This window comes from Microbacterium sp. F2E (assembly GCF_020905435.1).
GTDB lineage: Bacteria > Actinomycetota > Actinomycetes > Actinomycetales > Microbacteriaceae > Microbacterium > Microbacterium lacticum.
This window is the reverse complement of the sequence record NZ_JAJJIB010000006.1, coordinates 113,957-160,800: the sequence shown is the minus strand read 5'-3', so window position 1 is coordinate 160,800 and position 46,844 is coordinate 113,957. Positions and strand designations below refer to the sequence as shown.

Genomic DNA, 46,844 nt, shown 5'->3' with positions numbered 1-46,844 from the left:
ACGTCCTGTTCGCGATGCTCCGCGACGGCACCCTCTACCAGTCGCGCATCACCGAACCGGTCCTCGCCGCTTGACAGAAGACATAGGGGCACCCCCCGCGCGTCAGTGGAACGCCCATTCCCGACCCGAACTGCAAGGGATGCCGAGCGACACGCCGCAGCATCCGGGCCTGACCCCGCGTGTTGCGGTCGACGCCTTGCAGTTCGGTCACCGCGGAACGGAACCCCGAGCCCCCCGGGCCAACTCATACCCGGCAGGCACATAATGTCGGGCGTGCACCTGAGCATCCCGAGCCCTGACCTCAGCTGGTCCAGCTTCCACATCGGCCCGCTGACGATCCACATCTACGCGCTGTGCATCATCGCGGGAATCATCGCCGCCGTGATCATCACCGAGCGGCGGCTGCGCGCCCGCGGGGTGCCGGCGGGCACCGTGCTCGACGTGGCGCTGTGGACGGTTCCCCTGGGCATCGTGGCGGCTCATCGCGGCGTACTTCACCTGGTACGGCCTGGGTCGCAGCTGGCTGGAGGCGATCCGCATCGACCCCACGAGCGACGCACCTCTCGGCATCCCGGCGAACATCTGGGCATCGTTCGCCGTCGTCGTGCTCGGGATCGCGATCTTCGTCGTGCAGACCGTGCGTCACCGCGGCGAGCCAGACTCCTCACCGTTCACCGTCACGCCGCAGCAGCGGCAGGATGCCGAGGCGCTCAGTCCCGCGGGGTCTTGATCATCGCGCCCGCGACGAGGAACACGATGGCGGCGGCCGGCTGCACGAGCGACCAGACCAAGCCGTCGAACCCGAACGGGAAGACGGGGTTCCAGGCCACCGCGATCACGGCGAACACCGCGGCCCACACCCATTGACGCGCCTGCACGGCGAACCAGCCGACGATCAGCGCCAGGATCGCGACGACGAAGAGCACCACGATCCCCCAGCCCGCCGTCAGCAGCACGGGCGCGAGGAACAGCACGGCGGCGGCAAGCAAGGCCGGTGCCAGTGCGTTGCGCTGGAAGGTCGGCTCGGCGCGCTTCGTCCCGCTCATGCGAGAACTCCCGGATCGATCATCGTCATACCGGCAAGCGTGGCACGGTTGAAGGTGGGCAGCAGCGCCGCGGCCTCGGCGAGCGAGATCGTGCGTTCGATGAGTTCCTGCGGACGCAGGCGCCCCTCGGCGATGAGCTCGAGCATCGCCGGATAGTCGACGGCGGCCATGCCGTGGCTGCCGAGCACGTCGAGTTCCCACGCGATCACGCGGGCCATCGGCATCCCCGACAACCCCGTCTCCGACGGAAGCAGCCCGACCTGCACGTGGCGGCCGCGGCGACGCAGGCTCAGCACGGCGTCGGCCGCCGTCTGCTCCTCGCCCACCGCGTCGATCGAGACGTGCGCGCCTCCGCCGGTGATCCGGCGCACGGCATCGGGCACGTCCACCCCGTCGGCGACGACGACGGCATCGGCGCCGAGAGCGGATGCCGCGTCCAGCGCGGCCTGGTTGCGGTCGACGGCCACGACGTGAGCACCGAGCGCGCGGGCGATCATGACGACACTGAGTCCCACCCCACCCGCCCCGACCACGACGACCCACTCGCCGGGTTGCACGTGCGCGCGACCGGTGAGCGCACGGAACGCGGTCGCGAAGCGGCATCCGAGGGCAGCCGCGGCGGCGAAGGACACGTCGTCCGGAATGCGCACGAGGTTGGTGTCGGCCGCGTGCAGCGCAACGCGCTCGGCGAACGAGCCCCAGTGCGTGAACCCGGGCTGCTGCTGATCGGGGCACACCTGCGCGTCGCCCGCGCGGCACCACCCGCATGCCCCGCAGCCGCAGACGAACGGCACGGTCACCCGGTCACCGACGGCGAAACGCTCGACGCCCGCGCCGGTCTCGACGATCACGCCGGCAAGCTCGTGGCCCGGAACGTGCGGCACGGCGATGTCGTCGTGACCCGCCCAGGCATGCCAGTCGCTGCGGCACAGCCCCGTCGCCCGCACCTCGATAACCACGCCGCCGGCGGGTGCGACCGGGTCAGCGACCGCACGCACCTCCAACGGTGCGCCGACGGCATCCATCACCACTGCACGCATCCGGACCCTTTCGTCCCCTTCACGTTAGTTGGTGCACCCGCGCTCACGCGGCGGCCGGAGCCGCTGCCGCGGGAACGGGAGGTGCCGGCGCGGCGGCATCCGCGTACGCCCTCGCCTGGCGCACGAACAGCATGAGCCATGCGAACAGCAGGCCCGCGATGATGAACTCCGACCCGGTGAGGTTGTAGTAGTCGATCGGCACCCACAGGGCGACCGCGACGACGATGCCCGCGACGACCAGCACCGAGAAGACCGCGATGTCGCGGCGGATGCCGGGAACGAGAGTCAGCAGGCATCCGACCAGCACGCCGAAGACGACGACCATTCCGGATGCCGCGCCCACGTGCACCGGAAAGGCGACGGCGTCCGGCACGAAGCCGGCGACCATCAAGCACAGACCGATCACGGCCAGCAGCCAGGCGAACAGGCGGGCACGGCGCTGTGGGGTGTCGACGTGCGCACGCAAACCCACCTCGAGGTCGTGAGCGACGAAGTTGGCGAGCGCGGTGATGACGGCGCCGGTCGTGATGAGGGAGAGGTTGAACTGGTAGCCGGCGTACCCCAACTCGTTGCCCAGTTCGGAGAAGTGGAACCGCCACCAATCACCCTGCGAGGCGCTCACCATGCTCGCGAGCGTGCCGATGAACAGCACGAGGGTGGCGAGCGAGGCGACGCCCGTGGAGGTGACCCGTGCCCCCGAGACCGATGCGACGTAGGTCATCGTGCCGACGGCGGCGGCGACCAGCGCCGCGGCACCGAACGGGTCGATCGTGAGGCCGCGGAAGCCCAGCTGGAAGAGTTCGGCGACGGCGACGACGACGAGGGCCGCCAGCATCATCATCGCCGCCGACAGGGCGATCAGGTCGGTCACACGTTTGGCGCGCGGCAGGCTGTTGCGCCAGGCGAGATATCCGCGGCGCCGTTCGAGCGCGAACGAGACGGCGAAGGCCGGACCGGCCGCGATGGCCGCGAGCAGTGCCGCCAGGCTGCCGACGGACTCGCCGCCGCCGAGCGGCATCCGCGCCCCGCCCATGACGAGCACGGTGGTGGCGGCGGCGACGAGAGCGGCGCCCAGCGACCAGCGGGTGGCGCGGGACTCGACGCTCGGTGAGAAGCGGGGCGTCTCGGATGCCGCGTGGTGTGTCCATCGCGCGGGGGACGGCCGCCATCTGCTCACGCGTCGAGCTTACTTTCGACCTGCTCGCACGCCGGCCGCCGCCGGGCCAGGACTTCGCTCGCCTGCCGCATCCCACCCATAACCCGAACTGCAAGGCGGCCGCGGGGACACGCCGCCCGGGCGCGCGTCGCACCGGCGTGTCGCCCGGCATCCCTTGCACTTCGGATGCCGCCGGGGTGTGGGCGTCGCCCGGGCACGCACGCCCCCGGCGCGCCGCGCGCCGATCCGGGCCACCCCACACCGCCCCGCGGGCACCCCAGGCCATGGCTACCTCCCCCAGCGCACCCCGGCCCGATACGCTCATGCTCGCAGACGGATGCCGGGCGTGCGCCTCAGGCGGTGAGGGCCGAATCGACGATCTCGAACACGGCGGGATCCCACGTGGGGGCCCGCTCCCACGGCAGGTCGAGGCCGTTCGCGAAGAAGATGCTGTGCCGCGGCGGCCAGGACCTCGGCAACGTCGGTGAAGCCCTGCCACGTCCTCTCCTCGGGCGCGTCCAGCCGAGAGCCGCACGGCCGGAAGTGCCCCCGGGCCTGCCTCGCGTGTGATCCCAGCGCCAACGGCCCCCCTCAACGGGCGTCGTGGCGCGCGACGGGCAGGGCGTCGCCCCGGGCATCCTTCCGCGTCTTCAGGAGGCTCGCGATCGTCGCGACGGCGACGGTGGCGGCGATGAACAGCAGCGACAGCCAGATGGGGATCTCGGGAATGAACGTCACGTGCTCGCCGCCGTTGATGAACGGGAGCTCGTTCTTGTGGAGCGCGTGGATGAGCAGCTTCACGCCGATGAACGCGAGGATCACGGCGAGTCCCTGGGCGAGGTACACGAGGCGCTCGAGCAGACCGCCGATGAGGAAGTAGAGCTGGCGCAGACCCATCAGTGCGAAGGCGTTCGCCGTGAAGACGAGGTAGGCCTCCTCGGTGAGCCCGTAGATCGCGGGGATCGAGTCGACGGCGAAGACGAGGTCGATGAAGCCGATCGCGACGATGACGAGGAGCATGGGGGTGACGAAGCGGCGACCGTCCTTCTTCACCGTGAGCCGGTCGCCGTCGTACTCGTCGCTGACCGGCAGCACGCGGCGCACGAGGCGCATGAACCAGCCGTCGGCGGGGTTGGACTCGCCGTGCGCGAACGCCTGTCGGTACGCGAGGAACAGCAGCAGCGCGCCGAAGAGGTAGAACACCCACGAGAAGTTCTCGATCAGCGCCGCCCCGATGGCGATGAAGGCGCCGCGCATGATGAGGGCGATGACGATGCCGATCATCAGCACTTTCTGCTGGTACATCTTCGGCACCGCGAACCCGGTCATGACGATGAGGAACACGAACAGGTTGTCGATCGACAGGGCCTTCTCGGTGAGGTACCCGGCGAAGTACTCGCCGCCGTATCCCCACCCCGAGAAGACGCCCACGCCGACACCGAACAGTAGCGCGAGACCGATGTAGAAGGCCGACCAGCGCGCGGACTCGCCGACGGTCGGCTCGTGGGGCTTGCGCACGTGCGCGAAGAACTCCCACACGAAGAAGGCGATGGTGACGGCGATCGTGATGATCCACACGAGCGGGGTGATGTTCACAGGGGTCTCCCGAAGAATGGCGTGACGAGTCGACGCCAGAGTCTCCCCCATCCCTCACGGGACCGGTCGGCCCGGGCCGCGATGCGACTGTATTGACGAGCCGTCCGTGTCGGAGTACTCCCCCTGGACTGCTGCCACAGTAGGGCAGCACGGTGACGTGAAGCTGAGAAGTCGCCGGATGCCGCGGCATCCGGCAGCAGCATCCGATCAGGATGCTGTGCGGATGCGCACTTCGCGCTCCATCCGCTTCTCGTGGCGGGCGCGTCCCTTGACCGCCTCGGCCTCGCGGTTCTTGGGCGGCGCCGCGGTCACGAGCGCATCGAGGAGGCGACGCGTGGCCGCGGCGATCTCGTCGATCGCCGCCTCGAATGCCTCGGTGTTGGCGCGCGAGGGATGCGTCGAGCCGCTCACTTTGCGGACGAACTGCAGTGCCGCTTCACGGACCTCGTCATCGGTCGTGGGCGGGTCGAAGTTGTGGATCACCCGGATGTTTCGGCACATGCCGAGAGCGTAGACCGGAGCGCTCCGCGGCGACAGAGGTGCGGCGCCGACCGCGAGTGACCTGATCAGCCCTGCGCGGCCGAGCCGTACGCGCAGGCGCGGATCTCCTCGAGCAGCGAGGGGCGGGTCGGCGTCCAGCCGAGCGCGCGCGCTTTCGCACCGCTTCCCTGCTGGTCGAGCATGAGGGCGTCGGCGAACGGTGCGCCCAGACGTGCACGCGATGCCTCGACGCCCTCCGCAACGACAGGACCGCCGGCGACCGCTTCGCCGAGCTCGGTGACCGTCGCGTTGTGACCGCTGAGGCCGAGCACCCGTCCGACCGGCTCGGGGCTCTCGATCACCCGCACGTACAGCTCGGCGAGGTCGTCGACGTGCACGGTCGCCCAGTGCGGGGTGCCGTCGCCGATGACGGTGAGGCGACCCTCGGCGTCGCGCGGAGCGGAGCCCAGCATGGCGGGGATGCCGGCACCGTGACCGTGGACGATCCCGGGTTCGACGATCGTGAGCGCGAGATCGGCGGCGGCGAGCCGGGACTCCACTCCCTCACGCCAGGCGACGATCGCCGGCGGGTTGAACGGGGTCTGCTCGGTGAGGTCGTCGGACGGGCCGTGGATCCACAGGCCGCCGGTGTGGATGTAGGGCTTGCCGGTGCCGCTGAACGCCGCGATGACGGCTTCGGCGACCGCAGCGTCGAACTGCGGCGCGGTGCCGTCACTCGGTGCGGCGGCGCTCGGGTTGCCGATCATCTCGACTATGCAATCTTGATCGGGTTGCTAGAGGTAGAGCTGGACCGCGCCTGACATGACCCGTTCGAGATAGTCCGACTTCTGAAGCTGGCCGAGGATGCGGCTACTTCCGATGGCGCCGACTGTGAGGTCGTTGATTTCGCGAGGGCTTGCAAAACACCGCTCTTGCGCAATCTCACGTTGCGCTGCACTAGTTCGTTGGTGAGGTGGCGCAGCGAGAGATCCCCGTTATGTCGATAACTGAAGTCCCTCCGTACGCTTTGGAGACTGACTCGCCCCGGCGTGTCCGGAGAGTGTTTTGCTGGTGTCAGCCGGCTTGTTCGACCGGTTCGTTGCGAGCGTAGTCGAGTTGTTCGACCTCGAGGGGCGTGAGGTCGTCGATGGAGCCGTGGGTGCGTTCGGTGTTGAACCACAGCACCCAGGAGGCAGTGGCGGCCTCGACTTTGGTCGACGTCGCGCCAGGGCCCTTCGTGGTGGATCAGCTCGGACTTGTACAGGCCGATCTGCGACTCCGCGAGGGAGTTGTCGTACGCGTCGCCGACGGACCCGACGGACGGGTCGATGCCTTCGTCGATGAGCCGGTCGGTGAACGCGATCGACGTGTAGACGCTGCCCGCATCCGTGTGGTGCGTCAGTCCGGTGAACGCGGTGACGCCTTCACATCGGCGCGCCCATAGCGCCATGTCGAGACAGTCCAGCACCAGCGGCGTCGTCATGCTCGTCGCGGCCCGCCATCCCAGGATGCGTCGGGAGTGCGCGTCGAACACGAACGCGACGTACACCCATCCGGACCACGTCCACACGTACGTGAAGTCCGCGACCCACAGCTGGTTCGTGCGCAGCCGTGCGAAGTGGCGGTCAACGAGGTCGGCAGGTCTGGTCTGCCTCGGCTCCGTATCGACCGGACGCTTGCGTTTGCCGCGAACCACGCCAGCGATCCCCAACTCCCGCATGAGACGTTCGACCGTGCAGCGGGCGATGTCGTGCCCGTTGCGGCGCAACCGAAGCCACAGCTTGCGCGCGCCGAGGACCTTGCGTTGCTCCTGCCACGTGGCCAGGATGATCGGCTTCCACCGCTCATCCGACACCGCCCGAGGCGACTGGCCGCGCCCTCTGGCGTCGTAGTACGTCGATGGGGCGATCTGCACGCCATGCTGGGTCAGCACCGTGCAGATCGACTCGACACCCCATCGCAGCCCGCCGTCGGCGCGCTCCCTGTGCTCGTCGATGAAGACGACTATCTCTTGTGTGGCCGGTCGAGTTCGGCCGCGAAGAAAGCTGATGCTGCCTTCAAGATCTCGTTCGCACGACGAAGCTCGGCGTTCTCACGCTTGAGGCGCTTGATCTCCACCGCTGCGTCGGTCGTGACGCCAGGCCGGTCGCCGGCATCGACTTGCTGGCGGCGAATCCAGGTGCGGATCGTCTCGGGCGATCCCACACCGAGCATCTGCGCCACCGCGCTCATCGCCTGATACTCGCTCGGATAGTCGGATCGCACCTCGGCGACCTTACGGACAGCGCGCTCACGAAGCTCACGCGGGTACTTACTGGGACGTCCCATGAGACAGATCCTTCCAAGGAATCCTGTCTCCGGACACGCCGGGGCGAGTCAGACATCCATCACGTTCAGCTGGACCTGTCTTTTGCTGTCTGTCAAAATCACAGCTGAACTTGAGAGCGCGACGCCGGTCTTGCTCGCTTTCCACTGCTCTCCCAAACGCGCAGGCAAATCGTCGACGACATGTGATGCATCGGCGGTGGGTGGAAGCGTAGCTTCGAGCTGCCCGGTGTAGAAGACACCCTTCCCCGAACCCAGCGACAGTTTGTCTTCGCATGGGTAGGGGGTGCTCTCGGGACGAAGCGAGACCTGGGTACCCTCTGGCAGCAAATCGACAACCTCCTGCATCGAGGCATTCACGTCGGCCTTCACGGCTTCATAGCTCGGTAGTTGGCTCACTGAACACCCACTCATCAACAAAGAACAGCCCATGACTCCAGCGAGAAGGAGGAGTTTTCGCTTCCATATCAATGTGCGACCCCCTGAAGAATCTGTTGAACCGAATACAGCGCAGCACCGTTTGTCGCGACGTCATCACTCATCAGGTTGGTGTGGGAAATCACGCTCGCTGGAACTTGCGCGACGACCATCGGCCAAAAGACGGCCCCTTCCAACTTCGCGGCAGTCGGACTAATCGGCAATCCGCTCATCCCCGAATCAAGCACCCTGATCCCGGGAATCTTCTCAGGGGCGACATCAAAGCCGACCTCCCAAGCGCGCTCTCCCGCGTAATACCTGTTGATGTCATTCGGCGCCTGGATAGAGTACCGCGTCACGCTGTCAGTGAGGTGGTCCTCGGATCGTGCACCTACTCCAGCAGCGAGGACGAGAACCGTAGGGGCGGCGCCGAGGGACTCGGCGGTGGATCCGACCGCGGAAGCGTACGAGTGCTCGTAGCTGACCGTTGGAAGATCGGGTAGTGAGGCGGTCAGGCCCTTCTGGAATGCTGCGTACTCTGGCGCGCGGGCGGTGGCGAATGCGTTGTTCTGCGGCCCATTAGACCAGAAGTCGACTGGGTCAGGCGTCAGATATGGCATCGGTCCGGTGAGCACGGTGAATGCAAGCACAGATCCTGGCGGCACGGATCTTTCGACTTGCCAGTTCGCGAATCCCGTCGTCGGGTTGTCGCTGGTGAACTCGCTGATGCTCGCGCTCGTGCCGGGCACCACGAACAGTGCGGACTTCGCGGTGCGTGGGTCTCCAGCCATCTCAATGATCGCGCCCTTCTCAGGGCGCCAGAGGTAGAGCTGCACGTCTCCGTCGGCTACGCGTCGGAGGTAGTTAACCAAGTGTGGGTCGACGAAGTTTGTATTGACGGTCGCAAGGTGGTTGAAGTCAGCGGTGAACTGACGTCGTTCCAGGTCTGGCAGTTGGTTCGCCGCGTTGATGCGATTCGCGGCGACACGGATTGCCGGCGGGAGCCCGTCGAGTGCGCCGATGAGCGTGGACCCGCCGAGGACGAGGGCGTGTTGCTGGTCGAGGGTCAGACTCTGCCACCACGCTGCGGTTTGCTCGGGGGTCTGCGCGGTGAGGAGCTTGTCGATCAGTTCGGGGTGTGCGGCGAGGAGGGTGGCGATGTCGGTCTCACTCATGCCGGCGAGCTGTCCGAGAGTCACGCTTGCGGACGCGCCGGGGGTCGACCAGGCGGCGAGCGTTCCGCGAGATGTCGTGCCGGTGAGGGCGATGAGGGCGGCGTTGTCGGACCATCGCGCGGGAAAACGTCAGAGGAAGGCGCACCCGGCCGTTCACCTCGCGCACACCCGAAGCGATGTTCCCCGTATATTCCCCGAAGGCTAGCGCTTCGCTCCCCATGCGAGAAAAACCCCTGATTTCTCAGGGGTTTTCGTCTGTGCGCGATACTGGGATCGAACCAGTGACCTCTTCCGTGTCAGGGAAGCGCGCTACCGCTGCGCCAATCGCGCCTGTACAGGCGTATTCAGTTGTGAGGCGAGGTGGCGACGGGATTCGAACCCGTGTAAACGGCTTTGCAGGCCGGTGCCTAGCCGCTCGGCCACGCCACCGTGTGGATTAACCGTGTGGTTTGACCCCACGTGCCGTGATCTCCTCGAAAAGAGACCCGTGCACTCGAGCGGATGACGAGACTCGAACTCGCGACCCCAACCTTGGCAAGGTTGTGCGCTACCAACTGCGCTACATCCGCATGCCCCCGTGTTCGTCGTTTCCGACTCCCTCAGGCGCTTGATCGACTTTAGTGCACTCTCCGCGGTTCGCAAAACCGGATGCGCCCCGCGCGTGTCTCGCCGAGGATTCGTTGCCGGGCGCCCCGATCCGGTAACATCGGATCTCGGCCCACGGAGCACATCCCGGGTCACGGGCGATTGGCGCAGTTGGTAGCGCGCTTCCTTCACACGGAAGAGGTCATCAGTTCGAGTCTGGTATCGCCCACCGCCTTCTCCTCGGCATCTACGCGTGAAACACGCCCGACACCGGTCGCTGTCAGACTGGGCGGCATGACCGCTGTCCGGATCATCGTCCTCTTCCTGCTCGCCGCCGTCGCCGAGATCGGCGGGGCGTGGCTGATCTGGCAGGCGGTGCGCGAGAACCGCGGCTGGTGGTTCGCCCTCGCCGGCGTCCTGGCGCTCGGCGCGTACGGCTTCGTCGCGGCCTTCCAGCCCGACGCGAACTTCGGTCGCGTGCTCGCCGCGTACGGCGGCGTCTTCGTCGCAGGGTCGCTCGCGTGGGGCATCGTCGTCGACGGGTTCCAGCCCACCGTGTGGGACTACGTCGGATCGGCCGTCGCGCTGCTCGGCGCCGCGATCATCATCTTCGCCCCGCTGGCCACGCGCATCGACTGACCGGCGCCGGCCGCGCCGCGCGCCGCCTCAGCTCTCAACCGCCCAGCCGTAGCGGGCTCGCAGCGCCTGCGCGACGCGCGCGAACCGTGCGCGATCGAGGGCGGATGCCTCGCGCCGCATGCCCTCGGCGTGCACGCTGTACAGCTGCTCGATGTCGACCCAGGAGGGGCGGCCCTGCCCATCCCAGGCCCCGGTGCCGATCTCGATGAAGTCGCGGTCGGCGTCGTGCGCCTTGCTCGTCAGCCGCACCGCGTACACGCGCTCGGCGCTCTGCCGGGCGATGACCAGGACAGGGCGGTCCTTCCCGCGTCCGTCGCGCTCGGCGTACGGCACCCACGTCCAGACGATCTCCCCCGCGTCGGGGTCGCCGTCGCGGTCAGGCGCGTACGAGATGCGGAGGCTCGACCGGGCCGGCGGATCGATCTCGATCGTCGCCGTGAAGCCCTCCTGGGCCCGCACTGTGGCCGTCGCGGACGCCTCCGCGGCGCGCGTCCCGGCCAGTGACCCGGCGGCGCGGTTCGCGCGCTCCTCACGCCGCGCGGCATCCTTCACCTGGTCGTCCACGACCGCCGCGCCGCCCGAGAGAACGTTGATGAGCCCCTTGATGAAACCGGTGAGGTAGCTGTCGCGCGCCATAGGCGACACACTACCGACACCGCCCGTCAGCGCCCGCCCGCAGCCGGCGCACGGAAGAGGGCGCCGGATCCGATCCGGCGCCCTCTCCTGCGCTGCCCTGCAGCGGGTGCTGTGTCGCGACGCGGTCAGTCGACCAGGGCGTAGCCCTCCTCGCCGTGCACGACGTTGTCGATGCCGGCGATCTCGTCCTCGTTCTTGACGCGGAAGCCGATCGTCTTCTCGATGAGCATGCCGAGCAGGTAGGCGACGACGAACGAGTAGATCAGCACGCCGAAGGCGGCGATCGCCTGAACGAGCAGTTGCGAGCCGTTGCCGCCCGTGAACAGACCAGTGCCGGTGGCGAAGAAGCCGAGGTACAGCGTTCCGATGATGCCACCGACCAGGTGCACGCCGACGACGTCGAGCGAGTCGTCGTAGCCGAGCTTCCACTTCAGCTCGACCGCGAGCGCGCAGACGGCACCGGTGATGACACCGAGCAGCAGTGCCCAGCCCGGCGCCAGCGCGGCGCACGAGGGGGTGATGGCGACGAGACCGGCGACGGCGCCCGAGGCGGCGCCGACGGCGGTGGGCTTGCCGTCCTTGATCTTCTCGATGACGATCCAGCCGATGATGGCCGCGGCCGTCGCGCCGAGCGTGTTGATCACGATGAGGCCGACCGACGAGTCCTCCGTGCCGAGCAGCGAGAACGTGCCCTCGGCGCCGGCGTTGAAGCCGAACCAGCCGAACCACAGGATGGCCGCACCGAGCATCACCAGCGGCACGTTGTGCGGCTTGTGGATGCCCTTCTGGAACCCGACGCGCTTGCCGAGCACGAGGGCGAGGGCGAGCGCGGCCGCACCGGCGTTGATGTGCACCGCGGTGCCACCGGCGTAGTCGATGACGCTCACGTCGAGGCCGAGGTTCGCGCCCAGGTTGTAGACCCAGCCTCCGCCCCACACCCACGCGGCCACGGGGAAGTAGACGATCGTCGCCCAGATGCCCGCGAAGATCATCCACGAGCCGAACTTGGCGCGATCGGCGATCGCACCGGAGATCAGCGCGACGGTGATGATCGCGAAGGTCGCGCCGTATGCCGAGACGACTAGCGAATCGCTGCTGGCGCCGGCCAGGCCGAAGTCGCTGAACGGGTTGCCGGCGAGGAACTGGTTCTCACCCTCGGCGATGACGGTCATGTTCGAGCCGTAGAGGATCCAGAGCACGCCGACCAGGCCCATGGCTCCGAAGCTCATCATCATCATGCTGACGACGCTCTTGGCCTTCACCAAGCCGCCGTAGAAGAACGCCACACCGGGCGTCATGAAAAGTACGAGGGCTGTCGCGGCGACAGACCACGCGAGGTTTCCGCTGTCCATGAAGGTCCTCACTCAGGGGTTGTGTAACTCGGGCCCCTCCCCTGCAGCGTTTCGGGTCGCAGCGGTTGAGGCACCCCCAGTGTGACCACGCGCCGTTTCCTGCGGCATGCGTGTCGTGTTGCGCACCCGTTACAGACACCCCGTGGGTGTGAACATCACGTTTCGGGAAGCGCCGAGTCGGCCCCGCGAACCGGTTCGGCGGGCGCCGCAACCCCGCTCAGGAGTGCGTGAGCGCGTTCAGCCGCGAGATCGCGCGCAGGTACTTCTTGCGGTAGCCGCCGGCGAGCATCTCGGGCGCGAACACGCCGTCGAGACCCTCCCCCGTGGCCCGCACCGGGATCTGCGCGTCGTAGGCGCGGTCGACGAAGGCCACGAAGCGCAGTGCCGCCGACTGGTCGTCCAGTTCCGCGACCCCGCGCAGACCGATCGTGCCGAGCCCCTCGATCAGTCGGATGTAGCGGGAGGGGTGGACGGATGCCAGGTGCCGGATCAGCCCGCTGAAATCGTCGTCCGACGCGGTGCCCACGGCCGAGGCATCCGTCAGTGCCTGCGCGTATGCATCGTCGGTCAGCACGACCGCGTGTCCGTCGATCGCGCGCTGCCGGTAGTCGGTGCCGTCGATGCGGATCGTCTCGAAGCTCGAGGCCATCGCGTGGATCTCGCGCAGGAAGTCCTGCGCGGCGAAGCGTCCTTCACCGAGGGCGTTGGGCGGCGTGTTCGACGTGGCGGCGAGCTTGGTGCCGGTGGGCACGAGCTCGCCGATCAGCCGCGTCATCACCATCGTGTCGCCGGGATCGTCGAGCTCGAACTCGTCGATGCACAGCAGATCGGCGCCGCGGAAGAGCTCCACCGTCTTCTGGTAGCCGAGCGCGCCGACGAGCGCCGTGTACTCGATGAACGACCCGAAGTACTTCCGGCGCGCGGGCATGGCGTGGTAAATGGATGCCAGCAGGTGGGTCTTGCCGACGCCGAACCCGCCGTCGAGGTAGACCCCGGGCTTCATCTCGGGGGCCTTCTTCGCGCGGCGGAACAGTCCCCCGCGCTCGGCCGGTGCGCCCCCGCGACTGAACGCGATCAGGCGGTCCTTCGCCTCCTGCTGCGAGGGGTGCTCGGGGTCGGCGCGGTAGGTCTCGAAGGTCGCGTCGTCGAACTGCGGCGGCGGGACGAGGGCGGCGACCATGTCGGCACCGGAGACCTGCGGGGAGCGGTCGACGAGGTGCACGAGGCCGGGTGCGCTCACGAGGCGACGCCTTCGGCGGCGAGACCCTGTCGGCGCACCCAGTCGCCGATCGCGTCGGTCCACCGCTCCTGGTCGTAGTTCCAGAGCTTCGTGTGCCGCGCGGTCGAGAAGATCTGCAGCTCGACGAGGTCGGGGCGCGCCTGCGCGAGCGCGTGCGAGGCGCTCGAGGGCACGAAGCCGTCGTCGTCGCTGTGCAGGAGGAGGATAGGATGCCGCAGCTCGCCCGCGCGTGCGACGATGTCGAGGCGGTCGAACGGGATGCCGCCGTCGGACCGGGTGGCCGGGGCGGTCCAGTCGGCGCGGAGCGTCTCGATCGCGAGGCCCGTCACCGGCGCCGGGAGGCCGAGCGCGCGCCCCTGGTAGGCGAGCACCGTGCGCCAGTCGACGACCGGCGAGTCGAGGATGAGGCCGGCGATCCGTTCCCGATGCGCCGATCCGAGCGCCGCCTGCAGCGCGATCGCGCCGCCCATCGACCACCCCATGAGAAGGATGCGCTCCGCACCGCGCCGGCGCGCCCACGCGATCGCGGCGTCGACGTCGCGCCACTCGGTCGCCCCGAGCGCGTAGCTGCCGGTGCGAGTGCGCGGCGCGTCGCCGTCGTTGCGGTAGGAGACGACGAGCGAGGTGATGCCGAGGGCGTGGAAGACCGGCACGGCCCGGAGACATTCGGAACGGGTGGTCCCCCGCCCGTGGATCTGGATGACCCACGTGCCGTCGTTCTCTCCCGGCTCGCCCGCCGGGAAGAGCCACGCGGGGCAGCTGCCCACCGCGGCGTGGATGTGCTCCTCGGTGAACGGCAGGTGCAGCTCTTCGGGGCGCTGGAAGTACCAGCCGCTGAAGGCCGCCTCCGCCGCCAGGTGCATGTCGCCTTCGACCTCGGTCAGCAGCTTGCGCTTCACACTGCCGCCGTCGCTCGAGAGCACGGAGCCGATCTTGAGGTAGTCGGCGGCGCCCGTCGTGACCAGGCCGTAGCGGCCCGGCAGCTCGGTGTCGGGGGTGCGGCTCAGCGTGATCGTCTGCGCCGAGACGTCGACGTCGAGGATGCGTGTGTCCGCCGCCCGCGCGGCGGGCACGACCACGCGCCGCGCGACCCGCAGGGTCACCACGGCGAGGGCGGCGCAGACCGCGAACAGAGCGGATGCCAGCGCGACGATCACGGCCCGCAGGGCCGCCGCGGAACCGAATCGTGAGTCGAGGGCGACGGCGCGCCTGGATGCCTTCATCGTCCCTGCATTCTAGTCTGATCGGGTGGATGAGCCCCGTCCCCCGGCCGGATCGCCGACGTTCGCCGGCGTCGCCGACGCTTTGCGTGCGATGACGTTCCGATCCGATTTCGCCGTGCGTGAGATTCCCGCCCCCGCCACCCTCGCCCCCGACGCGTTCGCCGTCGCGGGTGACGTGCGCCCCGGCAAGGCCGGCGCCGACTCCGAGTTCGGCACGGGCCGGTTCGTGCTGCTGCACGACCCCGCCGAGCCCGACGCCTGGGACGGCGCCTGGCGCATCGTCTGCTTCGCGCAGGCGCCCCTCGAGCCCGAGATCGGCACCGACCCGCTCCTGGCGGAGGTCGCCTGGTCGTGGTTGCTCGACGCGCTCGACGCGCGCGGAGCGAGCTACCACGCGGCATCCGGCACCGCCACGAAGACGCTGTCGCGCGGGTTCGGAGGCCTCGCCGACGAGGGCGATGGCGCCCAGATCGAGCTGCGCGCATCATGGTCGCCCTCGGGCGACCTCGCCGCGCACCTCGACGCATGGGCAGAATTGGTGTGCATGCTGGCGGGCCTTCCGCCGGGGTCGGAAGGGATCGCCGTGTTCGGAGCACAGAGGATGACGCGTGGCTGAGTACGACGTGATCGCCGACGCCGCGGGGCTCGATGAGGCATCCAGCTTGCTCGCCGCGGGCACCGGCCCGGTCGCCGTCGACGTCGAGCGTGCGTCGGGCTTCCGCTACTCGCAGCGCGCCTACCTCGTGCAGGTGTACCGCCGCGGCGCCGGCGCGTTCCTCTTCGACCCGCCCGCGATCGGCGACATGTCGGCACTGCAGCGGGCGATCGGCGGCGAGGAGTGGATCCTGCACGCCGCGAGTCAGGATCTGCCGTCGCTGCGCGAACTGCACCTCGACCCGCCGTCGATCTTCGACACCGAGCTGGCCGCGCGCCTCCTCGGCCACGACCGGGTCGGCCTCGGCGCCGTCGTGGAGGACACCCTCGGCATCACGCTCGCCAAGGCCCACTCGGCGGCAGACTGGTCGACTCGACCGCTGCCGCAGCCGTGGCTCGAGTACGCCGCGCTCGACGTGCTGCACCTCGTCGACGTGTACGACGCGCTCGTCGCCGAGCTCGCCGAGCAGGACAAGACCGAGATCGCCGCGCAGGAGTTCGAAGCCGTGCGCACGCGCGCCGACAAGCCTCCGCGGGAGGAGCCGTGGCGCCGCCTCAGCGGCCTGCACACGGTGCGCGGCCGGCGCGCGCTCGCGGTCGCCCGCTCGCTGTGGCAGGCGCGCGAGGACTACGCCCGCGACCAGGACACGTCGCCCGGGCGCCTCGTGCCCGACCGGTCGCTGATCGCAGCGGTGCTCGCCGACCCCGCGAGCAAGCAGGAGCTTTCCCGCGTCAAGGACTTCACCGGGCGCGCGAGCCGCACCGAGCTCGACCGCTGGTGGACGGCGATCCAGACCGGCCGGGCGGAGACGGCGCTGCCGGCCGAGCGGGTGCCGGGCGACGGGATGCCTCCGGTGCGGGCGTGGGCCGATCGGAACCCTCCCGCCGACGCGCGCCTGAAGGCCGCCCGCCCGGCGGTCGAGCAGCTCGCCGTCGACCTCCGGATACCGACCGAGAACCTGCTGACCCCCGACACGCTCCGCCGCGTCGCCTGGGCGCCGCCGGAGGATGTCGACGCCGAGACGATCGGCGAGATGCTCGCCGCGCACGGCGCCCGGCGCTGGCAGATCGAGCTCGTCGGGCCCGTCATCGCGGCCGCCTTTGTCGAATCCGTGCACGCTGCCGACGACGCATCGGCGGACGCCTCGTAGAATCGAACCAACCGATTCCGCGGGACTGAGTGTCACGTTAGGCTGTACTCAATCCCAAACTTTGGAGGCAGTGTGGCCGAGCTCTCGGACGTCTACTTCGTCGACGGCATGCGTACCCCTTTCGGTCGCGCCGGCGAGAAGGGCATGTACTGGAACACCCGATCGGATGACCTCGCGGTCAAGGCGACGATCGGTCTGATGGAACGCAACGCCGCCGTTCCCGCCGACCGCGTCGACGACGTGGCGATCGCCGCGACGAGCCAGACCGGTGAGCAGGGCCTGACCCTCGGCCGCTCCGTCGCGATCCTCGCCGGCCTGCCGCAGACGGTGCCGGGCTTCGCGATCGACCGCATGTGCGCGGGCGCGATGACGAGCGTCGCGATGATGGGGGCATCCATCGGCGCCGGCATGTACGACGTCGCCCTCGCCGGCGGCGTCGAGCACATGGGCCACTACCCCATCGGCGGCAACGCCGACCCGAACCCGCGCTTCGTCTCGGAGCGCATGGTCGACCCGGGCGCCCTCAACATGGGTGTCACGGCGGAGCGCATCTTCGACCGCTTCCCGCAGCTGACCAAGGAGCGCAGCGACCGCTTCGGCATGCGCAGCCAGCAGAAGGCGCAGGCCGCGTACGAGGCCGGCAAGTTCCAGCCCGACCTCGTGACCGTCGCCATCAAGGACGCCGAGGGCAGCTGGGGCCTCGCCACCGAGGACGAGGGCCGCCGCCCGCAGACCACGATGGAGGACCTCGCGGCACTGAAGACCCCCTTCCGCCCGCACGGTCGCGTGACCGCCGGAACCTCCTCGCCGCTCACCGACGGCGCGACGATGTCGCTCCTGGCCGGCGGCGGCGCCGTGAAGGAGCTCGGCCTCACCCCGAAGATGCGGATGGTCTCGTTCGCGTTCGCCGGCGTCCAGCCCGAGATCATGGGCATCGGCCCGATCCCCTCGACCGAGAAGGCGCTCCGCAAGGCGGGCCTGACGATCGACGACATCGGCCTGTTCGAACTCAACGAGGCCTTCGCCGTGCAGGTGCTCTCGCTGCTCGACCACTTCGGCATCGACGACGACGACCCGCGCGTCAACCAGTGGGGCGGTGCGATCGCGCTCGGGCACCCGCTCGCGGCATCCGGTGTGCGCCTCATGATCCAGCTCGCCGCGCAGTTCGCCGAGCGCCCCGACGTCCGCTACGGCCTCACCGCGATGTGCGTGGGACTCGGCCAGGGTGGCTCGGTCATCTGGGAGAACCCGCACTACAACGGCAAGAAGCGCTGAGGGAGACGGCAATGACGAATTACGACGAGATCGACTTCTCCCCTCTCCTGGCGCTCACCGAGGGCGAGGTCATCACCCACGCCCGCGTGCGCGACGTGCGCCTCGCCTCCGGCAAGGTGCTCGCCCTGGTCACGCTCGACAACGGGCGCGACCACACCCGGCCGAACACGCTCGGACCCGCCACCATGACCGCGCTCGGCGAGACGCTCGACGCGCTGAAGGCCCGCGCGGCCGCCGGCGAGATCGACGCGGTCGCCGTCACCGGCAAGCAGTACATCCTCGCCGCCGGCGCCGACCTCAGCGACATCACCAAGGTCGGCTCCAAGGCCAACGCCAAGCTCGTCGCGCAGCTCGGTCACAAGGTGTTCGGCAAGCTCTCCACGCTCGGCGTGCCGAGCTTCGCGTTCGTCAACGGCCTCGCCCTGGGCGGCGGCCTCGAGATCGCGCTGAACTCCGACTACCGCACGGTGGATGCCTCCGCGGCCGCCATCGCCCTGCCCGAGGTCTTCCTCGGCATCATCCCCGGCTGGGGCGGTGCGTACCTGCTGCCGAACCTCATCGGCATCGAGAACGCCCTCGAGGTGGTCATCTCGAACCCGCTCAAGCAGAACCGGATGCTGACGCCCCAGCAGGCGTACGACTACGGCATCTTCGACGCCATCTTCCCCGCCGCCACCTACCTCGAGCGCTCGCTCGCGTGGGCCGACGGCGTGCTGACCGGCAAGATCAAGGTCGAGCGCAAGAACCAGCCGGGCAAGATCGAGCGCACGGTCAAGTGGCCGGTCGCGATCAAGATGGCGCGCGGCATGCTCGAGTCGAAGATCGGCACCGTCCCCCGCTCCCCCTATGTCGCGCTCGACCTGCTCGACAAGGCGAAGAGTGGCACGAAGGAAGAGGGCTTCGCCCGCGAGGACGAGGCGCTGTCCGACCTCGTGACGGGCGATCAGTTCGCGGCATCCATGTATGCCTTCGACCTCGTGCAGAAGCGCGCCAAGCGGCCCGTCGGCGCTCCCGACAAGGCCCTCGCGAAGAAGGTGACGAAGGTCGGCATCATCGGTGCGGGCCTCATGGCGAGCCAGTTCGCGCTGCTGTTCGTGCGGAAGTTGCGGGTGCCGGTGCTCATCACCGACCTCGACCAGACGCGTGTCGACAAGGGCGTCGCGTACATCCACGACGAGATCGGGAAGCTCGAGGCGAAGGGTCGCCTCGAAGGCGACTCGGCCAACCAGCTGCGCGCGCTCGTGACCGGCACGACCGACAAGAGCCTCTACGCCGACTGCGACTTCGTCATCGAGGCCGTCTTCGAGGAGGTCGGCGTCAAGCAGGCCGTCTTCGCCGAGATCGAGCCGATCATCGCCGACGACGCGATCCTCGCGACCAACACCTCGTCGCTGTCGGTCGAGGAGATCGGCGCGAAGCTCGCGCACCCCGAGCGCCTCGTCGGCTTCCACTTCTTCAACCCGGTCGCGGTCATGCCGCTGATCGAGATCGTGAAGACGCCGGAGACCTCGGATGCCGCGCTGTCGACCGCGTTCGTCGTCGCGAAGGGCCTCGGCAAGAACGCCGTCCTCACCGCCGACGCACCCGGGTTCGTCGTGAACCGCCTGCTCGCGAAGGTCATGGGCGAGGCCGCGCGCGCCGTCTACGAGGGCACCCCCGTCGCCGACGTCGAGAAGGCGTTCGCGCCGCTCGGCCTGCCGATGGGTCCGTTCCAGCTGATCGACCTGGTCGGCTGGAAGGTCGCGGCGCACGTGCAGGACACGATGGTGCACGCGTTCCCCGACCGCTTCTACGCGAACGAGAACTTCCACCAGCTCGCCGAGCTACCGCAGGTCGTCGAGAAGGACAAGGGCGGGCGCGTCACGGGCTTCACGAAGGACGCGCAGAAGGTGCTCAAGGGCCACGTCGGCACGACGCCGGCCTCGGCCGAGTCGATCCTCCGCCGCGTGCAGGACGGGCTCGCGCAGGAGATCAAGCTGATGCTCGATGAGGGCGTCGTGCCCGAGGTCGAGGACATCGACCTGTGCCTCATCCTCGGTGCGGGCTGGCCGTTCATCGACGGTGGTGCCTCGCCGTACCTCGACCGCGAGGGGGCTTCGGAGCGCGCCTTCGGCGACACGTTCCACCACCCGGTGATCCGGGGCATCGGCGGCTGACGCCTTCCCTCCGGGTCTTGGGCGGAGCCCCGCGCCACCGGATTCGGAAAACTGCAACAGAGTCGGATGCCGCAGCGCGCGGCATCCGACTCTATTGTCTATTGCCGATTCCGGTGCGGGTGGGAAACGGCAGGTGACAGGTCGCCGAAGGCTCGGTGCGCGCGGCCCGATCGGCGCGCCGCGCGGCGCGCGACGGGGCATCCTGGGCGTGTGATCGAGACTCTCACGTCGATGTTCGGTTCGAGCGGCATGAACTCGCTCATCAAGACCGGTGGCGCGGTGCTCACGGTGCTGCTGGTCGTGCCGGCGCTGTGCAAGCTGCTCATGGTGACGATCGACGAGGGCGAGGCCGCGATCCGCACGCGCAACGGCCGTCCGATCGTGCGGCGCCGCACCCGCGGCGACCGCGAGGCCGGTGAGGTGGTCGTGCTGGGCCCCGGAACACATGCCGTCTTCCCGGTGCTCGCGTGGTACCGGCGGGTTGACACCCGCGTGCGCTCGACGGACCTGCCCGCGCGCCAGCTCACCGCGGGCGGCGGGCGGCAGCACCTCGTGCACGCGTCGTTCGACTGGCGACCGTTCGTCACCGGCTCCGACCTGCGCGTCTTCGAGCTCGACGTCGTGCACGTCACCGAGCGGACGGGCAACATCGTCGGGGCCGCGCTGCGCGATCTCGTGCGCGACGACGAGGCCGGGCGGCTGCCGCGGAACGCCGACCTCTCGGCTGCCGCCGTGGCCGCGTGCGCCGAGCGCGTGCGCGCCGCGTGCGGCATCGAGCTGCTGTCGGTCGTCATCACCGGCGATGCCCTCACCGACGGATACCTCCTGTCCGAGGCGATCTCGGCGCGTGGGGCGGATGCCTTCGACACGGACACCCGCGCGGTCGACGCCTGGGCCGGGGCCGTGACGGCGCTGCGTTCCGTCTGACCTCGCGCCGCGTCCGGTGCGCGCGGCGCGGCTGTGCTCTGAACATGTTCAGTTCTACCGGCGGGCCCGAGAAGACGACGAAGAGCGAGCGGACGCTGGCCCTGCTGCGCGATCTCGCGCTGCGCTCGTTCCGCGAGCGGGGCTACGACGCGACCACGATGCGGCTCATCGCCGGCGAGGCCGGGGTGTCGGTCGGCACGACGAACTACCACTTCGCGTCGAAGACCGACCTCGTGCAGGAGCTGTACATCGAGGTGCAGGAACGGCACCGGGATGCCGCGACGCCCCTCCTCGCCGAGACCGGCGACCTCATCGAGCGGCTCCGGATCGTGTACACGACGGGGCTCGATCAGCTGACGCCGTACCACGCGCACGCGGCCGAGTTCGTCTCCGCGGCCCTGGCGCCGCGGTCGGGGATCAACCCGCTCGCCCCGGAGTCGACGTCCGCGCGCGACATCACCGAGGGCCTCTACACCGAGGCGGTCGCCGGCGCCCGGCACACGCTGCCGCGCGAAATCGCCGCGGCGCTCCCCCGCGCACTGTTCCTGTCGCACCTGCTGCTCGCGCTCTCCTGGGCCTACGACGACTCGCCCGGCCAGGGACGCTCGCGGCGGCTCCTCGACCGGGGCCTGTCGCTCCTCGGCCTCGCGCTGCCCCTGGCGCGGCTCCCCCTGCTCCGCCGCCCCCTCGCCGAGCTGCTCGCCTTGATCGGCGAGGCGCGGCCGTGACCCGCGCACCCTAGCCGTCCCTGCCGACCCGGGCTTGCGCTCCCAGATTCGGAGAACGTCAACAGAATCGGATGCCCGGGCGCGAGGCATCCGATTCTGTTGCGTTCTTCCGATTCCGGCCCCCGCGCCGCGCGCGCGGCGCCCGGCCAGCGCGCGCCGCCCGGGCCTACGCCACGGGCTGGGCGGCGCGCACCCGCAGGTCGCGGGCGAGTCCGTCGCGCTGCTCGATCACAAGGCGGCGGAGCGCGCCCGGGGCACCCGCGTTCGCGGCGAGCCACGCGTCGACCGCGTCGAGGGACTGTGATGCCGGGAACAGCCCCACCACGAGGCGACGGGCGATCTCGATGCTGCGGTCGGTCCACGCGGGACGGATGCGGGCGAAGTACTCGTCGTCGAACCCGGCGACGAGGTCGCGCCGACCGCCGGCGCGAACGCCCGCGATCGTGGCGTCGAGGTGGTCGTTGGTGAGGGTCTCGTCCTCCCACGCCGCGTGCCAGGCGCGGGCGCGCACCTCGGCGTCGGGGCGGGCGGCGAGCACCGTCCGATGGGCGGTGCGCCCCTGCGCCGACCCGTCGCGGGCCAGCTCGGCGTCGGCCTCGGCCATGCCCGCGTGCCCCGTCGCGGCGAGGGCGACGAGCCAGTCCCACCGCAGCTCGGGGTCGAGCCGCAGCCCCTCGGGTGCGGGCGCCGACCCGGCGAGGATCGCGGCGATCTCCGCGGCGCGGCCATCGCTGCGCGACGCGGCGGCACCCACCGCACGCGCCCACGCCAGCTGCGCGTCCGACCCGGCCGGCGCCGCCCACAGCGCACGCCACGCGGTCTCCAGCCAGGCGGCCGCCCCAGCGCTCCGATCGGCGCCCGCGACGTAGTGACCGATCGCGAACTGCGCGTGCGCGAGCGCATCGGCCAGGAGCGCCGCGTTCTCCTCCGCGGGAGCGTGCCGCGCGACCACCTCGAGGTAGCGGGCGGCCGGCAGGTCGCCGTCGCGCGTGGCATCCCACAGCGCCGCCCACACCACGGCACGCGCGAGCGCGTCGTCGATCGTCGAGAGGGCGCGCACCGCGGCATCCGTCGACCGTTCGTCGAGGATCACCTTCGCGTACGTGCGGTCGTCGTCGTTCGGCACGATGAGGTCGGCGATGGATGCCACGCCGCCGACTGCCGGCGCCTCGACCGTGGTGCGCTCCCCCGCGATGTCGAGCTCGACTCCGCCGCGACGGACGAGCCGCTCACCCTCGAAGCCGTAGAGCCCGACCGCGAGCCGGTGCGGGCGCGGGTCGGACTGCCCGAGGGTCAGCAAGCCGTCCTCGCCCCGCGACACCGACAGGCGCGACATGCCGGTCGTCTGGAGCCAGGCGTCGCTCCACTCGCGAAGGTCGCGCCCCGACTCCGCCTCGAGCGCGTCGAGGAGGTCGGCCAGCGTCGTGTTGCCGAAGGCGTGGTCGGCGAAGTACCGCCTCGCACCGCGGAAGAAGGCATCCTCCCCCACGAACGCGACGAGCTGCTTGAGCACCGACGCGCCCTTCGCGTACGTGATGCCGTCGAAGTTGAGCTTCGCCGCCTCGAGGTCCGGGATGTCGGCGACGATGGGATGCGTCGTGGGCAGCTGATCCTGCACGTAGGCCCAGCCCTTGCGGCGACTCGCGAAGGTCACCCACGCGTCGGGGAATCCCCCGGCGGCAACCGCCGCGTACGCGCCCGAGAAGTCGGCGAACGACTCCTTGAGCCACAGGTCGTCCCACCACCGCATCGTCGCGAGATCGCCGAACCACATGTGCGCCATCTCGTGCAGGATCGTGTTCGCGCGGCCCTCGTGCTGCGCGACGGTCGCCGCCCCGCGGAAGACGTACCGCTCGGTGAAGGTCACGAGCCCGGGGTTCTCCATCGCGCCCAGGTTGTACTCGGGCACGAAGATCTGGTCGTACTTGCCCCACGGGTAGGGCCGGCCGAACGCCTCCCCGAAGAAATCGAGACCGCGGCGCGTGATGCCGAGGATCTCCTCGGCATCACCGGAGTCGACGAGGTACTCGGCGAGGGATGCCCGGCAGAGCACCCCGAGCGGCACGGGACCGTCGGGGCCGTCCCACACCCCGTCGACGCGACGGTACGGCCCCGCGGCGACGGCGGTGATGTAGCTGGAGAGCGGCAGGGTCTCGGCGAACGCGACCCGCACGCCGCCGTCGACCGGCTCACGGGCGGCCTCAGCGCCGTTCGAGAGCACCTCCCACCCGTCCGGAGCGACCACGACGAAGCGCCACTGGGCCTTGAGGTCGGGCTGCTCGAACACCGGGTACACGCGTCGGCTGTCCGCCGGCTCGTACTGCGTGTACAGGTAGACGGCGTCGTCGACCGGGTCGCGAAAGCGGTGCAGCCCCTCGCCCGACGTGCTGTAGCGGCCGGTGCCGCGCACGGCCACCACGTTGTGGGCCGCAAGCCCGTTCACTCGTACGCGGGACCCGTCCCAGTCCACCGGCTGCGGGGCGCCGTTGACGGTCACCTCGTCGACCGACGCGCCGATGAAGTCGATCCACGTGGCGTCGACGGATGCCTCGAACGTCAGCGTCGACGAGGTGGCGAACGTCGCGGCATCCCTCGATACAGCACCGCGCAGGTCGACCTCGACGTCGACGGTCTTCAGGCGGATGCCGGCGGCTCGGGCCGCCGTCTCGTCACGGGTGAGGTTGGCGGTGGAGGTCATCCCTCCATCGTGTCACGGCCGCGGGCGGGCGCCAGGTGCGCGGGCCGCGGGCCGCACGTGATGCATGCGGCACAACCCGCACGCGCCGAAAGCCAGCCGCCCGCAGCGCGCCCCCGCGCTCAGCGCTCCTGCGGCTCGCCGTCGGGGGCGCCGACCGTCCAGATGGCACCCGTGTCGGCCGAGGGGCGCGCGACCGGGATACGGGTGCCGAGCACCTGCGCCACGACGTCGTGCGCGATCTTCGCGGCCGACAGGCCCGCGTCGTCGAGGATCTGCTCGCGCGTGGCGTGGTTCAGGAACTCGTCGGGCAGACCGAGCTCGTCGACCGCCGTGTCGACGCCCGCCTCGCGGAGCACCTGGCGCACGCGCGTGCCGACGCCCCCGACGCGGATGCCGTCCTCGATCGTGATGACCAGGCGGTGCGCGGCCGCGAGGCTCACGACCGACGGCTGCACCGGCACGACCCAGCGCGGGTCGATGACGGTCGCGCCGATCCCCTGCGCGCGCAGACGCTCGGCGACCTCGATGGCGAGCCGGGTCATCGGACCGATGCCGACCAGCAGCACGTCCTGCTCGCCGTGGCGCCACAGCACGTCGACGCCGTCGTCGAGCCGTTCGATCGCGGACTGGTCGGCGGCGACGTTCCCCTTCGGGAACCGCACCACCGTCGGCGCGTCGTCGATCGCGATCGCCTCGGCGAACTCCTCCCGCAGCCGAGCCTCGTCGCGCGGCGCCGCGATGCGGATGCCGGGGACGAGCTGCAGCATCGCCAGATCCCACACGCCGTGATGGCTCGGACCGTCAGGGCCGGTGACGCCGGAGCGGTCGAGCACGAAGGTGACGCCGGCGCGGTGCAGCGCGACATCCATCATCACCTGATCGAACGCACGGTTCATGAACGTCGCGTAGATGGCGACGACGGGATGCAGGCCGCCGAATGCGAGGCCGGCGGCGGATGCCACGGCGTGCTGCTCGGCGATGCCGACGTCGTACACCCGGTCGGGGAAGCGCTGCGCGAACGGCTGCAGCCCGGTGGGCCGGAGCATCGCCGCCGTCACCGCGATGATGTCGTCGCGCTGCTCGCCGGCCTCGACGAGCGCGTCGGAGAACACGTCGGTCCACGCGGTGCCACCGCCGCCGCCGAGCGGCTCGCCGGTGACGGGATCGATCTTGCCGACGGCGTGGAACTGATCGGCCTCGTCGTTGCGGGCGGGTTCGTAGCCCTGCCCCTTCTCGGTGATGACGTGCACGATGACGGGCGCGCCGTACGCCTTCGCGAGGCGCAGGGTCTCTTCGAGCACCGGCAGATCGTGGCCGTCGATGGGCCCCAGGTACTTGATGTCGAGATTGGAATACAGCGCCGCGTTGTTCGAGAAGCGCGAGAGGAAGCCGTGTGTGCCGCCGCGGACGCCGCGGTAGACGGCGCGCCCGGCGGGGCCGAGCTTGCGGAAGAACGAGTCGGACCCGCGACGGAGGTTCTCGTAGCCCTCGGTCGTGCGCACGCGGTTGAGGTAGCGAGCCATGCCGCCGATCGTCGGCGCGTAGGAGCGACCGTTGTCGTTGACGACGATGACGAGGTTGCGTTCGTTGTCGTCGGAGATGTTGTTGAGCGCCTCCCACGTCATGCCACCGGTCAGGGCCCCGTCGCCGACGACGGCGACGACATGTCGATCGGTGCGCCCGGTGCGGTTGAGGGCCCGGGAGATGCCGTCGGCCCAGCTCAGCGAGCTCGACGCGTGCGACGACTCGACGACGTCGTGCACGCTCTCCGAGCGCTGCGGGTACCCGGCGAGGCCGCCGCGGGAGCGGAGCCCGCTGAAGTCCTGCCGCCCCGTCAGCAGCTTGTGGACGTACGACTGGTGCCCCGTGTCAAAGACGAAGGGGTCGTTCGGCGAGTCGAACACGCGGTGCAGGGCGATCGTCAGCTCGACGACGCCGAGGTTCGGTCCGAGGTGACCGCCGGTGCGTGCGACGTTCTCGATGAGGAAGTCGCGCACCTCCTGGGCCAGCTGTTCCAGCTGGGCCGGCGTGAGCGCATCGAGATCGCGCGGACCGGTGATCGAGGCGAGCAGACTCATCCCCCGAGTCTACGTGGCCCCGACCGCGTCGCGCCGTTCGGGGCCTGGTGCCGCGGGCACCGAGCAGGCAGGATCGGGGCAGAGCGAGGAGGACGCCGTGACCGCCGAGGTCGACCCGACCGTGCCGCCGAGCGGCGACGGATGCCTCGAATGCGACGAGTCGGGAGGGTGGTGGTTCCATCTGCGCCGGTGCGCGGCGTGCGGCCATGTGGGCTGCTGCGACCAGTCCCTGTCGCGGCACGCGCGCGCCCACGCCGCCGAGACCGGTCACCCGATCATCCGCAGCTACGAGCCGGGTGAGGACTGGTTCTACGACTTCCGCACCGACGACTACGCCACGGGCCCGGAGCTCGCCCCGCCCCAGAGTCACCCCGTCGAGCAGACGGTGCCGGGCCCCGCGGAACGGGTGCCGGCGAACTGGCAGCAGCAGCTGATGCGGCGCTGAGCAGCGGGCATCGCGCCCCCGGAACGAGCCGCGCCCCGGCATCCGTCCGCATGGGACGGATGCCGGGGCGCGGCGGTCTGCGATCGCTCAGACGAGCGAGCGCAGCACGTACTGCAGGATGCCGCCGTTGCGGTAGTAGTCGGCCTCACCGGGCGTGTCGATGCGCACCTTGGCGTCGAAGACGACCGTCTCCTTGCCCTCCGGCGAGAACTCGCTCGGCGCCGCGGTGACCTTGACGGTCGTCGGCGTCGTGCCGCTGTTGAGCTCTTCGAGGCCCTCGATCGAGACGATCTCGGTGCCGTCGAGGCCGAGGCTCTTCCACGAATGCCCTTCGGGGAACTGCAGCGGGACGACGCCCATGCCGATCAGGTTCGAGCGGTGGATGCGCTCGAAGCTCTCGGTGATGACCGCCTTGACGCCGAGGAGCGACGTGCCCTTGGCCGCCCAGTCGCGCGACGAGCCCGAGCCGTACTCCTTGCCACCGAACACGACGAGGGGCGTGCCCTGCGCCTGGTAGTTCTGGCTCGCGTCGAAGATGTACGACTGCGGGCCGCCGGGCTGCGTGAAGTCACGGGTGAAGCCGCCCTCGACGACATGACCGTCGTTGACGGCGGCGACGAGCTCGTTCTTCAGACGGATGTTCGCGAACGTGCCGCGGATCATGACCTCGTGGTTGCCACGGCGCGAGCCGTAGGAGTTGAAGTCCTTCTGCGCGACGCCGTGCTCGGTCAGGTACTGTGCGGCAGGGGTGCCGGCCTTGATGTTGCCGGCCGGCGAGATGTGGTCGGTCGTGACCGAGTCGCCGAGCGTCGCCATGACGCGTGCACCCTGGATGTCGCTGACCGGGGTCAGCTCCATCGACATGGCGTCGAAGTACGGCGCCTTGCGCACGTACGTCGAGTCGGCGTCCCACTCGAAGATGGGACCCTCGGGGGTCGGCAGGCTCGTCCAGCGCTCGTCGCCGTCGAAGACGGTCGCGTACTGCTTGATGAACTGGTCGCGCGAGATCGACGAGTCGATGATCTCCTGCACCTCGTCGGGCGAGGGCCAGATGTCCTTCAGGAAGACGTCGTTGCCCTCGGCGTCCTTCCCCAGCGGGTCGGTGTCGAAGTCGAAGTGCATCGAGCCGGCGAGGGCGTAGGCGACGACGAGCGGCGGGGATGCCAGGTAGTTCATCTTCACGTCGGGGCTGATGCGCCCCTCGAAGTTGCGGTTGCCCGAGAGCACCGCCGCGACGGCGAGGTCGTTCTCGTTGATCGCCTTCGAGACCTCTTCGATGAGCGGTCCGGAGTTTCCGATGCAGATCGTGCAGCCGTAGCCGACGGTGTAGAAGCCGAGGCCCTCGAGGTCTTTGTCGAGACCCGACTTCTCGTAGTAGTCGGTGACGACCTTCGAACCGGGGCCGAGCGTCGTCTTGACCCACGGCATCTGCTTCAGGCCCTTGTTCCGCGCCTTGCGGGCGAGAAGGCCGGCGGCGATCATCACAGACGGGTTCGACGTGTTGGTGCAGGAGGTGATGGCAGCCAGGGTCACCGCGCCGTTGTCGAGGATATAGTCCTGACCCTCGGGGGTCGTCACCTTAACCGGGTTGGATGCGCCGTGGTCGCCGCTCGAGGCGAGCATGGAGTGCTGGTGCGCGCGCTCGTGCTGGCACGAGACGCCCTCCCCCAACACGTGCTCGTGCTCGACACCTGGCGCGTAGCCGGGGTCGGATGCCGGAAACGTGCCCTCGACCTCGACCGAGACCTCGTTCGCGGAGGCGTAGTTCAGGATGTCCTTCTCGAACTGAGTCTTCGCCTCGGCGAGCAGAATGCGGTCCTGCGGACGCTTGGGACCGGCGATCGAGGGGACGACCGTCGACAGGTCGAGCTCCATGTACTCCGAGTACGAGGGCTCCTTGTCGGCGTCGTGCCACAGGCCCTGGGCCTTCGCGTACTGCTCGACCAGCTCGACGGCGTGCTCGTCGCGTCCGGTGAGGCGCAGGTAGTCGAGGGTCACGTCGTCGATCGGGAACATCGCGGCGGTCGACCCGAACTCAGGCGACATGTTGCCGATGGTCGCGCGGTTGGCGAGCGGCACGGATGCCACACCTGCGCCGTAGAACTCGACGAACTTGCCGACCACGCCGTGCTGGCGCAGCATCTCGGTGATCGTGAGCACGACGTCCGTCGCGGTCACGCCAGCGGGGATCTCGCCTGTGAGCTTGAAGCCGACGACGCGCGGGATGAGCATCGAGACGGGCTGGCCGAGCATGGCGGCCTCGGCCTCGATGCCGCCGACGCCCCAGCCGAGCACACCCAGGCCGTTGACCATCGTCGTGTGCGAGTCGGTGCCGACACAGGTGTCGGGGTACGCGCGCAACACGCCGTCGCGGCCGGTGCGGTCGTAGACGACCTTCGCCAGGTGCTCGATGTTGACCTGGTGCACGATGCCGGTGCCCGGAGGCACGACCTTGAAGTCGTCGAACGCGGTCTGGCCCCAGCGCAGGAACTGGTACCGCTCGCCGTTGCGCTGGTACTCGATCTCGACGTTGCGCTCGATCGCATCGGGACGGCCGAACAGATCGGCGATGACGGAGTGGTCGATGACCATCTCGGCCGGCGACAGCGGGTTGATGCGGTTCGGGTCGCCGCCGAGGTCCGTGACCGCCTCACGCATGGTGGCGAGGTCGACGATGCAGGGGACGCCGGTGAAGTCCTGCATGACCACGCGGGTCGGCGTGAACTGGATCTCGGTGTCGGGCTCCGCATCGGGGTCCCATGATCCGAGCGCCTCGATCTGCGCCTTCGTGACGTTCGCGCCGTCTTCGGTGCGAAGCAGATTCTCGAGCAGCACCTTGAGGCTGAACGGGAGCTTCTCGTAACCGGCGACCGTGTCGACACGATAGATCTCGTAGTCGGTGCCGCCGACCGTCAGGGTGCTCTTCGCTCCGAAGCTGTCAACTGTGGACACGTCTCTACTCCTTCTTCGGGGGCACGGGCGCGCGCACGGTTCGCGGCGGCCGATCACTCCATCTTCCCCGCCTCCGTCGCGCTCGGCTAGTGAGGTCGCCCTTACCGGCAGCGCGCGTGATCGCGGGAGAATTTATCTTGATGTCAAGATAAATCTATCACGAGTCCGACGGCGCTCCGGCCTTCGGCGCGGGCGGATAGACGGCGCGCACCGCGAGCCACGTGACGGCCACGAGCGGGGCGAACAGGGGCAGCCCCATGACGAGTTTCAGGGTGCCGAGGGCCGTCGTCGCCTCGTCGGTGCCGGCGAGATACAGCGGCAGCTGCACGGCGAGGCGCGCGAAGAACAGGGCCGCCCACGCGATGGCGAGCCAGAAGAAGACACGTCGCTTCCGGGCATCCGTCCGCCACGCGGTGCCCTCGTTCATCAGGAAGCCGACGGCCAGGCCGATGAGCGACCAGCCGATGAACGCGGAGATGAGGAAGGCGGTGCCGTAGGCCGCATTGGTGATGAGGCCGGGGACGAAGTTGTCCTGCGCGCGCCCGGTCCACAGCGCGAGCGCGGCTGCGGCGGCGGTCGCGATGAGTCCGCCGAGCGCCGCGCTGAGCGTCGAACGCTGCACCAGGCGGATGATCGTGAACACGGCGGCGAGCCCCACCGAGACGACGACGGAGAGCAGGAGGTCGCGGGTCAGGGTGAACAGCAGCACGAAGGCGAGGCCGGGGAGGACCGACTCGAACACGCCGCGCCATCCGCCCATGGCCCTCCAGACGACGTGACCGGTGTGCGCCTCCCGCGCCGGATCCATGCCGGCGCGTCGCGCCGCCCCGCCGAGCGCCTGCCCGAACAGGTCGGACGCGGACGGCTGGCTGCGCGCCGCATCCGCGGCGGGGTCCGGCGCCGAACGCGGGTCGGCGGGCGACGGCTCGGTGGGGATGCCTCGGGCGTCGTCGTCGGCGCCGGCGCGGTCCTGCGGGTCGCTCATGACGTGCCGGGGGCGGCGGGCATCTTCAGCGGGATGAGGTCGCGCGGGGGCATCGGCGTGCCGCCGCGCACCACGACGAGCGAGCGGAAGAGGTCTTCGACCTTCGCCGCCGCTTCCACGTCTCCCGTGGCCGCTCCCCCGATGACGCCGCGGAGGAACCAGCGCGGCCCGTCGACGCCGACGAAGCGGGCCAGGCGCTTGCCGGGCTTCGCGTCGGGGCCCGCCGCGACGGGCACCTCGGCGAGGAGCTCGGGGCCGAGGGGCCCCTCCCGCTCTTCGACGCGGCCGCCCTGCTGGCGGATCTGCTGGCGGATCTGCTCGCGCGTCTCGCCCCACAGTCCCGTCGTCCGCGGCGCGGCGAACGGCTGCACCTGCAGCGTCGAGTCGGCGTAGTCCAAGCCCACCGCGACGATGCGGCCGGTCTGCTCCTCGACCTCGAGGCGCAGGTTGAGGCCCTCGCGGGGCAGCACTTTGATGCCGCCGAGATCGATGTAGGGCCGCACCGGATTGGCCTCCGACTCGTCGAAGGGGCCGGATGCGGCACGGTCGTCGGGGGCCGACTTGCCCTGCAGCTCGTCGCTCATTGGTTCGCTCCTGTCTGATAGCCGGTCGACCCGAAGCCGCCGTCGCCACGGACGGAGGCCGGCAGGTCGTCGACCGGGACGAATCGCACCCGGGGCACCGGCAGCACGATGAGCTGCGCGATGCGGTCGCCGACCGCCACGTCGTATGCCTCCGAGGCATCCGTGTTCAGCAGCGAGACCTTGATCTCGCCGCGATAGCCGGCGTCGACGGTGCCGGGAGAGTTGACGATCGTGATGCCGTGGCGGGCCGCGAGGCCGCTGCGCGGAACCACGAACGCCGCGTAGCCGTCGGGGAGCGCGATGCGCACGCCGGTCCCCACGAGCGCGCGTTCGCCCGGCCCCAGCCGGACGGCCTCGGTCGCGACGAGGTCTGCTCCCGCGTCGCCGGGGTGCGCGTATGCGGGAACGTGCGCGGCGATAATGGGAACGTCCACGGATTCGATCACCCCACGAGGCTAATGCACGCCCAGATGAACGCAGACCCTGCCCGCCCACGGAAATCAGCCCGGCCGGGTGCCCCCGCGCCGGTCTACCGCGAGCGGCTGAGCCCGTCGCTGTGGACGCTGCTGAGCGCGGCGGTCGCGGCGCCGATGGTCTCGCTGGTCTTCGTGCCACTGGATGCCACGGTCGCGCTCGTCGCCGGACTGGCGGTCGCGGTCGTCATCGTGGCGACGCTCGTGTTCGCGTCGCCGGTCGTCGAGGTGCGGGCGGGCGAGCTGCGAGTCGGTCGCGCGCACATCCCGGTGCGGATGCTGGGCGAGGCGACGGGCGCGACCGGCGACGAGGCCCGCGAGCTGCGCGGGCCCGGACTGCCGCGGACGGCCTGGCATCTGCTGCGCGGAGGGATCGACGGGGTCGTCGCGGTCCGCGTCGACGACGACCGCGATCCGGTGCGGGAGTGGGTCTTCTCGACGCGCACTCCCGACCGGGTGATCGCCGCGATCAGGCGCGCACAGCGCGGCTGATCACGCCGATCCGGAGACGATCAGGCGGCGCACTCGACGCAGATGGCGCCGATGGAGGTCTCGTGGTCGATCTGGGTGCGGTGCTTGACGAGGAAGCACTCGACGCAGGTGAACTCGTCCTCCTGCGGGGGCAGCACGACGACGTCGAGCTCGAGGTCGGAGAGGTCGGCTCCGGGCAGTTCGAAACCCGAGGGGTTGTCGGCGTCTTCATCGCCGACCGCCCCGGAGAGCTTGTCGGGAACGCGCTCCTTCAGGGCCTCGATCGACTCGCTGTCGTCGTCGGTCTTGCGGGGGGCGTCGTAATCGGTCGCCATGCTCTCACTTCCAGGATCTGACGGGCTCGCCCAACCTCGTGGGCATGGGCCGCATGGCCCGGGGCGGCGATAGTTTGCATGACCCGCCCGCTTTTCGCAAATGCCGGTCATCCACAGCCCGCTTTCCGGCGGGTGCGACGAGAGGAACTCGCGGCGCGCCCGCGATATTCCCGTTGCGGGCGCGCCGCCGTGTCAGCATGGTCGCGGCGCCGCGATGCGGTGTCTTCGCAGGGATCTGGAGGCGTGTCTCGCATGGAGCAGCTCAAAGTCATCGGAATCGAAGAGGGCGTTCTCGTCGTCGCAACCGAGACGGGTGAACGGTTCGCCCTGGCGGTGGACGAGACCCTCCGTTCGCAACTGCGCCGCGTGCAGCGCGACGCCGAGCCTCGCACGCCGCGGCCGAGCCCCCGCGACATCCAGGCCCACATCCGCTCCGGCCTGTCCGCTCAGGAGGTCGCCGACCTGCTGGGCGCGCGACTGGAGGACGTGCAGCGGTACGAGCGCCCCGTGCTGGCCGAGCGCGAGCACATCGTCGACCAGGCGCTGGCGGTGCCGGTGCTGATCGCCGGCGAGCTCGGCGACGACGCCCAGCCGACGTTCGGCACCGCGGTGCGGGCCAAGCTCGCCGACGCCGGGGCGACCGGGGAGCGCTGGACGAGCTGGCGCGAGGAGTCGGGCTGGATCGTCAAGCTCGAGTTCACCGCGAGCGAGGTCGCCCACGACGCGCGGTGGAGCTTCGACCCGCGCCGCTCGACGCTGTCGCCGCAGAACGCGGATGCCACGCAGCTCTCGCGCCAGGGATCGCTCCCCGAGGGGCTCATCCCGCGCCTGCGCGCCCTCGACGTCTCGCCGGTGAAGGACTCGTCGCGCTTCGACTCCGGCGCGTTCGGTCCACGCCGCCTCGAGCCCGACGCCGAGATCGTGTCCCGCGACATCCGCCCGACGGTCACCGCCGCGGTGCAGGAGGCGGCGATCAAGCGCGCCCCCGACCAGTCGGTGACCTCCGCCGAGACCGCCGACCTGCTCGAGGCGCTGCGCCGCCGGCGCGGCCTGCGCGAGCCCATGCCGACCGAGCAGGCGGCCACCCCCGCGACGCCGTCGGCGCCCGCGCACGGCGGAGCCGCGCTGTTCGACGCCCTCGAGCCCGGCTACGACGAGAGCGCGCGCGCCGAGGAGGACGACGACACCCTCGATGACACCGTGATCTCCGAGGCGTCGCGCCGCAAGGGACGCACCTCGATGCCGTCGTGGGACGAGATCGTCTTCGGCGCGCGTACCGAAGACGGTTCCTGACCGGCTCAGGGCACGGCATCAGCGTCCGGCGTCAGCCAGCGGAATCAGCGATCTGCGTCAGGGCGCGGCGAACGCGCCGAGGCGGATGAGCGGGACGATCCGCTCCTGATCGGTGAGCGAGCCGTGCTGCCCGATCATCCGCTGCGACTTCTTGTCGGCGAGGCGGTCGTCGTAGTAGGCGATCGCCGCGCGCGCCGCCACGAGCACGTCGCCGATGCGCGGCAGCACCTCGGCATCCACCCGCGGACCGTACAGCCCGGCCGCGACCGCCTCCCGTCGGGTCATGACCCACGACCGCTCCCCCTCGCTGTCGCGCCAGCGCGCCGCGATGCGCTCGGCCGCGGCCTCACCCTGAGTGGTGTACAGCTGCAGCAGCCGCGGCTCGCCCGCGACGAGGTCGACCTCGTCGAGCAGCAGGTCACCGGCGCCGAGCAGCACCTGCCGATGCGCCGGCACGTCGACCATGCCGTGGTCGGCCGTGACGACGATGCCGGTGTCGGCGCCGGAGAGCTCGGCGAGACGCCGGATCGCGGCATCCACCCGTTCCAGGCCCGCGATCCAGGCGTCGCTCTCCCAGCCCTGTGCGTGGCCGACGGTGTCGAGTTCGGGCAGGTAGACGTAGACGAGTGCGCCGGGGTGGTCTGCGGCGAGGGATGCCGCGGTCTCGATGCGCTCGTCGGGGGTCGCCGCGTCGGCGAAGGTCGCTCCGCGCTGGATCGCGCGCGTGAAGCCGGTCGTGCGGTACGTGCCCTTCGAGACGACGAACGAGGGCAGTCCCGCCTCGGCGCGGCGCTCGAACAGCGGCTGTGCGCGCTGCCACGTGAGCGGATCGAGCCCGTCGGTCTCCCACCCCTTCAGCTGATTCGGGGCCCGGAGCGTCCCCGGCACGAGGCCGCGGTATCCGACGATCCCGTGCTCGCCCGCCCACGTGCCGGTCAGCAGACTCGTCAGGGCGGTGGCCGTCGTCGCGGGGAAGACGGTGCGCGCGGCATCCTTCTTGCCCATGTGTCCGGTGAGGAACCGCGCGTGCCCCGCGTGCGCCGTCAGGTTGGCGCGGCCGAGGCCGTCGACCACCACGACGATCGCCGAGCGGGCCGCCGGGAACCAGTCGGGGTCGCCCTCGAGCGACCGCATGATCTGCGGCACGACGCCGGTGAGGCTCCGGGCCGTCGGCGGGTCCACGGGTAGGCTGAGAGGCATCGGGGCCAGTCTCGCACACGGCGCACACGGCCCCGTCCCGTCACATCTCCCACCAGCGAGGGCACCCGAGTTTCCATGGCAGCTGCGCGCACCGAGTCCATTCCCGAAGGTCACGGCCGCATCGAAGACGTCGACGTGTCGGCGGAGATGCAGGACTCGTTCCTCGAGTACGCCTACTCGGTCATCTACTCGCGGGCGCTCCCCGACGCGCGCGACGGCCTGAAGCCCGTGCAGCGGCGCATCCTGTTCCAGATGGCCGACATGGGGCTGCGCCCCGACCGCGGCCACGTCAAGAGCGCCCGCGTCGTCGGCGAGGTGATGGGAAAGCTCCACCCGCACGGCGACTCCGCGATCTATGACGCGCTCGTGCGCCTGGCGCAGCCGTTCGCCCTGCGCGTGCCGCTCGTCGACGGCCACGGCAACTTCGGCTCCCTCGACGACGGCCCCGCCGCCGCGCGCTACACGGAGGCGCGTCTCGCGCCCGCGGCGCTCGCGCTCACCGAGAACCTCGACGAGGACGTCGTCGACTTCATCCCGAACTACGACGGTCAGTTCCAGCAGCCCGACGTGCTGCCCGCCGCCTTCCCGAACCTGCTCGTCAACGGTACGACGGGCATCGCGGTCGGCATGGCGACGAACATGGCGCCGCACAACCTGATCGAGGTGGTCGCCGCGGCGATCCATCTGCTCGACAACCCCGACGCGTCCACCGCCGACCTCATGCAGTTCGTGCCCGGCCCCGACCTCCCCGGGGGCGGGATCATCGTCGGGCTCGACGGCATCCGCGAGGCGTACGAGACCGGTCGCGGCACCTTCCGCACCCGGGCGAAGGTCTCGGTCGAGTCCCTCGGTCCGCGCCGCACCGGCCTCGTGGTCACCGAGCTGCCCTACATGGTCGGCGCCGAGCGCGTGATCGAGAAGATCAAGGACGCGGTCAACGCGAAGAAGCTCACGGGCATCGCCGACCTCAACGACCTGACCGACCGCAACCACGGGCTGCGTCTCGTGATCGGGATCAAGACCGGTTTCGACCCGAACGCGGTGCTCGAGCAGCTCTACCGGCTGACCCCGCTCGAGGACTCGTTCGGCATCAACAACGTCGCCCTCGTCGACGGCCAGCCGCAGACGCTCGGCCTCAAGCCGCTGCTGCGCGTCTACCTCGACCACCGCCTCTCGGTCGTCACGCGGCGCAGCAGCTTCCGCCTCGCCCGCAAGCAGGAGCGCCTGCACCTCGTCGAGGGCCTGCTGATCGCGATCCTCGACATCGACGAAGTCATCCAGGTGATCCGCGCCTCCGACGACGGCGAGCAGGCGCGCACGAAGCTCATGAGCGTGTTCGACCTGTCGCAGCCGCAGGCCGAGTACATCCTCGAGCTGCGCCTGCGGCGCCTCACCCGGTTCTCCCGCATCGAGCTCGAGACCGAGCGCGACGCGCTGAAGAAGGAGATCGCCGACCTCGAGGCGCTGCTCGGCAGCGACGTGCTGCTGCGCGCGCAGGTCGCCCGTGAGCTCGACGCCACCGCCGAGACGTTCGGCACGCCCCGGCGCACCCTGCTGCTGAACGGCGGCCCGGTCACGCCCCGCTCGCGCGCCGCCGCCCCGGCGGACCTGCAGATCGCGGATGCCCCGTGCCGCGTGTTCCTCACGGCGACGGGCCGGCTCGTCCGCGCCGAGCTCGCCCCGACCGAGAGCGCGGACGGCTCCGGCGACGTCACGGGAGGCGTCGTCGCGCCCACGCGACGCTCGAAGCACGACGGCATCCGCTCGGCAGTGGATGCGACGACGCGCGGCGACCTCGGCGCGGTGACCACCGCAGGCCGGCTCGTGCGCTTCTCCCCCGTCGACCTCCCCTCGGTGCCGGCGAACTCGGTGCAGCCGGCGGCCGGCACGCGGGCCGATCAGTACCTCGCGCTCCCCTCGGGCGAGCACGTCGTGGCGATCGTGCCCCTCTCCGGCGAGATCATCGCGCTCGGCACCGCCCAGGGCACCGTCAAGCGCGTGGCGACCTCGGAGCTGCCCCCCGGCAAGCACGAGGTCGAGATCATCGCCCTGAAGCCCGGCGACCGCGTCGTGGGAGCGGGTCTCGCCCCCGACCACGACGAACTGGTCTTCGTCACCTCCGACGCCCAGCTGCTGCGCTTCGGCGCCGACGCGGTGCGCCCGCAGGGGCGTGCCGCGGGCGGCATGGCCGGCATCCGGCTCAGCACGGGCGCCGAGGTCATCGCCTTCCAGCCCGCACCGCGCGACGAGCGCACCGTCGTCGTCACCGTCGCCGGATCGTCGCAGGCGATCGCCGGCACCGACCCCGGCAGTGCGAAGGTGTCGTCGTTCGACGAGTTCCCCGCCAAGGGGCGCGCCACGGGCGGCGTGCGGGCGCAGCGCTTCGTGAAGGGCGAAGACGTGCTCACCCTCGCCTGGGTGGGCGTCGAGCCGCGGGCGCTCGCCGCCGACGGCGCGGTGCGGCAGCTGCCGGCGCCCGGCGCGAAGCGGGATGCCTCGGGCCAGCCCCTCGAGGCGGTCGTGGCCGCCGTCGGCACGGTCGTCGACTGACGGGCTGCTGACCGCCGCGCCGAGCTCTCAGACGAGCGTCACGAGCCCCAGCTGGGTGGCACGGATGAGCACCTGGATGCGGTCGCGCACGCCCCACTTCGCCGTGATGCGGCCGAGGTGAGACTTCACGGTCGCCTCCGACACGTACATCGCCGCCGCGATCTCGGCGTTCGACATGCCCTGCGCGAGGAGCGTCACGACCTCGAGCTCGCGCTCGGTGAGTTCTTCGTCGCGCCCGAGCTCGCGCGTCGCCGACGCGGCCCCGGACTGCACCGAGGTGACGAGTTCTTTCGCGACGCGCGGCGACAGCACGTAGCCGCCCTCGTGAGCGAGCCGCGCGGCGTCGAGAATGCGGTCCGGCGAGGTGTCTTTGACGAGGAAGCCGGATGCCCCTGCGCTCAGCATCGGGACGATGACCCGCTCCGTCGAGAACGTGGTCAGCGCCACGATCTTCAGTCCGGGGAACTCCCGGGTGAGGCGCTGCGTCGCCTCGATGCCGTCCATGATCGGCATCTGCACGTCCATCAGGACGACGTCGGGCTGCGTCGCGCGCACGAGCGTGATCGCATCGGCGCCGTTGTCGGCCTCGCCGACGAGCTCGAACCCGTCGGATGACTCCAGGAACACGCGCAGCGCAGCGCGCACCAGCGACTCGTCGTCCACGATGATCACCCGGATGGCTTCAGTCACATCGCCATCTTACGGAGCACGACCCTCGCCCCTTGCGCCGGCGGGGAGATCCCGCCGGAGAGGCCTAGACGAAAGTCGCAAACGCTGTAGCCAATGGTCTCTCGTGCGCGGTGACGTCTGTTTGAAGAATCGATTCGAGACCTTGTGGAGGTGATGGAAATGTGGGATTGGCTTGGACGCTTCATGGGACTTTGGAAGTGACTCTGATGAGCCGCGAGATAATCGCGGGGTGACTGTTCTCCGAGCGCGTGCGCTCGAATACCTGCGGATGCCCTTCTGGGCGTACTATCCGCTGCCGTCCATCACTCGTGGATTGCTGATCGCGTTCGTCGCCGTTGCGCTGTTGCTCGACTCGATCGTGCGAGCGACCAACGACGGTACGACGGGAGTCGAATCGGCGATCGTCACCACCTCGATCACGGTGTCGATCGCGCTGTTCGCCTGGCGGCCCCCGGTCGCCACGATCGTGCTGAGTGTCGCCGCCATCGCGGCGGGCATCACCGGAGTCGTCGATTCCGTGCTTCTGGGCGCGGCGATCCTCGGTCTTGCCGCATTCACCTGCAGCGCAGCGCTCACCGCGGTATACGCGATCTCGTGGACGACCTGGCTCATCGCCATCGTCCTCAGACCCGGCTCCGGAGTTCAACCGTTGGGCGCGGTGATCATCGCGTTCCTCGGCGTGGCCAGCCTGTTGATCGGGCTCGCCATCCGGAATCAGTACACGAAGGCACAGATGTTGACCACCCAGCTCGAGGCGACGGAACGCGAGGTCGCCGAGCAGCTTCGGCACGAGCGCGACCTCATCGCCGACGAGTTGCACGACATCGTGGCGCACGAGATCACGATCGTCGCGCTGCACGCCGCTGTGCTCGAACGAACCGAAGACCGCACGACCCGTTCTCAGTCGCAGACCGCGATCCGCGAGGCCGCGGTCCAGGCGCTCACCGACATCCGCCGCGTGCTCGGCATGGTGCGCGGCGAGGAGAACCTCACACCCGACCGCCTGCCCTCCCCCGACGGCCTGCCGGGGACGATCGCCGTGGTCACCAAGGAGCTCGAACAGGCCGGCATCGAGGTGACGGTGGACGTGCCCGACGACGTGCGACTGCCGAGCGCGTCGATGGTGGCCCTCATCCGCGTCATCCGCGAGAGCGGCACGAATGTCCTGAAGCACGCGACCGGCGCACGCCACGCGCGCATCGCGTTGCGCGTCGAACGCGGGTGGGCGCGCCTCGAGTTCAGCGACGACTCTCCGCCCGCGCGCACGGCCGGCCTGCCGACGTCCGGCTACGGCATCATGCGCCTGCAGGAGCGCTTCCGCCTCTTCGGCGGCTCGTTCCGCGCCGCGCGCGGCCCACAGGGATGGGTCGTGTCGGCCTCACTCCCCCTCGAATCCTGATCCAGAGACCTCTCCCGCCCGCAGACTAGACGAAAGTCGCAGACGATCTATCCGTTCGTCGCGCAAGGGAGCTTCCGCGCGCCCGTACGCTGGTAACTGCCGAGAGACCGGTCCGCAGTCGGGCTCTCATTGTGCGTCTGCTGTGTCGTCTGTGATTTCGGGGACGAAGGCTGGCTCAGCCGCCTTCGTCATCACGACTGACGCGCGGACGCCGCGGCGATGGCCCGAAACCGACCCCCCAGCTCGGTTTCGGGCCCCGCGCGGTTCAGGCGTCGATCGCCTCGCGATCGAGCCGATCGCTCGAGGAGACGATGAAGTCGCGACGCGGCGCGACGTCACTGCCCATGAGCAGTTCGAACACACCCGACGCGGCCTCGGCATCCTGCACACGCACCCGCCGCAGCGTGCGCCCGGCGCGGTCCATCGTCGTGGTCGCCAACTGATCGGCATCCATCTCGCCGAGCCCCTTGTAGCGCTGCACCGGCTCCTGCCAGCGGCGTCCGCTCTTGGTGAGCTTCGCCAATAGGGAGTGCAGCTCCTGCTCGGAGTACGTGTAGACGGTCTCGTTCGGCTTCGAGCCGGGATTCATGATGATCACCCGGTGCAGCGGCGGCACCGCCGCGTAGACGCGTCCGGCTTCGATGAGCGGCCGCATGTACCGGAAGAACAGCGTCAGCAGCAGCGTGCGGATGTGTGCGCCGTCGACGTCGGCGTCGCTCATCAGGATGATCTTGCCGTAGCGGGCCGCATCGAGGTCGAAGGAGCGCCCCGACCCGGCACCGATCGTCTGGATGATCGCCGCGCACTCGGCGTTTCCGAGCATGTCGCTGATCGACGCCTTCTGCACGTTGAGGATCTTGCCCCGGATCGGCAGGAGCGCCTGGTACTCGCTGTTGCGGGCGTGCTTGGCGGTGCCGAGCGCCGAGTCGCCCTCGACGATGAACAGCTCCGACTGCGAGACGTCGCTCGTGCGGCAGTCGGCGAGCTTCGCCGGCAGCGACGACGACTCCAGGGCGTTCTTGCGGCGCTGGGTCTCCTTGTGCGTACGCGCCGAGATGCGCGCCTTCATCTCCGACACGACCTTGTCGAGCACGAGCGCGGTCTGCGTCTTGTCGTCGCGCTTGGTCGAGGCGAAGCGCGACGTGAGCTCCTTCGCGACGACGTTCGCGACGATCGCACGCACCGCAGGCGTGCCGAGGATCTCCTTCGTCTGCCCCTCGAACTGCGGTTCGGGCAGGCGCACCGTCAGCACCGCCGTGAGACCGGCGAGGATGTCGTCCTTGTCGAGCTTGTCGTTGCCGACCTTCAGCCGTCGGGCGTTCTGGTCGACCTGACTGCGGATCACCTTCATCAGGCCCTGCTCGAAGCCCGCCTGGTGCGTGCCCCCCTTGGGCGTGGCGATGATGTTCACGAACGACCGCATCACCGTCTCGTACCCCGTGCCCCAGCGCACGGCGACGTCGACCTCGCACGTGCGCTCGACGTCGGTGGGGACCATCGCGCCGCCGGGCTGCAGCACGGGCACCGTCTCCGTGAACGTGCCCGAGCCGGTCAGGCGCCAGGTGTCGGTGATCGCCGCGTCGGGCGCGAGGAACTCGGCGAACTCCGAGATGCCGCCGTCGTAGCGGAAGGTCGTGACGGTGGCGCCGGTCTCGGCGGGCGTCGCAACCGCCTCGTCCGACGACTCCGCCGCCGATTCGAGGGCGGCCACCGGGGCCGAGCCGGGTCGCTCGTCGGTGATGTCGATCTGCAGTCCCGGAACGAGGAACGCGGTCTGACGCGCGCGCTGCTCCAGCTCGCCGAGGTTGAACGTGGCATCCTTCGTGAAGATCTGCCGGTCGGCCCAGTACCGGATGCGCGACCCCGTGACACCCTTCGCGGTCTTGCCGACAACGCGGAGCTCGGAGGCGCGCTCGAACGGCGTGAACGGCGAATCGGGGCCGGGGCCGTCGAAGACGCCCGGCTCGCCGCGGTGGAACGACATCGCGTAGGTCTTGCCGCCGCGGTCGACCTCCACGTCGAGGCGCTCGCTCAGTGCGTTGACGACCGAGGCGCCGACGCCGTGCAGACCGCCCGAGGCCGCGTACGATCCGCCGCCGAACTTTCCACCGGCGTGGAGCTTCGTGAACACGACCTCGACGCCGGTGAGCCCGGTGCGCGGTTCCACGTCGACGGGGATGCCTCGGGCGCGGTCGCGCACCTCGACGCTGCCGTCGGCGTGCAGCACCACGTCGATGCGCGACCCGTAGCCGCCGAGCGCCTCGTCCACGGCGTTGTCGACGATCTCCCACACGCAGTGCATGAGCCCGCGCGAATCGGTGGAGCCGATGTACATGCCGGGGCGCTTGCGGACGGCTTCGAGCCCTTCGAGCACCTGGAGGTGATGGGCGGAATACTCAGCGGTCACAATCTCCAAGCGTATGCCGGGGCGTCGACACCGCGGCGCCGGGACACGCGAGCGTCACCCGACCGTGCTCGGCGCCGAGCCCGCTCCGTACGCGCACAGCGAAATGTGACCGGATCGCGGCATTCTCCCGGCGACCGCGTGGTTGTATGTGAGGCAACCGCACCGCATCACATGTCTCGAGGAGGAACCGAAATGAGCATGTCCACGACCGCCGAGCCCGACGTCCTCGAGTACCGCCTGACCGCGACCGACCGTTGCGACTCCTGTGGCGCCCAGGCCTACATCGCCGCCGAGGTCAACGGCAGCGAGCTGCTGTTCTGCGCGCACCACGGCCGCAAGTACGAAGAGAAGCTGCGCGCCGTCGCCACCTCGTGGCACGACGAGACCGCACGCCTCGCCGACGCCCGCTGATCGTCCGAACGGGCACGGCGGTGGGGGCCGCGTAGACTGACGCCGTCCCCACTGCCGTCCTTCGGAGGATTCGTCATGGCTTCGCGCGGTCTGTCGCCCCTGCACCGAGTGAGCGTGCTGTTCGAGCGCGCGCGCGGTTTCGACTACGCCTCGGTGACCGAACGGGCCCGCTTCACCGCCCGGGTGCACGGCAAGAGCTACCCCCTGGTGCTCGCCGACATGCTCTGGTCGGCGGCACGCCACCGTGTCGGGTTCAACGACTACATCGAGTTCGATTTCGCGATCCTCACGCGCGCCGAGCGCGCCACATGGGTGACGAGCCCGCTGGCGCTCGAGCTCTCGAACCGGTACGACGATCCGGCGCAGGTGCACCGCTTCCACGACAAGATCGACTTCAACCGCGTCTTCGACCGGTTCCTCGGGCGCGAGTGGCTGGCGCTCGAAGCGGGCAACGCCGCCGAGCTCGAGGCGTTCGCGCAGCGGCATCCGGTGTTCATCGCGAAGGTGCCGGTGAGCAAGTCCGGCGCCGGCGTGCGCCGCTACGACGCCGCCGATGTCACCGACTGGCCGGCGTTCCACGCCGACCTGCTCGCGAAGGGCGAGGTGCTGATCGAGGAGCGCATCCTGCAGCACGCCGACCTCGAGGCGATCGCTCCCGGCACGGCGAACACGACGCGCGTCACCACGTTCGTACGCGACGACGGCACGGTGGCGATCATCAACATGGCGCAGAAGTTCGGCCGCGGACAGGTCAGCGACCAGGCATCCTTCGGCGGCTTCTACACGGCTCTCCACGAGGACGGCCGCGCGATGGGCATGGGCTACAACACCTCCGGCGCCCTCTTCGAGACGCACCCGGAGACCGGTTACCGCATCGCCGACTACCGGCTGCCGATGATGGATGCCGTGCGCGCGCTCATCACCGAGGTCGCCCTCGTGATCCCGGAGGTGCGCTACGTCGGTTGGGACATCGTCGTGACGCCGACCGGGCCCGTGCTCGTCGAGGGCAACTGGGGCGCGGGCGTGTTCGAGAACAAGCCGACCGCCAGCGGCATCCGGCACGGACACCTCCCCCGCTACCGCGCCGCGATGGGCTGGTGACGGGGCGGCATCCGCGTTCGGGCGTCAGACGCGCCGGATGATGCCCATGGGGGTCGACTGGCGACCCTGACCGAGAGGGTTGTCGGAGAGGATGCGGACGAGCTGCTGCTCGCCCGCCTTGTCGAGCGTCGATCCGAGGATGTTGCCGCCGATGTCGTTGATGTCGACGACGGCGACCGCCGCGGGGGTGCCGAGAAGCTCCTTCAGGCGCGCCGCCACGGCGTCGGGCTCGGTGGGCCCGAGCACGACGGCGCGGTCGTACGGCGGGATGGTGCCGTCGGTGGGGCCGTCGATCGCGCGCGCCTTGTCACCGGCGATCCGGTAGAAGTCGCCGCGCCGGCCGAACAGCTTCGTGACCGCGCTGACTGCGGCGGCGAAGAGGATCCGCGGGGTGCCGCATTCGCGCAGCGCCATCTCCATCGTCTCGGGCATGCCGAGGCCGATGCCGTACGGGGTCTTCACGACGTACCGCGACAGCAGACGCGCGAGCGGGCGAGGATGGATTTCGTCGAGTGTGAACGAGCGCCCCTGCGTGATCGCGACGATCTTCTCCGTCACGAACAGCGTGTCGCCGGGCTGGACGACGCCCGCGGCGTACTCGGTCACGAACGCGTCGAGGTCGTCGCCCGGCATGACGACCCGCGTGCGGATCGGAATGCGCTTGAACGTGCCCGCGTCGGTCGTGACCGACAGCACCTTGCCGTCGTTGGGGGCCTCGTTCATTCGAGGTAGTCCCGCAGCGACTGCGACCGCGACGGGTGCCGGAGCTTGGCCATCGTCTTCGACTCGATCTGACGGATGCGCTCGCGGGTGACCCCGAACGTGTCGCCGATCTGGTCGAGCGTCTTCGGCTGCCCGTCGCCCAGGCCGAACCGCATGCGGATGACGCCCGCCTCGCGCTCGGAGAGCGAGTCGAGAAGCGACTCGAGCTGCCGCTGCAGCATCGTGAAGCCCACCGCGTCGGCCGGGACGACCGCCTCGGTGTCCTCGATGAGGTCACCGAACTCGCTGTCCCCGTCCTCACCGAGAGGAGTGTGCAACGAGATCGGCTCGCGGCCGTACTTCTGCACCTCGATGACCTTCTCGGGGGTCATGTCGAGCTCGCGCGAGAGCTCCTCGGGCGTGGGTTCGCGACCGAGGTCCTGCAGCATCTGCCGCTGCACGCGGGCGAGCTTGTTGATGACCTCGACCATGTGCACGGGGATGCGGATGGTCCGCGCCTGGTCGGCCATGGCACGGGTGATCGCCTGACGGATCCACCACGTCGCGTACGTCGAGAACTTGAAGCCCTTGGTGTAGTCGAACTTCTCCACCGCACGGATGAGGCCGAGGTTGCCCTCCTGGATGAGGTCGAGGAACTGCATGCCGCGCCCGGTGTAGCGCTTGGCGAGCGAGACGACCAGGCGCAGGTTCGCACCGAGCAGGTGGCTCTTGGCGCGCCGCCCGTCGCGGGCGACCCACTGCAGGTCGAGGCCCAGCTGGTTCGACTTCTCCGAAGCCGACATGTGCGACAGCTTCTCCTCGGCGAACAGACCCGCCTCGATGCGCATCGCGAGCTCGACCTCTTCGGCCGCGTTCAGCAGCGGCACCTTGCCGATCTGCTTCAGGTAGTCCTTGACCGGGTCGGCGGTCGCACCGGTGATCTGCGTCGAATAGACCGGCACCTCGTCGTCCTCGCCCGACGAGATGACGATCGCGCCGGTGGGAAGCGGCTCGGTGAAGGCGGGCTTGGTCGTGCCCTCCTCGTCCTCGTCGTCGTCGGAGTCGTCGTCCGAGGCATCCTTCGCGTCCTTGGCGGGCGCCGCGTCGTCGGCGTCGTCCGTCTCGTCGACCTCGATCTCCTCGTCGTCGACCTCGACCTCGGGCTCGTCGCCGCCCGCCTTCTTCGCCTTCGCGGCCGTCACCTTGGTGGCGGGCTTCTTCGCGGCGGGCTTCTTCGCGGCGGTCTTGGCCGCCGCCGGCTTTGCCGCCGCGGTCTTGGCGGCGGATGTCTTGGTCGCGGGCTTCTTCGCAGCCGTCTTCGTCGCGGTGCTCTCGGCGGCCTGCTCGGCCACCTCGGTGCCATCTGCCGTGCGTGTACGGGGGGTCTTCGTGCCAGAAGTCACGTCTCGCCTTTCACCGACGCGATGCGTCGGGGGTTTCGGACACTAGTAAGACCCTTGTCAAGTCCAGCGCTTCACCCCGGCGAGGGGATCACGCCGTCGAGACAACGGGTCGAGGTCCTATTGTCGCTTACCTCAGACTGCGAACTTGCGCAACACGTCGGGTGTGCGTCCTACCCTCTGTGCAACGCGCAGGAGCGCTTCGGCATTCCGCCGTGATCGGTCAGCGGCGGCCGCGCTTGTCGTCGCCCTCGCGCCGATCGGCGAGGAAGCGCTCGAGCTCGGCGGCGAGTTCGTCGGCACTCGGCAGGTCTCCGGTGTGGATGATCGGCTGCGCGAGCGTCGACCCTGCCATATAGGCGTCGTAGCGCTCTTCGAGCGTGTGCAGCATTGCCGTGAGCTCGCTGTTGCCCTCGACCTGGTCGTCGACCTTGGCGAGGTAGTCGCGGTTCTCGTCGCGGATCTCGTCGGCATCGAAGACGAGCCCCGTGGCGACCGACAGGGTGTCGAGCCCCGCGATGGCCGCGGCCGGGTACTCGGTGTCGGCGAGGTAGTGCGGCACGAGCAGCACGAACCCGGCGACGGCCTGACCGGCTTCGGCGAGGCGGAGCTCGAGCAGGTGGCCCATCGTCGCGGGGACCTGCGTGTGCGGCTTCCACACCGAATGGGCCTGTGTGAGGTCCTTCCGGGTGCCGCTGACGGTGGTGCCGATCGGCCGTGTGTGCGGCACCGGCATGGGGATGGCGTGCACCCACGTGACGCCGGAGACCTGCAGCCCCTCGGCGAGGCCCACGACCGTCTCGGCGAACGCATCCCACGCGAAGTCGGGCTCGTAGCCGGCCAGCAGCACGAACGGCTGCCCCAGGGCG

General features: G+C 69.9%; 41 protein-coding genes, 4 tRNA genes and 2 pseudogenes (1 of these 47 cut by a window edge). 17 read left to right on the top strand and 30 right to left on the bottom strand.

The window, feature by feature from the left end; all coding sequences use genetic code 11:
* Positions 1-264 precede the first annotated feature (264 nt).
* Both LOK55_RS06970 and LOK55_RS06965 read left to right on the top strand, forming a co-directional pair.
* A pseudogene (locus tag LOK55_RS06970) lies at positions 265-423 on the top strand (prolipoprotein diacylglyceryl transferase family protein); the annotation flags it as partial.
* Between the two features lie 58 nt (positions 424-481).
* The gene (locus LOK55_RS06965) at positions 482-730 is read left to right on the top strand and encodes a hypothetical protein (protein ID WP_279072528.1); all 249 of its coding nucleotides are present in this window, start codon (positions 482-484) and stop codon (positions 728-730) included.
* On the opposite strand, the gene LOK55_RS06960 is transcribed toward LOK55_RS06965, so the two are convergent.
* The 13 genes and pseudogenes from LOK55_RS06960 to LOK55_RS06905 form a co-directional block, all read right to left on the bottom strand.
* Positions 711-1,046 (bottom strand): DUF6804 family protein, encoded by a 336-nt coding sequence (locus LOK55_RS06960; protein WP_229934794.1) that lies wholly within the window; start codon positions 1,044-1,046, stop codon positions 711-713. The two genes, LOK55_RS06965 and LOK55_RS06960, sit on opposite strands and share 20 nt — an antisense overlap.
* Positions 1,043-2,086: a zinc-binding dehydrogenase gene (locus LOK55_RS06955; protein ID WP_229934793.1), complete on the bottom strand. Its 1,044-nt coding sequence runs from the start codon at positions 2,084-2,086 to the stop codon at positions 1,043-1,045. Before LOK55_RS06955 ends, LOK55_RS06960 begins: the two co-directional genes overlap by 4 nt.
* A 43-nt stretch (positions 2,087-2,129) precedes the next feature.
* Positions 2,130-3,263, bottom strand: coding sequence for a DUF998 domain-containing protein (locus LOK55_RS14240; RefSeq protein WP_229934792.1), 1,134 nt, complete (start codon positions 3,261-3,263; stop codon positions 2,130-2,132).
* A gap of 332 nt (positions 3,264-3,595) precedes the next feature.
* Positions 3,596-3,721, bottom strand: a complete 126-nt coding sequence (locus LOK55_RS14055; protein ID WP_255314009.1) for a hypothetical protein — start codon at positions 3,719-3,721, stop codon at positions 3,596-3,598.
* Positions 3,722-3,833: 112 nt separating this feature from the next.
* Positions 3,834-4,838 carry a TerC family protein gene (locus tag LOK55_RS06945; RefSeq protein ID WP_229934791.1) on the bottom strand — a complete coding sequence of 335 codons (1,005 nt, stop codon included), beginning with the start codon at positions 4,836-4,838 and terminating at the stop codon, positions 3,834-3,836.
* A gap of 207 nt (positions 4,839-5,045) precedes the next feature.
* Positions 5,046-5,339: a DUF2277 domain-containing protein gene (locus LOK55_RS06940; protein WP_229934790.1), complete on the bottom strand. Its 294-nt coding sequence runs from the start codon at positions 5,337-5,339 to the stop codon at positions 5,046-5,048.
* Between the two features lie 65 nt (positions 5,340-5,404).
* Entirely contained in the window at positions 5,405-6,085 is a 681-nt protein-coding gene (locus LOK55_RS06935) for an NAD-dependent dehydratase (protein WP_229934789.1), read from the bottom strand.
* Between the two features lie 307 nt (positions 6,086-6,392).
* Positions 6,393-7,646 (bottom strand): annotated as a pseudogene (locus LOK55_RS06930) (IS3 family transposase).
* Between the two features lie 48 nt (positions 7,647-7,694).
* Positions 7,695-8,015, bottom strand: coding sequence for a hypothetical protein (locus LOK55_RS06925; RefSeq protein WP_229934788.1), 321 nt, complete (start codon positions 8,013-8,015; stop codon positions 7,695-7,697).
* 95 nt (positions 8,016-8,110) lie between these two features.
* Positions 8,111-9,235 carry a hypothetical protein gene (locus LOK55_RS06920; RefSeq protein ID WP_229934787.1) on the bottom strand — a complete coding sequence of 375 codons (1,125 nt, stop codon included), beginning with the start codon at positions 9,233-9,235 and terminating at the stop codon, positions 8,111-8,113.
* 258 nt (positions 9,236-9,493) lie between these two features.
* Positions 9,494-9,565: transfer RNA gene (locus LOK55_RS06915), tRNA-Val, on the bottom strand.
* A 28-nt stretch (positions 9,566-9,593) separates the two neighbouring features.
* A tRNA-Cys gene (locus LOK55_RS06910) sits at positions 9,594-9,664 on the bottom strand.
* 67 nt (positions 9,665-9,731) lie between these two features.
* Positions 9,732-9,804, bottom strand: a tRNA-Gly gene (locus tag LOK55_RS06905).
* A 172-nt stretch (positions 9,805-9,976) separates the two neighbouring features.
* Here LOK55_RS06905 and LOK55_RS06900 point away from each other — a divergent pair.
* Positions 9,977-10,049 (top strand) — tRNA-Val (locus LOK55_RS06900).
* A 65-nt stretch (positions 10,050-10,114) separates the two neighbouring features.
* Positions 10,115-10,459 carry a YnfA family protein gene (locus LOK55_RS06895; RefSeq protein WP_229934786.1) on the top strand — a complete coding sequence of 115 codons (345 nt, stop codon included), beginning with the start codon at positions 10,115-10,117 and terminating at the stop codon, positions 10,457-10,459.
* 27 nt (positions 10,460-10,486) lie between these two features.
* On the opposite strand, the gene LOK55_RS06890 is transcribed toward LOK55_RS06895, so the two are convergent.
* The 4 genes from LOK55_RS06890 to LOK55_RS06875 all read right to left on the bottom strand — a co-directional run bounded on the left by LOK55_RS06890 (position 10,487) and on the right by LOK55_RS06875 (position 14,910).
* The gene (locus LOK55_RS06890; RefSeq protein WP_229934785.1) at positions 10,487-11,095 is read right to left on the bottom strand and encodes a type II toxin-antitoxin system PemK/MazF family toxin; all 609 of its coding nucleotides are present in this window, start codon (positions 11,093-11,095) and stop codon (positions 10,487-10,489) included.
* 125 nt (positions 11,096-11,220) lie between these two features.
* Positions 11,221-12,447: an ammonium transporter gene (locus LOK55_RS06885; RefSeq protein WP_229934784.1), complete on the bottom strand. Its 1,227-nt coding sequence runs from the start codon at positions 12,445-12,447 to the stop codon at positions 11,221-11,223.
* 217 nt (positions 12,448-12,664) lie between these two features.
* Positions 12,665-13,627, bottom strand: coding sequence for a cell division protein ZapE (zapE, locus tag LOK55_RS06880; protein WP_229934800.1), 963 nt, complete (start codon positions 13,625-13,627; stop codon positions 12,665-12,667).
* 56 nt (positions 13,628-13,683) lie between these two features.
* Entirely contained in the window at positions 13,684-14,910 is a 1,227-nt protein-coding gene (locus LOK55_RS06875; RefSeq protein ID WP_229934783.1) for an alpha/beta hydrolase, read from the bottom strand.
* Positions 14,911-14,935: 25 nt separating this feature from the next.
* Between LOK55_RS06875 and LOK55_RS06870 the strand changes: the two genes are divergently transcribed.
* From LOK55_RS06870 to LOK55_RS06845, 6 genes are all read left to right on the top strand, one after another.
* On the top strand, positions 14,936-15,526 hold the full coding sequence (locus LOK55_RS06870) for a DUF3000 domain-containing protein (RefSeq protein ID WP_229934782.1): 591 nt from the start codon (positions 14,936-14,938) through the stop codon (positions 15,524-15,526).
* Positions 15,519-16,715 carry an HRDC domain-containing protein gene (locus tag LOK55_RS06865; protein ID WP_229934781.1) on the top strand — a complete coding sequence of 399 codons (1,197 nt, stop codon included), beginning with the start codon at positions 15,519-15,521 and terminating at the stop codon, positions 16,713-16,715. The genes LOK55_RS06870 and LOK55_RS06865 overlap by 8 nt, the downstream gene beginning before the upstream one ends.
* 72 nt (positions 16,716-16,787) lie before the next feature.
* Positions 16,788-17,990: a thiolase family protein gene (locus LOK55_RS06860; RefSeq protein WP_141379696.1), complete on the top strand. Its 1,203-nt coding sequence runs from the start codon at positions 16,788-16,790 to the stop codon at positions 17,988-17,990.
* 11 nt (positions 17,991-18,001) lie between these two features.
* Positions 18,002-20,146 (top strand): 3-hydroxyacyl-CoA dehydrogenase NAD-binding domain-containing protein, encoded by a 2,145-nt coding sequence (locus LOK55_RS06855; RefSeq protein ID WP_229934780.1) that lies wholly within the window; start codon positions 18,002-18,004, stop codon positions 20,144-20,146.
* A gap of 210 nt (positions 20,147-20,356) precedes the next feature.
* On the top strand, positions 20,357-21,073 hold the full coding sequence (locus LOK55_RS06850; RefSeq protein WP_229934779.1) for an SPFH domain-containing protein: 717 nt from the start codon (positions 20,357-20,359) through the stop codon (positions 21,071-21,073).
* 44 nt (positions 21,074-21,117) lie between these two features.
* Positions 21,118-21,801 carry a TetR/AcrR family transcriptional regulator gene (locus tag LOK55_RS06845; protein ID WP_229934778.1) on the top strand — a complete coding sequence of 228 codons (684 nt, stop codon included), beginning with the start codon at positions 21,118-21,120 and terminating at the stop codon, positions 21,799-21,801.
* 166 nt (positions 21,802-21,967) lie between these two features.
* Here the strand turns inward: LOK55_RS06845 and pepN are convergent, their stop codons facing one another.
* Positions 21,968-24,499 (bottom strand): aminopeptidase N, encoded by a 2,532-nt coding sequence (gene pepN, locus LOK55_RS06840; RefSeq protein ID WP_229934777.1) that lies wholly within the window; start codon positions 24,497-24,499, stop codon positions 21,968-21,970.
* A gap of 119 nt (positions 24,500-24,618) precedes the next feature.
* Positions 24,619-26,577: a 1-deoxy-D-xylulose-5-phosphate synthase gene (gene dxs / locus LOK55_RS06835; protein WP_229934776.1), complete on the bottom strand. Its 1,959-nt coding sequence runs from the start codon at positions 26,575-26,577 to the stop codon at positions 24,619-24,621.
* 97 nt (positions 26,578-26,674) lie between these two features.
* Between dxs and LOK55_RS06830 the strand changes: the two genes are divergently transcribed.
* Complete coding sequence (locus LOK55_RS06830; RefSeq protein ID WP_229934775.1) at positions 26,675-27,022, top strand: UBP-type zinc finger domain-containing protein; 348 nt, start codon at positions 26,675-26,677, stop codon at positions 27,020-27,022.
* 87 nt (positions 27,023-27,109) lie between these two features.
* On the opposite strand, the gene LOK55_RS06825 is transcribed toward LOK55_RS06830, so the two are convergent.
* From LOK55_RS06825 to dut, 4 genes are all read right to left on the bottom strand, one after another.
* Positions 27,110-29,974, bottom strand: coding sequence for an aconitate hydratase (locus tag LOK55_RS06825; RefSeq protein WP_229934774.1), 2,865 nt, complete (start codon positions 29,972-29,974; stop codon positions 27,110-27,112).
* 157 nt (positions 29,975-30,131) lie between these two features.
* On the bottom strand, positions 30,132-30,959 hold the full coding sequence (locus LOK55_RS06820; protein WP_229934773.1) for a DUF3159 domain-containing protein: 828 nt from the start codon (positions 30,957-30,959) through the stop codon (positions 30,132-30,134).
* Entirely contained in the window at positions 30,956-31,543 is a 588-nt protein-coding gene (locus LOK55_RS06815) for a DUF3710 domain-containing protein (RefSeq protein ID WP_196324724.1), read from the bottom strand. The genes LOK55_RS06820 and LOK55_RS06815 overlap by 4 nt, the downstream gene beginning before the upstream one ends.
* Positions 31,540-31,989, bottom strand: coding sequence for a dUTP diphosphatase (gene dut, locus LOK55_RS06810; RefSeq protein WP_196324723.1), 450 nt, complete (start codon positions 31,987-31,989; stop codon positions 31,540-31,542). Before dut ends, LOK55_RS06815 begins: the two co-directional genes overlap by 4 nt.
* A gap of 24 nt (positions 31,990-32,013) precedes the next feature.
* Here dut and LOK55_RS06805 point away from each other — a divergent pair, with 24 nt between their 5' ends.
* Complete coding sequence (locus LOK55_RS06805) at positions 32,014-32,508, top strand: DUF3093 domain-containing protein (RefSeq protein WP_229934772.1); 495 nt, start codon at positions 32,014-32,016, stop codon at positions 32,506-32,508.
* 20 nt (positions 32,509-32,528) lie between these two features.
* Here the strand turns inward: LOK55_RS06805 and LOK55_RS06800 are convergent, their stop codons facing one another.
* Positions 32,529-32,822, bottom strand: coding sequence for a DUF4193 domain-containing protein (locus LOK55_RS06800; protein WP_141379686.1), 294 nt, complete (start codon positions 32,820-32,822; stop codon positions 32,529-32,531).
* 252 nt (positions 32,823-33,074) lie between these two features.
* Here LOK55_RS06800 and sepH point away from each other — a divergent pair, with 252 nt between their 5' ends.
* Entirely contained in the window at positions 33,075-34,115 is a 1,041-nt protein-coding gene (sepH, locus tag LOK55_RS06795) for a septation protein SepH (protein WP_229934771.1), read from the top strand.
* Between the two features lie 57 nt (positions 34,116-34,172).
* Here sepH and LOK55_RS06790 read toward each other — a convergent pair whose 3' ends face one another.
* Positions 34,173-35,315 carry an alkaline phosphatase family protein gene (locus LOK55_RS06790; RefSeq protein ID WP_229934770.1) on the bottom strand — a complete coding sequence of 381 codons (1,143 nt, stop codon included), beginning with the start codon at positions 35,313-35,315 and terminating at the stop codon, positions 34,173-34,175.
* A 75-nt stretch (positions 35,316-35,390) separates the two neighbouring features.
* Between LOK55_RS06790 and LOK55_RS06785 the strand changes: the two genes are divergently transcribed.
* A complete protein-coding gene (locus LOK55_RS06785; RefSeq protein ID WP_229934769.1) occupies positions 35,391-37,865 on the top strand; it encodes a DNA topoisomerase (ATP-hydrolyzing) subunit A in 2,475 nt (824 codons plus the stop codon).
* A 27-nt stretch (positions 37,866-37,892) separates the two neighbouring features.
* Here the strand turns inward: LOK55_RS06785 and LOK55_RS06780 are convergent, their stop codons facing one another.
* Positions 37,893-38,555 carry a response regulator transcription factor gene (locus LOK55_RS06780; protein WP_229934768.1) on the bottom strand — a complete coding sequence of 221 codons (663 nt, stop codon included), beginning with the start codon at positions 38,553-38,555 and terminating at the stop codon, positions 37,893-37,895.
* 229 nt (positions 38,556-38,784) lie between these two features.
* On the opposite strand from LOK55_RS06780, the gene LOK55_RS06775 reads away from it, so the two are divergent.
* Positions 38,785-39,954: a sensor histidine kinase gene (locus LOK55_RS06775; protein WP_229934767.1), complete on the top strand. Its 1,170-nt coding sequence runs from the start codon at positions 38,785-38,787 to the stop codon at positions 39,952-39,954.
* Between the two features lie 265 nt (positions 39,955-40,219).
* Here LOK55_RS06775 and LOK55_RS06770 read toward each other — a convergent pair whose 3' ends face one another.
* Positions 40,220-42,361: a type IIA DNA topoisomerase subunit B gene (locus LOK55_RS06770; protein WP_229934766.1), complete on the bottom strand. Its 2,142-nt coding sequence runs from the start codon at positions 42,359-42,361 to the stop codon at positions 40,220-40,222.
* Positions 42,362-42,553: 192 nt separating this feature from the next.
* Between LOK55_RS06770 and LOK55_RS06765 the strand changes: the two genes are divergently transcribed.
* Complete coding sequence (locus LOK55_RS06765; protein WP_036317645.1) at positions 42,554-42,772, top strand: hypothetical protein; 219 nt, start codon at positions 42,554-42,556, stop codon at positions 42,770-42,772.
* Positions 42,773-42,847: 75 nt separating this feature from the next.
* On the top strand, positions 42,848-43,873 hold the full coding sequence (locus tag LOK55_RS06760; protein ID WP_229934765.1) for a sugar-transfer associated ATP-grasp domain-containing protein: 1,026 nt from the start codon (positions 42,848-42,850) through the stop codon (positions 43,871-43,873).
* A gap of 24 nt (positions 43,874-43,897) precedes the next feature.
* On the opposite strand, the gene LOK55_RS06755 is transcribed toward LOK55_RS06760, so the two are convergent.
* The 3 genes from LOK55_RS06755 to LOK55_RS06745 form a co-directional block, all read right to left on the bottom strand.
* Positions 43,898-44,596 (bottom strand): coenzyme F420-0:L-glutamate ligase, encoded by a 699-nt coding sequence (locus tag LOK55_RS06755; RefSeq protein WP_229934764.1) that lies wholly within the window; start codon positions 44,594-44,596, stop codon positions 43,898-43,900.
* Positions 44,593-45,978, bottom strand: a complete 1,386-nt coding sequence (locus LOK55_RS06750) for an RNA polymerase sigma factor (protein ID WP_229934763.1) — start codon at positions 45,976-45,978, stop codon at positions 44,593-44,595. Before LOK55_RS06750 ends, LOK55_RS06755 begins: the two co-directional genes overlap by 4 nt.
* 220 nt (positions 45,979-46,198) lie before the next feature.
* Positions 46,199-46,844, bottom strand: partial view of a proteasome assembly chaperone family protein gene (locus tag LOK55_RS06745; RefSeq protein ID WP_141379675.1) — the 3' portion only. It continues 278 nt past the right edge of the window; the window shows 646 of its 924 coding nt (coding positions 279-924); its start codon lies off the right edge, out of view — the gene reads right to left on this strand; its stop codon occupies positions 46,199-46,201.

Coding starts and splice junctions, on each gene's coding strand:
- LOK55_RS06885 (WP_229934784.1), bottom strand. CDS start 12,447: ATGGACAGCGGAAACCTCGCGTGGTCTGTCGCCGCGACAGCCCTCGTA.
- LOK55_RS06935 (WP_229934789.1), bottom strand. CDS start 6,085: ATGATCGGCAACCCGAGCGCCGCCGCACCGAGTGACGGCACCGCGCCG.
- LOK55_RS06940 (WP_229934790.1), bottom strand. CDS start 5,339: ATGTGCCGAAACATCCGGGTGATCCACAACTTCGACCCGCCCACGACC.
- pepN (WP_229934777.1), bottom strand. CDS start 24,499: ATGACCTCCACCGCCAACCTCACCCGTGACGAGACGGCGGCCCGAGCC.
- LOK55_RS06960 (WP_229934794.1), bottom strand. CDS start 1,046: ATGAGCGGGACGAAGCGCGCCGAGCCGACCTTCCAGCGCAACGCACTG.
- dxs (WP_229934776.1), bottom strand. CDS start 26,577: ATGAGTCTGCTCGCCTCGATCACCGGTCCGCGCGATCTCGATGCGCTC.
- zapE (WP_229934800.1), bottom strand. CDS start 13,627: ATGGTCGCCGCCCTCGTCCCGCCGCCGCAGTTCGACGACGCGACCTTC.
- LOK55_RS06820 (WP_229934773.1), bottom strand. CDS start 30,959: ATGAGCGACCCGCAGGACCGCGCCGGCGCCGACGACGACGCCCGAGGC.
- LOK55_RS06955 (WP_229934793.1), bottom strand. CDS start 2,086: ATGCGTGCAGTGGTGATGGATGCCGTCGGCGCACCGTTGGAGGTGCGT.
- LOK55_RS06890 (WP_229934785.1), bottom strand. CDS start 11,095: ATGGCGCGCGACAGCTACCTCACCGGTTTCATCAAGGGGCTCATCAAC.
- LOK55_RS06920 (WP_229934787.1), bottom strand. CDS start 9,235: ATGAGTGAGACCGACATCGCCACCCTCCTCGCCGCACACCCCGAACTG.
- LOK55_RS06855 (WP_229934780.1), top strand. CDS start 18,002: ATGACGAATTACGACGAGATCGACTTCTCCCCTCTCCTGGCGCTCACC.
- LOK55_RS06765 (WP_036317645.1), top strand. CDS start 42,554: ATGAGCATGTCCACGACCGCCGAGCCCGACGTCCTCGAGTACCGCCTG.
- LOK55_RS06755 (WP_229934764.1), bottom strand. CDS start 44,596: ATGAACGAGGCCCCCAACGACGGCAAGGTGCTGTCGGTCACGACCGAC.
- LOK55_RS06790 (WP_229934770.1), bottom strand. CDS start 35,315: ATGCCTCTCAGCCTACCCGTGGACCCGCCGACGGCCCGGAGCCTCACC.
- LOK55_RS06845 (WP_229934778.1), top strand. CDS start 21,118: ATGTTCAGTTCTACCGGCGGGCCCGAGAAGACGACGAAGAGCGAGCGG.
- LOK55_RS06805 (WP_229934772.1), top strand. CDS start 32,014: ATGAACGCAGACCCTGCCCGCCCACGGAAATCAGCCCGGCCGGGTGCC.
- LOK55_RS06785 (WP_229934769.1), top strand. CDS start 35,391: ATGGCAGCTGCGCGCACCGAGTCCATTCCCGAAGGTCACGGCCGCATC.
- LOK55_RS06815 (WP_196324724.1), bottom strand. CDS start 31,543: ATGAGCGACGAGCTGCAGGGCAAGTCGGCCCCCGACGACCGTGCCGCA.
- LOK55_RS06760 (WP_229934765.1), top strand. CDS start 42,848: ATGGCTTCGCGCGGTCTGTCGCCCCTGCACCGAGTGAGCGTGCTGTTC.
- LOK55_RS06895 (WP_229934786.1), top strand. CDS start 10,115: ATGACCGCTGTCCGGATCATCGTCCTCTTCCTGCTCGCCGCCGTCGCC.
- LOK55_RS06800 (WP_141379686.1), bottom strand. CDS start 32,822: ATGGCGACCGATTACGACGCCCCCCGCAAGACCGACGACGACAGCGAG.
- sepH (WP_229934771.1), top strand. CDS start 33,075: ATGGAGCAGCTCAAAGTCATCGGAATCGAAGAGGGCGTTCTCGTCGTC.
- LOK55_RS06875 (WP_229934783.1), bottom strand. CDS start 14,910: ATGAAGGCATCCAGGCGCGCCGTCGCCCTCGACTCACGATTCGGTTCC.